Genomic DNA, 57671 nt, shown 5'->3' with positions numbered 1-57671 from the left:
AGCTCGGCGTCTCAAAAACCGCCTTCGTACCGAAGACACCATTGCCCGTTTAGGCGGTGATGAATTTGCGGTATTACTCAGTGGTATTGAAAGTCATGAGCGTGCAAAAGAAGTCGCTAACACCATTCAGCGCACTCTTAATCAGCCTATTCAGCTTGGCAATAACGAGGTGATTGTGAGTGCCAGTATTGGTATTACCATGGCGCCCGATGACAGTAGCGAAGAAGATCAATTGCTTAAGCATGCTGATTTGGCAATGTATGAGGCTAAGGCAAAAGGCAAAAATACCTATCATTTCTACTCCAAAGAGCTTAATGCCGCTGCAAACGAGCGCTTATACATAGAGAATGAGCTACGCCAAGGGATCCGTGATAGTCAATTTCATCTTCATTATCAACCACAGGTTGATAGCCGTGATGGCCGTATTCTTGGTTTTGAGGCATTGGTGCGCTGGACTCACCCTGTGCAAGGCCCCATTTCACCATTTAAGTTTATTCCCATCGCTGAAGCCACAGGACTCATTGTTGAGCTTGGCGAGTGGGTGATGCGCGAGGCATGCGCATTCTCGGCGCGTCGAGCTAAAGCCGGTCTTGAGGCCAATGTATCAGTGAACTTATCAGCGCGGCAGTTCCAAGACGCCAACCTCATTGCCACTATGAGTAAAACCTTGCGTGAATCTGGCATTGCCCCTGACAAGCTGCACCTTGAGCTCACTGAATCTATGTTAATGGGGGACGTCGATACCGCTATTTCGCAGCTGCTTGAGATGAAGCGTTTGGGCGTATCTATTTCCATTGATGACTTTGGCACGGGTTATTCGTCGCTGAGTTATTTAAAACGTTTCCCGGTTGATGTGCTGAAAGTGGATCGCTCTTTTGTGCAAGATATCCCTGAAGACTCTAATGACATGGAGATCACCGCAGCTATTATTGCTATGGCACAAAAATTAAACCTCAATGTTGTTGCCGAAGGGGTTGAAACGAAAGAGCAAATGGAGTTTTTGAAAGCCAATAACTGTTTTATTGTGCAGGGCTATTATTTTAGTCGTCCGCTGGAAGAGGGAGCGGTCAATGCGTTGCCTGAACACCTCGAAGTGGAAGCCCCATGAGTTCAGTGCATATAGATACAGACAAAACAAAGCTGCAGTTTGACGTGATCCACGGGTTTATAAGCCGCACTTACTGGGCTAAAGGTATTCCTGCTGCGGTGATGCGTCGTGCCATCGATCACTCCTTGTGCTTTGGCGCCTATAACCAGCGGGGCGAGCAAGTAGCCTTTGCCCGCGTGACCACGGATTACGCCACATTCGCTTATCTGGCTGATGTGTTTGTATTGCAGCATTATCAAGGACAGGGGATAGGCAAAGCGCTTATTGCTGAGGTGGTCGCCCACCCTGAGCTGCAAGGGTTGCGGCGTTTTATGCTCGCCACCTTCGATGCGCACGATTTATATCGTCAGTTTGGCTTTAACGCCATTGATGATCCAAGCATTTTGATGCAGCGTCATAATGCCGATATATACCAAGCCTAAAGAAGTGGGCTGACATCCACGGGCAAGTCAATAAGAATTAACAACGCCCCTTTACCGCCATATTCTAGTGGCGCTTGGTGCATGGCAATCACATCAGGATGCTGCACCAGATATTGCGGCACTTTGTGCTTTAACACCCGCTCACCAATACCATGCACTACACACGCACAGGCCACATGCTGCTTTTTGCAGGCGCTGATCAGCGCTGCTAACTCCTGTTTGACCGTTTCTTTGTTGAGGCCGTGCAAGTCGAGGATCAGTTCCGGATTGTAATCGCCACGACGCAGCTGCTTTGCCAGGTAGCGGTCTTCTCCCGCTTTGACATAGCTGATGGTGCTGTGTGTGTCTATGTCGGGAATATACTCGTCAGAAAAGTAAAACTCGGTATTACTTTGACGCTCCACTTGTTGGCGCTGAGCGATCGGCTTTTTCTGTTGCCCAGTCAAACGCACGGTGTCATTTTTGACCCGCTTGGTGGCGCCAATGCTTTGGCGAAATAAATCGATGTCCTGTTGCGACAATGGCTGTGCGTCAGGTGCTGTTGGTTGCTGTTTTTTCATGGTCGAGAGTTTAGCCAAAAAAAGCATAAAAACCTAGCGTTAAACACGCTACAATGGCGCTATTAAGGGATAACGAGCGTTTACAAACATGAGCGATATTTTGCTAACCGACGCCCAGCGCGAAGATGCTGAGCACACCTTAGAAACTATCAATGATTGGCTGCGTTGGGCCACAAGTCAGTTTAGTGGTCATGGCTTATTCTTTGGCCATGGTACTGATAATGCTTGGGATGAAGCGGTAGCTCTGGTATTACCAGCACTGCATTTACCTATGGATGCGCCGAACACGCTTCTTAGTAGCCGTTTAACCACAGCTGAAAAGCTGCATTTGAGTGTGCTGATTGCAAAACGTATTAATGAGCGCACACCCGTGGCATATCTAACCAATCAAGCATATTTCGCTGGCATGCCATTTTATGTAGATGAGCGGGTATTAGTGCCGCGTTCACCGTTTGCAGAGCTTATCTCCCAGCAGTTTTCACCTTGGGTGCAAGAGCCCGAAAATGTAATGCGTATACTCGATATGTGTACTGGCTCAGGCTGTATCGCCATAGCCTTAGCGCAGGCATTTGAAAATGCGCTGGTGGATGCGGTGGATATCTCCCCTGATGCACTGGCCGTGGCAGATATCAATATCCAGGATTATCAGCTGCAAGATAGGGTATTACCGATTTTATCCGATGTATTTAGCGGCGTAGGCCAAGAAAAGTACGACTTGATTATTGCCAACCCGCCTTATGTTGATGCTGAGGATATGAGCGATTTACCTCAAGAGTTTCACCATGAACCGGAGTTAGGGCTGGCTTCGGGTGAAGATGGCTTGGATGTGACCCGCCAGTTGCTTGCCAATGCAGCGCAGCATCTAACAGATAACGGTTTATTATTTGTTGAGGTGGGCAACTCTATGGTACACATGGAAGCGCTATATCCCGAGGTACCCTTCACATGGCTTGAGTTTGAGCAGGGGGGCTTAGGGGTGTTTATGATTTCAAAAGCCGATTTAGATGCCCACTTTGGCAGCTAGGTTAGCGAATAGGTAACGCCATTTTTGGAATGAGGAAAGAACATGGCAGGTAACAGTATAGGGCAGCTATTTAAGCTCTCTACCTTTGGCGAAAGCCACGGGCCGGCGCTAGGGGGGGTGGTCGATGGCTGCCCACCTGGGCTGGAGCTTAATGAGGCTGACTTACAACACGACTTAGACCGGCGCAAGCCGGGGCAAAGCCGCTACACTACGGCACGCCGGGAGGCGGATGAGGTGAAAATTCTCTCCGGGGTGTTTGAAGGCAAAACGACCGGTACCAGTATTGGCTTGGTGATTGAAAACACCGATCAACGCTCCAAAGACTACAGCAAAATTAAAGATGTGTTTCGCCCGGGCCACGGTGATTACAGCTATTGGCATAAATATGGTGTGCGCGATTACCGTGGTGGGGGGCGCTCTTCAGCCAGAGAAACCGCTATTCGCGTTGCTGCTGGGGCAATAGCGAAAAAGTACCTGAAACAATTTCACGGTATTGAGGTGCAAGGGTGTTTATCGCAGCTAGGACCTATTAAAGCGCAGCAGTACGATTGGAATGAAGTGCATAACAATGCTTTTTTCTTCCCTGATGCTAGTCAAATTGATGCCCTTGATGAGTATATGCGAGATTTAAAAAAGCAGGGCGACTCCATCGGCGCAAAGGTCACGGTCGTGGCTAAAAGTGTGCCGGTAGGTTTGGGCGAGCCTGTGTTTGACCGTCTTGATGCAGAACTGGCGCACTCATTGATGAGTATCAACGCAGTTAAAGGGGTGGAGATTGGTGATGGCTTTGCCGTGGTCGAGCAAAAAGGCTCTCAAGGTCGCGATGAACTCACCCCGCAAGGCTTTACCTCCAATCATGCGGGTGGTGTGTTAGCGGGCATCTCTACCGGCCAAGATATCGTTGCCAGTATCGCCCTTAAGCCCACGTCAAGTATTACCGTGGTGGGGCAGAGTATTAACACTCGCAATGAGGCAGTCGAAATGATCACTAAAGGCCGTCATGACCCTTGCGTGGGTATTCGTGCGGTGCCTATTGCCGAGGCGATGATGGCCATTACCTTAATGGATCATCTATTACGTCAACGGGCGCAAAATCCCCATGTGGCCCATGAGTTTGGGCCTATCCCAGGGCAAAAATAAATAAAGTGACGCAGCCAATAGGGCTGCGTTTTTACTTTACCTCGCAAAATCCGTACAATCCTGCGGTGTTTTTGTTTTCAATTTTGTTATGCACCACGTTGATGAATTAATCGCGCTATTTGAGCGCACGTTTTATGCGGATTACACCACCCGATTGGTGCGCGGTGAGGACGAGCCCATTTACTTGCCCGCAGACGAACAGTGCGGTTATCACCGTATTGTCTTTGCCCATGGATTCTTCGCAAGTGCTCTGCATGAGATTGCTCATTGGCTTGTTGCCGGTGCTGAGCGCAGAACTCGTGAAGACTACGGCTACTGGTACTGCCCTGATGGGCGCAGTAAAGAGCAACAGCAGGCATTTGAGCAGGTGGAAGTGCATCCACAAGCAATTGAATGGGCGTTGTCTCTGGCGGCGGGTTTTCCCTTTAATGTGTCAGCGGATAATCTCGGTGGTGAGCAAACCTGCCGATTTCGTTTTCAGCAACGGGTGTACGACAAGCTAATCAGGCTTATTGAGCAGGGCTTTAATGCTCGCACTGAGCGCCTATTGCAAGCCTTGAGTCAGCATTATCAGCAACCTTACCCACTGACGCCAGAGCGGGTGCAGTGGCAGGGTATACAGGAGCAACACGATGCGCTTTAAACTAGGTTTAATTGTTAACCCCTTGGCTGGGCTTGGGGGTTCCGTTGCGCTCAAAGGCAGTGACGGTGCGCAAACAGCAGCTAAAGCCATTGCTCTTGGCGCCGAGCCGAAAGCGAACATACGTACCCGTGCGGCCCTCGAGCAGCTTCTCGCATATCGTGAGCAACTGTGTATTTACACTGTCAATGACTCTATGGGCGAACAAGTCGCCAAAGAGCTCGGCTTTGATGTCGAAGTGGTATATCACAGTGAGCGCTCAACCACGGCTCAAGACACTGAGCTGGCGGCAAAAGCACTGCAGGCTATAGGTGTGGATTTATTATTGTTTGCCGGAGGCGATGGCACCGCCAGAAATATCTGTCATGCCATTGATGATACGCTGCCGGCACTGGGCATTCCTGCGGGCTGTAAAATTCACTCAGGCGTGTATGCCATTACCCCAAAAGCGGCGGGTAGGGTGGTTGAAATGCTGGTTAAAGGTGAGCTGGTGACCCTCAGCGAAAGTGATGTTATGGATATTGATGAGCAGGCTTTTCGCCAAGGTGCAGTGCGCGCCAAGCGCTACGGCGAGCTGCGCGTTCCCAGCGAGTTACGCTATGTGCAAGCGGTGAAAAATGCTGGCGGTAAAGAAGTCGATGAGTTAGTGCTTGCTGACATCGCGGCCTTTGTGGTCAGCGAGATGGATGAACAATACCAGTACATTATGGGTTCAGGCTCAACGGTTGCAGCAGTCATGGAAGAAATGGGCCTAGAGAACACCTTGCTAGGGGTGGATTTAGTTCAAGATCAAGCGTTGATAGGGCAGGACATGACCGCGCAGCAGTTGCTCAGTGCTGTCGAGCAGGCGCCAACCAAACTGGTTATTACCCTTATTGGTGGCCAAGGACATTTATTCGGTCGAGGCAACCAGCAACTGAGCCCAGCGCTTATTCGCGCTATAGGAAAAGACAATATCATCGTTGTTGCTACGAAAAGCAAACTGCAAGCGCTGCAAGGGCGGCCATTGGTTTGCGATACCGGCGACAGCGAACTAGACGACGAATTATCCGGTTATATACAAATAACCACAGGCTTTAATGACCATGTGCTCTATGCCGTGGGCCACTTTGAGGAGTAGTAATGCCTTACACACAGTATGTCGATGCGGCACAGCAGTTTTTTGATGATTTGGTTGATAATGCCGATGACGACCAGCTCTTCGCGGGCGGTTATCTGCGCGGCCACTTTGATTTGGCTGTCGGTTATGCGCAGGTCGAGAACTTGCCGTTAACCCCAGATGAGCTCAACCAACAGGTGGAAGAAAGCTTGGTAAAGGCCTATCAAAATGGTGAGCTGGATGACACCGACCGAGATCATGTGGTGGTGATTTGGGAGCAAGTTAAGGCGCTTGCCAACTAGCCCCATTGCGTTACACGAATACCTAAAAACACCAGCTAGCTGGTGTTTTTGTCTATATAGCCTTTATGGGCATTTTGCAGTAGTCTGCACAGTGGAAATTGCGTGGCGGATGTTCACGCACTCGCTTTAGCTAAGGAGTGATAATGAATAATAATAACGGTGGCCAGCAAGGAGCTGCACCAACTGGCGCTATCGCGCGCTTTTTAAATACTATTGAGCATGTGGGGAACAAGTTGCCCGATCCGGCAATGATTTTCTTGTTCTCTATGTTACTGATTTGGGTGCTTTCCTGGGTATTCTCAGGCGTTACCTTTGATGTCATTGACCCGCGCACTAATGCGCCTATTGTGGTTAATAACCTCCTCACCGGCGATGCGTTAGCGGGCTTTCTCGCCTCGATGGTGAAGACCTTCACCGGCTTTGCGCCATTAGGTGTGGTGCTGGTGGCGATGCTCGGTGTTGGCGTTGCTGAACACAGTGGCTATATCAATACCGGCATTAAGCTGATGCTTAAACGCACTCCGCAAGCCTTACTTACACCAATGATTATTTTGGTCGGTATTGTGTCGCATACCGCGACAGACGCCGGCTATGTATTAGTGATCCCACTTGCCGGGGTTATTTTCTACGCCATGGGGCGTCACCCATTAGCGGGTATCGCAGCGGCATTTGCCGGTGTGAGCGGTGGTTTTAGTGCTAACTTTATTCCCTCAGGTATCGACCCGCTATTACAAAGCTTTACCCAAAGTGCGGCGCAGATCATTAACCCAACAATGGAAATCAACCCGCTTAACAATTACTACTTTACCTCTATGTCGAGTATCTTCATTGTCTTGGTGGGGTGGTATATCACCGACAAGATTATTGAGCCACGGTTAAAGAACTCTCCGGTTGATGGTAATACCGATGAATTGCCGGCTTTTGAAACGGCGACCTCGAAAGAAAAGAAAGCCTTCTTTATTGCCACTGCCGTGATGCTCGCTGGCTTGGCGCTGTTAGCCTATGTAGCTAGTTTAGGTGACTCACCACTGCGCGCCGAAAATGGCAAGCTGGCTGATTTTAGCGCACCAATCATGCAATCCATCGTACCGCTTATTTTCTTATTGTTCTGGATCCCAGGGGCGGTGTATGGCTTTGTTGCCGGTACTTTCCTATCCTCAAAAGACATGGTGATGGCGATGACCAAAGCCATGGAAGGGATGGCTTATTATGTGGTGATGGCGTTCTTCTGTGCGCTATTTATTGCCGCATTCGCACAGTCTAATCTGGGTGCATTACTGGCGATTGAGGGCGCAGCGGTGTTGAAAGCCTTGTCCCTGCCAAGTGGTGTGACCATTGTTGGTATTATCTTTTTAACCGGTTTTGTGAATTTGTTTGTGGGCTCAAGTTCAGCCAAGTGGGCGCTACTTGGACCTATCTTTGTACCAATGTTGATGCAGCTTAATATTTCCCCTGATTTAACTCAGGCCGCTTATCGTGTTGGTGATTCAAGCTCAAACATTATTACGCCATTGATGCCTTACTTCCCGCTGGTGGTGGTGTATTGTCAAAAGTATGTGAAAAATACCGGTATAGGTACGCTGATAGCGATGATGCTGCCTTACTCTATCGCCTTTTTGATTGGCTGGAGCATCTTCTTGCTAGCCTATTGGGGCTTAGATATTCCATTGGGTATTCAATCTTCGTATACCTATGGTTAAGGGTTGAGCCCAGCAAAAAGGCCGCGATATTCGCGGCCTTTTTTGTGTGAGTGGCTTAGTTAAAACGCCACGTTAAGTTGGTGTATACGTAGCGTCCACGGGGGTTATGGATAGACGATACATAACCGTAAAGGTCAGAATCACCATCGCCAATGGCAAATGGCGGCTCGTCATCAAAGAGGTTATTCACACCCACAGATACGCGTACTGCATCATTGATGTGATAAGCACCTTGAATATCGACGAGGGTTTGCGAGGCAACATCACGAGAAGTCTCGGTGTCGAAATCCAGGTTACCATCGAAGTCGATATCCGGTGTGTCCTCGAATGAACCGATATAGCTGATATTCATATTGACGTTGAAGTCGTTGAACTCCCAGTTCGTGCTAAACAAGCCACGGTGTTTAGGATACTCGTACTCGCCAATATACTCGCGGTCATCTTTGTTGAACTCATGCATGTAAGACCATTCAAGGTTGAACTTCAATAGCCCCATGTCGGCAAGGTCCATGCTGTAGTTGGTTGATAAATCAACCCCTGATGCTTCTTGTGATGAGACGTTCTCAAAGGTGCTATTGACGGTTTGAATAACGCCTAGCGCCTCGCCATTGGCCGGTGGCAAGCGTACACACACGGTGCTGTTTTGATCGTTACAGTACGTGTTGTAAATCATACCGAAGTCTTGCTCGTCGATTTTGTTATCTTGTTCAATGCTCCAGACATCAACAGAGATACCTAAATCGGTGGTGGGTGCCCAAATAGCACCAACGTTCCAAGACTCAGACTCTTCAGCTTCTAAGTCTGGGTTACCAGCAAACTCGATATTGTAATCAAGTAGATCGCAATCTTGTCCGGTGGCTTGACAGCGATAGGTATCGACGAAGAATTGGCTTTCTTCTGATGGGCCTAGGCCGATCTGCGCCAAAGACGGCGCGCGGAAGCCTTGTGCCCATGAACCACGTAGGGAAAACTCATCACTAGGCGCCCATTTCAAGGCAACCTTAGGGTTAGTGGTAGAGCCAAAATCACTGTAGTCATCGTGACGACCGGCTAATTGCAACTCTAAGTCATCGCGCAGAGGAATGGAGAACTCCACATAAGCCGCCCACTGGTCACGCTCTGCAGCGGCAGAGACGGACTCAGTACCAAAGATAAGGCCGCGCTGGAACTGATCGTCAGGCACATCGCTGACATCTTCTTCACGGTACTCAAGGCCTGCAGCCATCATCACCATGGCATCGTTAAATTCGAACGCTTCACCACTGATACTGGCATCAAACGAAGTCATATGCGACTCACCACGGCGCACTAAGCTGGTGGTAATGCGGTCAATCACCGCCGGATCGTTTTGGACACCGCCGAAGGGGTTATAGTTACCGGCATCAATCTCCTGCTGTAGGAAGTCAACACGGACCCAACCCATAGAGCGATCGCCCGTTTGCTCTGACTTTGAGCGGCCTTTTTGCGCGGCCACTTCCCAGTCCCAGTCGTTGATAACACCGCGCAAGCCGGCTACAAAGCGCAGTGTATCAGACTCGATATCCCAACGACGAGGACCCGCATCAACAGTACGATAACGACCAATTTCAATGTCTTGTCCGAACGGATTGTTAGGGTGGGAGCCCGGAACGGTAAGGCCTGCGTCTTCATCAAGTGGTGTTGGTGCACCACCGGCTTCAGAGGTGTTGTGCTGCGCTGCAATTTCTAAAAACGCAGTGATATCGTTATCGAAGTTGTAATCAAACTGAGCAATGGCGCCTACGCGCTCTGCAGGAGGCGTGATAAAACCGTACGGACCATAGTCGAACAAACAGCTGCCACTGGCGGTGGCACTCTCGGGTGGACAGTTCGGGTCGATAGTCTTTTCACCATTGACGTAAAAGTAGCCCGGGAACCCACGTGATGAACGAAAATCCATGCCACCATAAGGCGCTTGGTTTGCGGTACCCAGCTTACCCATTTCTGCAGACTCTAAACCGGTATTCTTAAAGTAGTCCAGAATCACCGACGCACTGCCTTTATCACTGGTTGTGCCCCACACTAAACTCGCAGTGGTTTCATCATAATCGGGGCCGGTCGTTTCTCCGTAGCCAAGGTTGATTTCAATCCCTTCAATGTCTTTTTTCAAAATTACGTTCACTACCCCAGCAACAGCGTCTGAGCCATAAATGGCCGAGGCGCCGTCCTTAAGGATATCGATACGTTCAATGGCTGATACTGGAATCGAGTTGATATCGACAAAAGAATTGGTGATGCTCTCGGCGAAGGCGCTGATGGCGACTCGGCGGCCATTAATAAGCACCAAAGTGGCATCCGGTCCCAGCCCCCGTAAGCTAACAGCGGCGCCGCCGTTTGCGGTTGAGTCTTGGTTGTTGCCGCGAGTAGAGAAGGTGCCGTTACCGGCTACAGGCATACGTTCTAGCAATTGTTGCAAGTTGTCGTAGCCCATATTGGCAATGTCTTCTTTACCTATGCTTTGTACTGGCGACGGGCCTTCCATATCGGTGCGCTTAATACGCGAGCCAGTGACTTCTATTCGTTCTACACCTTCACCACCGGTTTCGTTAGCGCTGGCAACAGAGGGGAGGGATAACGCAGCAGAGCCTAAAACGAGGCTTAGGGCAGTGCGCACAGTGCACGGAGTAAACTTTCTCATCCTGAAATCCTTGTTGTTATGTTTCCTAAAGGGAAACTTTTAGTTGTCTTAAATACATTTGCTAGAGACACCTAAGCCAATCGGCGTGGGCAAACGGCTGCATACTCAGTCAATGCGTGAGGAGTCGCCAAGAGAGTCCTTTTAGCTTCCCGACTTACGGGGATGGAGTATGTCTACACGTCGTTGATTAACAATCAGTTAGGGTGGCTGTCGTGAATCAAGCAAACAACATAAGATTAACATTCTTTACAAGAATTTGGCAATGACCTATTAGGGGTAATTTGTAATAAAATTTGTTATTGACCAGTAATTTAGCTGAATGCCAACTGAAGGTGATAAGTAAGGTGTTGAATTTAAGAGGGATTTCTTGAGTAATAAAAAAGCGAGCTAGAGCTCGCTTTTATCTGACTTTATGTTTCATTGTGCGCTCTTTTTCTCGAGCCCAATCTTTATCTTTGGTATCAGCACGTTTATCGTGCATTTTCTTACCTTTGGCGAGGTGGAACTCCAGTTTCACCCAGCATTTTTTCCAATACATAGCGGTGGCAACAAGCGAGTACCCTTCGCGTTCGGTTGCGCCAATAAGACGGTCAATTTCACGCTTATTCAATAGCAGCTTGCGATAGCGCATCGGATCACACACTGTGTGTGTCGAAGCGCTGTTAAGGGGCTGAATTTGACTCCCCAATAAAAACGCTTCACCGTTTTTAATATGAATATACGTTTCCGAGATATTGACCTTACCGGCACGGATACTCTTTACTTCCCAGCCTTGTAGTTCAACGCCAGCTTCGAATTTATCGTGTAAAAAATACTCATGGCGCGCTTTTTTATTTAGCGCGATGGTATTTGAGGTCGATTTTGCGGTTTTTTTCTTTGCCATAACGTCGCCATTATACTGATTGTCTGTGTATTTACATCATTTTTTTGCTTAGCGCTCAATGAATAAAGTGAGTTTTCTGGTTTTGCACAGGGTACTTGGGGCGCTTAAGAAAGCTTGCTAGAATTGCGGCTATTGTGAGGAGAGGTTATGCCCCAGATAGAAAAGTCAGCGCTGGTCATGTACAGCAGCCAAGAAATGTTCGACTTAGTGAATGATGTCGACGCGTACCCGCAGTTTTTGCCCCATTGTAGCGACTCCAAAGTCTTTGCTCAGGGAGACAATACCATGCGTGCCGGTCTGGAGATTTCCAAGGCCGGTTTAAAAAAATGGTTTACCACAGAAAACAAGCTCGATGAGCAAGCATATACCATTGCCTTACAGCTGGTGGATGGCCCTTTTAAGCACTTACATGGTCATTGGCATTTTAAGCCTCTTGATGAGCATGCTTGCAAGGTCAGCCTGAAATTAGAGTTTGAGTTCGCGAGCAAGCTAGTGGAAATGGCCTTTGGCCGTATTTTCAATGATGTAGCTAAAAATATGGTAAAAGCGTTTACCCAACGGGCCAAGGTCGTTTATGGGGAGCGGGCATGATTGAAGTCGAAGTCGTGTTTGCACTGCCGGACAAAGCCACCACCTTACGGGTGGAGATCCCTAAGGGCAGTACCGCAGAAGAAGCCGTGCTGAAGTCAGGCATCGTTGACAAGTGCCCTGAGATTGACATGGCGAACTTAACTTTAGGGGTGTGGAACCGCACCTGCAAGCTTGATACTGAGCTCAAACAAGGTGACCGGGTAGAAATCTATCGCCCACTTATTGCTGACCCCAAAGAGGCTCGCCGTCGTCGTGCGGAGAAAGCCAAAGAAGAGGGGCGCGCCAATAAAGTGACCGGTGGTAAAGTCAAAGAATAGCGCGCAAAGCGCTAATGGCGGGCTTTCTTACGCCGTGGTGGTTGTGCTCGGAGCACCGAATGACCGCTTTGGGCAACTGAGTGACATCGCTCGAGCCCGGGGAGAGTATGCGGCCAATCTCTACCATCGTCTAAATAGCCAAGGTCAGACGCATGTGCTGTGCACCGGTGGCTTTGGGGAGCACTTTAATCAATCACCCTGGGCTCATAGTGCGCTTCAACAGCAGCATTTAATAACCCAGGGCGTCGAGCGCAAGGCACTGCTTGCGCCAACGATGAGCCGCTTTACCTTTGAGGATGCATTGCTTAGTCAGCCAGTGTTGGCAAGCCATGCAAAGGCTCGCTTACACATCGTTACTTCTGGTTTTCATCTAGCACGAGTCGCGAGCATTTTTGACGCTTTATATAGCCAGTACAGGCGAACTTACCATGGTTGCAAAACGCCTGTGAGTGCGAGCCAATATCAGGCATTGCTGGTTCATGAACGAAAGGTTATGGCTCGGGAGCTGCGTAACATTGCCGCTTGGCGAGCAGGGAATTAAAAAACGCGGCATGAAAGCCGCGTTTTTACAACGTAAGAGTCCAAGTTGTGAGCCTATTACGTATCACCTATGAGCGTTTATTGCTCCAAAGGAGTGTTAAATTGTTCTGGTTGCTCGTAGTCGTCAGAGATAACTCGGGCGAGCTTTTGGTCTTCAAACTCAAGCGTGAGCTGCTTGCGTTGTTCGTTTTTACGGCCCAAGTTAAATACATATAGATAGTGCCAAGTGTCGTCGTCGAACGCATCTTCGGCAACTGGTTTACCCAACACGAATAACACTTGCTCGCGGGTCATATTAACGCGAAGCTGATCCACGTCAGATTGCTCTAAAAAGTTCCCTTGGGGAATGTTAATGCGGTAGACCCAACTAGAGCATGCGCTTAGAATACTGCATGACAAAACTACGGCTACGGCCAGCGAATACGGTTTTAACCACTGCATGTTCGTTTATCAGTCCTTATTAATTATTGTTAGCATGATACCTATTGTGCACTGAAGGTAAAGCGTCAAATGCTACATCAGACCGCCGCGAAGGCAAATAGTTTTATAGAAAGTGAAAGTCATCAGTGGTGGTGGTTATATATCGTACAGACACGTCATAACCATTGGTACACAGGCGTGAGTAACGACGTTGTAAAGCGCTTTGAGGCTCATCAGCAGGGTAAAGGGGCTAAGAATTTACGTGGCAAAGGACCGTTATCACTCATTTTTGCGACTCCAGTTGGCTCACGCAGTGACGCCTGTAAGCTAGAATGGCAAGTAAAAAAAATGCGTCGCGCAACGAAAGCCCATTTTATCGCCACTACCGATAATTATGCGGCGGCTATTATGGATGCGCTACAGCCTGACACTGCCTAGTGAGTAGAGCGCGACTAAACTGCGCTAGCATGGGCAGTGTAGCTTGATAACGCGCTTTGTTGATATGCTCGAAGGTATCTTCAGGGCTGTGGTAATGCTTATCTTCTGCTGCGGTTATAAATATTGCCGCAATCCCTCGGCGCAAAAAGGCATAGTGATCACTGGCCCGGCGCCAATCGGTGATGTTTTTCCCCAAGCGGCGATTAATGCTTCTTCCCGAGCGCACTACACTGAGTTTTACTGGGCTGTTGACTAAGCTTTGCTTTGCCGCTGCACACATTTTATGTGGCGCGTATACGAACAATCTGCTGCGAGCGTTGGTTAAATTCAGCATGTCGAGGTTTAAGTTTGTATACAGGCGCTGCGCAGGCTGAGTTTCGACAAAATGCTTGGCCCCATGCAGGCCTTGCTCTTCGCCATCAAAGGCGACAAAAATAATTTGCTCTTTCATGGCTTGCAGTTGCTGCGCTAAGTACAGCAGGGCAGCGACTCCTGAGGCATTATCATTGGCTCCTGGATAATAGCGCTGACCATGGCGGCCGAGATGATCATAATGAGCACTGATCACTAAACAGCGGGTTTGGCATTCGCTGGTAAAGATGTTAATGCCTTGAGTGTTGACAAAAAAACCACTTGTAAAAGAGAAGCCAGCGCGCTCAGTGCGATAACCTAGCTCGGTGAGACGCTGAACAATATACTGTTGAGCGAGCTTACTCGGCGCTGAGCCTGTTTTTCGTCCCGCCAATGCCGGGCTAGATAAATAGGCGATATCATCTTGCCAGTTTGTCGCTGAAGCGCCAGAGCTCAGCGACAACATCAAAATAAGCCATCCGTATTTGCTCATCGATTACTGGCAACTAAATTCAGCGCTGCCAGCTTACCGCGATAGCGCTCTTTATCATACTTAAACTGCGCGCGCTGATGTGCCATTGTGAGATGCTTGCGTGCGGCTTTGATATCGCCCATAAGGTAATAGGTACGCGCCAGTCCAAAGTAGCTCTCATGCATGCGCCCGTCTAACTCACGGGCCTTGCGGAAATGCGCTAAAGCTTGGCTATATTGTTTCTTCACAATGTCTTCATTGCCAAGGGCCACTTGGTAATAAGGGTTAGTTTTGCGTTTATTTGCCAACGCAGTTTCAATTTCTTGAGCCTGTTGCTGACGCCCAGTAAGTTGATACAAGATGGCTAAATTACCCGCTGCTGTATTATTGTTCGCGTCGGCTAATAAGGCATAGTCATACGCTTGCTCGGCGCGCTGATAATCCTCGATCACCCGAAATAAGATACCGAGATTACCCCACCCGCCAGAGTAGCTTGGGTCCATCTGTGTAGCCGCCAGGAAATAACTGAACGCCTCGTTACGCTTGTTATTTACCAACGCCGCCGCCCCTTTATTGTTATAAAACATTGCTGCTACACGCTCTTTGCTGATGGTTGTGGTTTTGAAGTTGTCACCGGAGATATCTGGTGCAAAGTCAACCAGCATAGCGCCTTGGTTGTCATAAAGGTTAATGACATCGCTGCGGCGCACTTTCGGCATGCGTAATTTTAAATTGATATGGCCGGTGAGCAGGTTGTAGCCTTTGTCGAGGGCCCAATACTCGGGGATATGGACGCGTTGAAATTCACCTTCTAAGCCTAAATGCTCGGCCATACTGAAGGCCAAAATAGACAAGGATAAGCAATTAGCGTTGAGCTGGTTATAGGTTTGCTGAGCAGTCAGCGTAGCACCACTTTGATAACGCAAACTCTTATCGCCATTATTGAGTAGGAACATAATTAAGCGTTTGGTTGCGCTTAAATCACCAAAACGCGAAGCGAAGGCTTGATTGAGTTGTGCTTTCATATCGCTGTTGAGGTTGAAAATATCGTCCATGCTTTCAACAGGCAAGGCTTGAAGCTCGGGGTGGTAGGTCAAATTCACTGGCGGTGGTGGCAGGTGTGATTGCTCAGTACTGCTACAGCCTGCCAACAACAATATAAAGGCCAGTAAAGATAAGCACCGCATTGTTACCTCCTACCGAAAACCTCGGTCTACAATCAACAACATATTGATTAATTATAGACCGAGAGGCAAGCATTAGGGCGCTAAATTGTTACAAATGATGAGTGTTAGCGCTTATCAAAGCTTGCCACTAACGCATCAAGCTGCTCTGCACATTCGTGCAAGGTCGTGACTGTGGCTTTCACATCGGCGCTTTGCATGGCGATAGCGTCACTGGCACTGCTGATCAGTTCAACTTGTCGGCTCACATCACTCATTACCGAGCTTTGCTCTTCCGTCGCGGTGGCAATAATCGTGGTAATGTCGTTAATTTGTTCGCTAGCTTTGGCGTTATCATTTAGCAAGGTGCTGCTTTGATCCATAATTTCAACACTGCGCAGCGCGCCTGAACGGGCTTGCTCCATACGCGCCACCATATTGTTGGCAGAATCGTTAAGGCTATCGATAGTGCGTTGAATCTGTGCCGTGGAGCTAGACGTTCTACTTGCTAACGCGCGCACTTCATCAGCGACAACGGCAAAGCCTCGGCCGTGTTCACCAGCGCGGGCAGACTCAATCGCTGCGTTTAGCGCCAGTAAGTTAGTTTGCTCGGATATTCCCGTTATGGCACTGACCACATCGGATATTTCTGAGGTTTTGGCGACTAACTCTTGCAGCTCTTCGCTCATTTGCTCTACGCCTTGGGCGAGGCTGTTTATTTGTGCCAGTGCATCGGCTACCTGGGTACGATTAAACTCATTATGCTGTTGCCCTTCGGCAGTGAGCGAGGCTGCACTAGCGGCATTGTTGGCTATCTCTGCAACCGTGGCTTCCATTTGGTTTGCAGCCGTTGCTACACTGATTGTTTGCTGCTTTTGCTCCTCTAGCGAACTGGCTTGAGCACCGGCTTGCTGGCGCAACTCGCTAGCGCTGTGGCCGACCTGTTGGCTTTGCTGTGCGACCGCTTTAATCGCATTGTCTATTTTCGATAAAAACTCATTAAATCCGCTGGTGAGCTCGCGCAGCTCGGGTTGACGCAGGGTATCAAAACGATGATCTAAGCGTGCTTGCCCTTGCCCAAGCTCAATAAAGCGTCGAGCGATGTCTTTGATGGGGGCAGTAATATTCGTTGCTAAAACAAACCCAGCCACACACATTAACACTGCAACGACGATGGAAATCATAATAATCTGCCACATTAGCGCATTGACACTGGCAAAGACTTCATCTGCAGGGACTTGGGCAATAACGTACAAATCGGTATTAGTGATAGGGCTGGCGGCAACAAAGTAGTCACTTTGGTGCAGGTTGAGTTCAGTGATCGCAAACTCATTACCCAGTAGCGCTGTGCTTACCGGTTGTTGATAGATATCTTCTAGTGTGGCTTTGGCGACCAGTGCTGCGTCAGGGTGCAGCTGCACTAAGCCTTGGCTGTTAACTACATACACAAAGCCAGACTTTTCGATTGTGAAGCGCTCGAGCATTTGCTGCATGTCATCAATACTTTTCGCTAGGCCAGACAGTCCAAGCCCGCCCACTTGCTGGTAATTGACGAACATTTTCACATCCCCTGGGGCTTCTTGATAAATGCTGATAGAGCGGGGCTGTGCGCTGTCTTTAAAAGCAAAAAACCAACCGTCTTGCTCAGTAGTGAGGACGCGTAAAAAGCCGTCTTGATTCCAGTATTCGCCGCTATTGCGGTTAGCCCAAGAGGCAGTGGCTAAATCATATTGTTGTGCAACTTGTTGCAACTGCTGAATTAGCAGGGCGTCATCGGCGCGTCCTTGGGTTTGCGCCCAACGCGCCACCATAGCGCTGCTAGCTAGCTGCTCACTGGCATTGAGCAGGGTGTTAATCTCGTTACTGATATGGTTATTAATGGCTTCTACTTTAGCGGGTAACTCGGAGTGGAGCATGCGCTCGGCAATAGCCTGTTTAGCACTATACAGTGAAATGGAGCCAATAATGGCCGCCACTACGATGGCAATAAACGAGGCCAGTAGCGTGACTTTTTGGCGAATTGTGAGTTGAGCTAGCTTCATACAACTTTAGGGCAACAATAAGTAGGTTAAGATAATTCTATCCGCTGCAATAAAAAAAGCCCAGTGCAAAGCAGCTGGGCTTGGCTTCTAACAAGCGAAAGGGTTATACAATTTTCTTCATGGCCGACATATAGCCTCGCAGTACACCACCAACTTGCTCGACCGGGTGAGCGCGCAGTGCATCATTGACTTGGATCAGCGCTTGGTTATCAACGCCTAAATCTTGGCTATCTAGGCCTCGACCGATGACGTCGGTGTCAATATTCGCCATAAAGGGTTGCAGTAATGGCAAGCAAGCATGGTTGTATAGGTAGCAGCCATACTCTGCCGTATCAGAGATAGTGCGGTTCATTTCGTAGAGCTTCTTCCGTGCGATGGTGTTGGCTATCAATGGTGTTTCGTGCAGTGACTCATAATACGCAGACTCTGCTTTGATACCCGCTGCAGTCATCGTTTCGAACGCCAGCTCAACGCCGGCTTTCACCATGGCGACCATTAAGATCCCGTTGTCGAAAAACTCTTGTTCAGCTATTTCCACGTCACTATTTTGTTGTTTTTCAAAGGCGGATTGCGCTGTTTGCTCACGCCAATTAAGTAATTTAGTGTCGTCTTCGGCCCAATCGGCCATCATGCCTTTGGAGAATTCGCCGCTGATAATGTCATCCATGTGCTTGTTATAAAGCGGACGCATAATCGTTTTAAGCTCCTCACTTAAAGCAAAGGCTTTCAACTTGGCAGGGTTACTTAAGCGGTCGAGCATGTTGGTAACGCCACCATGTTTAAGGGCTTCGGTGATCACTTCCCAGCCATATTGGATGAGCTTAGATGCGTAACCAGCGTCAATGCCTTTTTCGACCATTTTATCAAAGCACAATAGTGAACCGGTTTGTAACATGCCACACAAAATAGTTTGCTCGCCCATCAAATCGGATTTTACCTCGGCGACAAAAGAAGAAAGCAGCACCCCAGCGCGATCGCCTCCGGTGCCTGCCGCATAGGCCTTAGCTTGTGTTAAACCTTTCCCTTCAGGGTCATTTTCTGGGTGCACAGCAATGAGTGTGGGGACACCAAAACCACGTTTGTATTCCTCTCGTACCTCAGAGCCTGGGCATTTCGGTGCCACCATGATCACGGTGATGTCATCGCGAATTTGTTGACCTTCCTCAACGATATTAAAGCCATGAGAATAGGCCAAAGTTGCGCCTTGTTTCATCAGTGGCATGACCTTTTCCACGACGTTGCTATGTTGCTTATCTGGCGTTAGGTTAAGCACTAAATCAGCGTCTGGGATCAGTTCCTCGTAAGTCCCGACGATAAAGCCGTTTTCACTGGCATTTAAAAATGATTGACGTTGTTGTTCAATAGCAGAATCACGCAGTGCATAGCTTACGTTCAAACCTGAGTCACGGAGATTAAGGCCTTGGTTAAGTCCCTGCGCACCACACCCGACAATCACGAGCTTCTTACCTACTAATGCATCGACACCGTCGCTGAACTCACTGCTGTCCATAAATTCGCATTGACCTAACTGAGCCAATTGCTCTCGCAGAGACAGGGTATTGAAATAGTTTGCCATGGTTAAATCCTTGAATAAAAAATTGCTGCACTTTGAAAAGTCATTGCTAGAGAATGTAGGCCACTTTTTATATTGCGTAAAATGATGTATTTGTATTACTGTGTTTCATAATATGAAATGATGGAAAGTGTTATGCATCATAAACAGTTGGAATATTTTTTAGCCTTGGCGGAGACCTTGCATTTTGGCCGTGCCAGTGAACGCTGCTATATCAGTGCACCGACGCTGAGTCGTAATATAAAGCAGTTAGAGCAGCTGTTAGGTGCCAAGTTGTTTATCAGAGACAATCGTCAAGTGGCGTTGAGCGATGCCGGTGAGCATTTCATCACCTACGCGAAAAATACGTTGATGCAGTGGCAACAGCTAAAGGCTAGTTTACATGGTGCGAAGGAGCTTCAAGGAGCGCTGAGTATTTATTGCTCGGTCAGTGCCGCGTATAGTTTTTTACACCCGTTATTAAGTGCTGTGCGCGAACGTTATTGCGGAGTCGAAGTAAAGCTGCATACCGGAGACCCTGCTTATGCGTTAGAACGTGTGTTGGATCACCATGAAGATATGGCTATCGCCGCTAAACCAGCGAAGTTACCCGCGCAAATTGCCTTTCGCCGCCTAGGGTGGTCGCAATTAGTATTTATTGCTCCTAAAACACCGTGCGATATCAGTCGTCAAGTGGCTAACTCACCTTCCATTCCTTGGCAGCAACTGCCTTTTATTATTCCTGAGCAAGGAGAGAACCGTACCCGACTAATCAGCTGGTGGCGAAAGCGGCGTATACAACCGCCTATTTATGCGCAAGTCAGCGGTCACGAGGCATTGGTCTCTATGGTATCTTTGGGGTTGGGTGTTGCGCTAATTCCTCAGGTGGTGTTAGAAAATAGTCCATTTGCACAAAGCGTGCAGATCTTAAATGTGGACGATGCGCCACCGCCCTTTGAAATAGGTTTAGTTGCGCAACAGCGCCGTTTAAGTGAATCAGTACTCGGTGCATGTTGGCAACTGGCAGCGCAACTGAAATAAAGCCTAAGTGCATTCACTGTCGGTTCTATAAGCGTGATTAAAAGGACGCAATTTGTGAATGATTGTAATTATTGCTGATCTGTTAAAAGGGTGTTGCTAGCATGTCGAGACGTTTAATTTAGGGGTGATCTATGCTTGGCACGCACAGTCGACTATTGGCTATGTTTCTGATCGCTGCGGTGTTTAGCGCGCCGTCGGCACAAGGTGAGGAAGTCGCGCTAAATCAGTGGCATGTAGGCGCTAACATCGGCTACGGCAGCATGACCAATCCACTTCATGGTGGTGATAATCTGCCGTTAATACTTATCCCCGATATCGCATACTATGGCGAGTCTTGGTATTTTGACAATGCGCAACTAGGCTACACCTTTGTTGAACACTCCGAACATGTGCTTAGTGTCGTCACTGAATTTAACCCTGAAACCCGTTTTTTTGTTGATTGGCACCCGAGCCGCGTCTTCGCTTTACAAGGGAATTCTTTCGCTAGTATGGAGATGGATGGCCCACGGGTCGTTGATATTCACGATGTACGAAAGCGTCAGTGGGCATTAGATGTAGGCTTGGAGTACCATTACTTTTCCAGCGCCGGGCAAGTCACCGTTAATGCGCTGGCGGATACCACCAGTGTCTATAATGGTTGGCGCGCGGATATTAGTTGGCGTAACAGTTATCGTATGCAGCGGTGGATCGTCGAACCGACGGTGGGTATCAAGTACGCTAATGCAGAAATGAATACCTACTTTTATGGCCTACAACAGCAAGAGGTGACGGGGCTAGATGCGTTGAGCCTAGGCAGCACTTTACAGCCCTACGCCAACATTGATGTCAGCTTTATATTGAATAAGCGCAATGCGCTACGCTTTCATGTGGGTTATATTGACTACCATAGCCTGGCCAACGATAGTCCCTTGTTTGAGGAGTCGAGCGCAGTAACGGCCTTTATTGGCCTCAAGCACGTGTTTTAATATGATCAGCGCCGTTTTTGCAGCGACCTTAGTTAATGCCATGCAACTTAGCAGTACGCTTACGCTAAGTGATACGGCATTGGTGATTGCTCCGCAATACTGTGTGGTTGCCGAAAAGGGACAGGCGTGCGAAACGGCCATGCATATCCGTTGGCAACTACCGCAAGCGATGCCGGTGTGCTTGCGCGAGAACGAGCGAACCTTGCAATGCTGGCAAGACCAGCGGCAAGGGCAGTGGCAGTATAAAGCCAAGGTTCAGTTACCGGCCATATACTCCCTTACCCATGCACAAACCGGCGAATTAGTCGTAGATACCCAACTGGAACTGCAAACGATGCAAAGCTCGCGTCGGCGCTTACGTTCGGTGTGGAGTTTTTTTTAATTCAGGAGTTGGCACATGGCGAACATACTCTTAGTTGAGGACGATTTGGCTCTACAAGAGCTAACCCGAGACTATCTGCAACAGAATAATTTACATGTCGCAGTGCTGTCTCGCGGTGATGAGGTGATGGACTACCTTAGTAAACACAAGGTGGATTTAATGATTTTAGATGTCATGCTGCCAGGCAAGGATGGCTTCACTGTGTGCCGCGAAGTACGTGATAAGTACGCGCTACCCATTTTAATGTTGACTGCCAAAGGCGAAGATTTTGACCAGGTCATCGGTCTTGAGCTAGGTGCAGATGACTATGTGATAAAACCTGCTGAGCCTCGGGTGCTGCTGGCGCGTATTACCGCACTGTTAAGACGCACCCAAGAGCAAGATAAAAGCGTGCAAAGTGTCACCTTTGGCGAGCTGAAAATTGATAAAAATAGCCGCATTGTGACGTTGAAAGGGCAGGAAGTATCGCTGACCTCTCATGAGTTCGAGCTATTGTGGTTATTGGCAAGCAATGCTGGTGATGTACTGAGCCGCGAATATGTACACGAACAAATGATTGGCCGTCAGTACGATGGTTTAGATAGAACTGTTGATGTACGAATTTCACGATTACGCAAAAAACTAGGTGATAATAGTGATAAACCCTATAGAATAAAAACAGTATGGGGTCAGGGTTACCTGTTTGTAAGCGATGCGTGGAGTGAATAACTAATTTGGGCAAACTGTTCGTCAGCCTTTATCTATATATCATTGTATCCTTAGTATTGGTGACCGGCGTAATCGAGCGCCTGTGGCCCGTTGATGAACAATCGACTCCGTTAGCGTTGGAGTTAGGCCATAACTTCAAAGCGCTGGCACAAAGCCCATTAGGGCGTCAATATATCCAAAGTCACTATCCTATGCGCACCATCGACAGTGGTGCCATTGCCTTGCCTGTTGAGCTACAAACACGGATCGATAACAAAGAAGCTGTGCATGTGTATGACGCCAATGAGCATCTTATTTGGTATGTCCCTGTAGGCGACTTACAGCTTTTACAAGTGGGCCCCGTACGCTTGGAAAAGCCTGAAAAAGAAGGCTTCTTTTGGCCGTATCTGTTAGTGCTCTTGGTTGTTGGTGCGCCGGTCGGGCTGTGGAGCTTCATGTTGTGGCGGGATTTTAATAAGCTCAGCGAAGCCTGTGCCGAAGTGGATGGCCGCCGCGAGTTTCAGGTCAGTGACATTGGCCGCTCGTTTTTATTGCCCATTACCGATGCGCTGCAAGTGATGCAGCGACGTATTCACAGCTTGCTAGACGCACAACGTGAACTGACATCCTCCGTATCCCATGAGTTTCGCACCCCTTTAGCGCGTCTTAAATTTGCCTTGGCAATGGTTGAGCAGGGCGCCGATGAAAAACAGCGCAAGTATGTGCAGTCGATGACCGGTGATGTTACCGAGCTGGAAAATTTAGTCAGTGAAATGCTGCATTATGCGCGCTTGGACGCGCAAAGTCCGAGTTTAGAATCTCATCTAGTGGATTTGAATGAGCTGATGGAATCACTGGTAGACAAGCTCAATTTTGACAGCGCAATTGCAATCTCAGTAATTTATGAGCAGCCTAATTTGTATCGTTGCGATCCACACTTTATCAGCCGTGCATTTCAAAATATTTTAGGCAATGCCATTAAACATGCCCACAGTCGTATAGAAGTGCGCCTCCAAGCCAGCGAGGAGCAATGTATCATCAGTGTCGAAGATGATGGCGAGGGGATCCCTGATAGTAAACGAGCAGATATCTTTAAACCATTCATTCGCTTGGATAAAAGCCGTGATAAACGCACTGGGGGCTACGGCCTTGGTTTGGCTATATGTGGCAAAATTGTTCACTGGCACCAAGGCGAGATCAGTGTCGACGACAGTCCACTGGGTGGGGCACGCTTTACCATCACATTACCGTTTATCAAAGGCAAAACCCTTGGCTTAGACTAGCCAAATACAGACACTGCCTTACTCACCTTGCGGTACTATCACAACAAGAACGACGGCAGATACCCCCTAGCGCGGTGAATCCATCGCCTTGCTTTGCATAGGCGTTGCTTTGGTGCCATTTAACAACATCCCCAGCACGGTATATCTCACGCCGAAATGGTAGCTGATAAAACCTATCAACAACGTGGTACTAAGTGAAATAGTAAACTTGGCTAAGGCTGGAAGTAGGGTATTGCTGAGTGGTATTTGCACGCACATTAATACTGGAATGTGCATAAGGTAAATCCAATAGGAAGCGTCGGAGATGTAGCGGCTATACTCATTGTATTGGTTCAGCCAGCGATAGCCCGCTAAATATGCCACAGCGGTGCAGCTTAATATGGCGAGGGTTTGTACTACAACTAACAACAGGTTGATATGCGCTACGCGAGTTTCACCGGTATTTACGGCAATCCTTACTTGTTCAAGGCTCGGTGCTTCAGGTAATAGGTAAAAATACGCGCCCACGGTTAAACAGGCAACGAGCACGAGCGGCTTAAAATAACGCAGCGCAGCTAATACGGTAGTGTGGTGATGGTATAAACTTGCACCTAGCATAAACAAAAGCCCATAGGTGCAATAAGCCCAAAGTTGCGGCTGTAAGGTGTGGGGTGCAGGGAAGGGCACGACTAAGTGAGCCATCCCAGCACTTATTACAACGGGTAACGCAACCACTATAAATACCGGATTAACAACCACCTCAAGCAACTTGCTTATTAACCGCTGATTTTTATTCAGCAACCAAAACAGTGCACAGAATTGCATCAAGTACCATAAAAACCATAGATGCATAGTGTTGATCTGCGGCTCTTTCACGGCCATCAGCAGATTTACTAACGGTGGGGGATAGTCACTGAACTCTACTCCCCATACCATTAGTTGAAATAGCACCAGCAGCGTCAGTGGTAAAAAAATAACAAAGGGTAGCAGCACACGCTTGGAGCGGTTGCGAATAAAATGACCGTTACCGCGTTTGGTCACTAAAATAGCGGCGCAGAACCCAGCGATAACAAAAAACAGTGGCATGCGAAATAGGTGTGTCCACATGGCGAGATAGTCAAACAGCACATGTTTGTTGGTATCGACACTCAGCCACATATTGTGAAAATAAGGGCCATAGGCCAAGGCGGCATGGAACACGACGCCAAGTAATAACGCTAAGCCCCGTAAATTATCAATATAATGAAAACGCTGCTGCATTCGGCATTCCTAACACTTCCCTGTTCCTTTAATGCTAACACTGAGTGGGCGTGTATGACCACTGCTGAACCACGCTTTTGTCATTGAAAAAGAACCTTTCTCAATCAGCCCAAACCTAATTGTTTTATGTTTATCGTAAAATATATTTTGACAAACATTGTTTTTGGTCGTAATTTGATCTGCATGAAAATACGCATAAACCTTGATGTTGAGTTAGCAAAGAAAAAGATGTCACTCACGGAATTGTCGCAAAGAATAGGCATTTCGATGACCAACTTATCTTTACTCAAAAATGGCAAAGTAAAGGCGATTCGCTTTAGCACCTTGGCTGCGATCTGTGATGTATTGCACTGTCAGCCCGGTGATATTTTGGTCTACGAGCGTGATGCTGATTACTTAGATAATGATAAATAAAATCTCAGGAGCAGATATGTTAAACCGTGATCTCGTTATCCCGGCTATCGCTACGGTATTGCTAGCGATTCTATTTCCAATATATTGGAGCAACCTATATGGCCACGCGTTTGATGGCTTTGACACCGCATTTCAACAAGACCTTTATAGCCTGTCTTGGTCCGATGCCTTGTTTATGGTGATTGGTGCTCTTGAGATCTATATTTATTGGACCCTGGCGAGAGTATTAAAAAATCATTTGAGTTTGCGCTTGGCGCGGACAATGCTCATCATCTTGGCGTGTATTGTCGCTATATTTCACGCCACCATACTCTTTGATCTGTACTTTGCGATAACAGGCCAGGAGATGCAGCCTGATACGTTTTCAAATAGTGCGGTTGTTGCCCTATTTATTGCCGGTGGTTGCTTGTTACTGTACAGCGTTTTCGCTATTGCTTTGGCGCTTATCTTGTTAGTTGAGACAGCTTGTGATCAAGTGTTGCTAAAAGTCTTCGCAATCATGCTACTCATTATTGCTACTTTGCAGCTGACGATGGTGTTTGCCTACGTGAACTTGCTGCTATTCCCAATGGCACTTATTGTGCTAATGCTATTTTTCAGTAAAAAACCAGACACGCTGGAGGTGGTGTAACAGCACATCACTGACATACATGGCTTGGCGCCTTTGGCGCTGAGCTAGCATTTCGGCTTATGTCTTTAGCCAGTCCATCGTAATTGTCGTCCGGTTGTTATCCTTTATATACGATTGCTCGTGCGCGCAGCGCTTATTCGCATCTTAATTAAGTATGCTCACATCGGTGATGTGAACAGTGTGAGCCCTTAGCGGGTTTCTTACGTACCTGTGTAATTTATTTTAATTTGTGATTTTAAAAAAACTTATAAATACCATTGATTGTTATTTGAGTATCCCTATAATGACAGCAATTAAAATGAGAATGATTCACATCTTTAGTGGGATAACAACATGACATTGCGTAAATCTTTAGTTGCTAGTGCCGTGCTAGCTGCCACCCTAGGTTTAACTGGCTGCGGTGGTTCATCAGATTCATCAGATAACACCACCCCAGAACAACCAACAAATACAGCTCCTACCGACATCAGCTTGTCTAGCACGTCGGTAAATGACGATGTGGTGGGCGCTGAAGTAGGCGCGTTGAGTGCCACTGATGACGCTGATTCTGGTTTTACCTATACGCTGAGCGCTGATGAAGCACGTTTTGAAATTGTTGACGGTAATACCCTCAAGCTTAAAGACGGTATTGCTCTGAACTACGAGCAGCAAACTGAGGTTAGCGTAAGCGTCACAGTGACCGATGCGGGTGGTTTAAGCTTTGCAAAAGAATTAACCGTAACGGTTGCCGATGTGGCCCCTGAAGCAGGTGTTAACCTTTATGAGTTCGATTCTAAACTAGGAAGCGGTTCTTCAGTGAGCTACACCGGACAGATCGCTCGCCATGCCCTAAGCGCAGAAATCAAAAACTACATTGGCCAACTCACTGGTGACTTTGTAACCACTAACAGCTTGACCGGCGATGCAGTAAAAGCGCAGTTGATGGCACTGTGGGGAGACTATGAAGCCATCAAAGACGGCAGCCTTAACTTCGCTGATGGCATTGAGACAGAGCAAAACTCTTTTGCTCAAATCTCTTCATCAGGTAAAGAGCTCAGCGGCAAAGTCGCTGGTGCAGACGCAGCGAAAATGCATAAAGACTGGCTTGCTGCCGGCAGCTTTGTGGGTTGGAGCGAGTTTGGTACTCAGGCCGCAACACCTGAGGGGTTAGTGTTTCACTATTTCGACCTGCTAGCGGCAAACATTGATAAATACAATGCAGGCGAGCTGTTGGTTGACCCAGCGGGTAACCAAATCACTAAGTTGTACATCACCGAAACCGGCCTTGACCTCAATCAGCTTATTCAAAAGCACACCCTAGGCGCATTGATGTTCTCTCAAGGCACCGATGACTACCTTGATGAGGGCCTGACCACCGATAACATCGTGGCGCAAAAAGACGGTGCTTTATACACCACGCTTGAGCATCAGTTTGACGAAGGTTTTGGTTATTTCGGTGCGGCGCGCAACTACCTAGAATACAGCGATGATGAAATCGCCGGTAAGGGCGGCCGTGACGGTTTTGCAAATGGCTACCATGACTACAGCAATGATGGTCAGATTGATCTTGCCGCAGAATATAACTGGGGTAACTCAACGAACGCCGCTAAGCGTGACCGTGGCGCGACAGTGACCACTGATTTCACCGCAGCAGCGATGAACGCCTTTATAGCCGGGCGTAAAATCATCAACGATAATGTCGGCAGCGAGCTTAGCGACGCGCAAATGGATGAGTTATTGGCGCACCGTGATATTGCCGTTGCCAATTGGGAAAAGGCGGTTGCCGCTACGGTTGTGCACTACATCAACGATACGATGGCTGATTTAGATGAAATTAGCGATGGTGACTACAGTGCCGACAACTTTGCCGACTTAGCTAAGCACTTTGGTGAGATGAAAGGCTTTGCGTTGAACTTCCAGTTCAGCCCATTCTCTCCTTTTAATGACGATGCCAATGCTGGTAAGTTCGCCGAGTTACACGCGCTATTTGGTGACGCACCAGTCACAGGCGACGCCGATGCCATTGCCGCATACAAGGCTGACCTAGAAACAGCCCGTGACTTGATGCAACAAGTATACGGCTTCAACGCTGAGAATGTTGCCAACTGGTAAGGCTCAGTTGCATGGCCTAAGGCCAGCATAAAGATCATAAAAGGTTAGCTTTTAGGCCTCGGCTTAATGCTAGCCTTTTTGTCGTTTAAATCCCCAAGTGGGAAACCTAGCAAGTGGGAAGGTAGAATGAAAAAAGCAATCCTCAAGCAGGGCGCTCTGGCCCTCGCTGTGGCATTCGCTCTGGGCGGCTGTGGTGAGAGCACCTCAAGCTCGCAAGGCGCCGGTTTTAATGACAGTGGCAGCGGTGAGCCAACCTCACCGACCGAGCCGACCAGCTTTGATGAAGCGGCGCTGGTGGCAAGCTTAGTTGATAACGTGATCACCCCGGCGTTTACTTTATTTCATCAGCAAGCACAAGCGCAGCAAAGTGCGATTGCCAGTTATTGTGAGCTGGAGAAAGCAAGTGTCCAAACCAGCTCGGAGCAGGCGCAAACGGCCATGCTTGAAGCCCAAGATGCATGGTTAGATGCCATGGGCGCTTGGCAGCAGGTAGAGATGATGCAAATGGGACCGCTTTTGACCAACAACGGCGAGCTGCGTAACCGTATTTATTCGTGGCCTGCAATTAGCCGCTGTGGCATTGACCAAGATGTGGTGTACCACCAAGACGGCGTCATTAATAGCGACCCTGAGCGACCATACGATATCAGTGCCCGTACTGCCACACGGCGGGGCCTCTTTGCGTTGCAACATGTGCTTTTTAATGAGCAGTATGATCACCATTGTAGCGTTGCTAATGATGCTTTAGCGGATTGGAATAGCCGCACTGTGCTGGCGCGTAAAGTGGCGCGCTGTGAGTATGCTGTCACCGCAGCAATGGATGTGCACAACTCCAGCACTGAACTATTGGAAAAATGGCAGGGCGACAATGGCTTTGCCGCCGAGCTCAAATCAGCGGGACAAAGCGGGTCGCAGTTTGAATCTGCCCATAGCGCCCTGAATCACATCTCCGATGCAATGTTTTATTTAACCGAAGTGGTCAAAGATAAAAAGTTGGCGGAGCCCATAGGGATTTTACCTAACTCCTGTGGTACGTCTGCGTGTCCACAGGATGTAGAGAGCCTCGATGCTAAAAGCTCATTGGCGAATATCAAAGCCAACTTGCTCGCCTTTGAAGCCCTAGTCGTGGGTCAACGCCAGGGCGAGCCCGCGTTAGTGGGTTTCGACGATTACCTTGATGATGAGCAAGCAAGCGCCACTAAAGAGCGTATGCTGCAAGGGATCAGTGACACTAAAGCGGCGATTGCGGCAATTGAAAGTGACTTAGCCACTGCATTACTTGATAACGAAGAGCAGGTACGTGAAGTGCACACCCAAGTTAAAGCCATTACCGATGAGTTGAAGAACGACTTTATCAATGAGCTGGCACTTGAGTTGCCGACCACTTCGGCGGGTGATAACGATTAAGGATCATGATGAAACACAGTAAACTTGCCTTAGCCGTGAGTATTGCGGCATTTGGATTGAATGCTTTTGCTGCTGATAAAGAGCTCGAGCATATACAGATTATTAGCCACCACGACAAACTGCGCACCGAAGCAGGCTCGGCCACCTTAATAGGTGAAGCGCAGCTTGAAGAGTTTGAATTTGACGATATTCACCGCGTGCTATCACAGGTACCCGGAGTCAACATACGCGAAGAAGATGGCTATGGCTTGCGCCCGAATATCGGCTTTCGTGGGGTGACGCCAGAGCGTAGTAAGAAGATCACCATTTTAGAAGACGGGGTGTTGATTGGTCCGGCTCCTTATTCTGCGCCCGCCGCTTACTACTTCCCGTTAACCACGCGGATGACGGCGGTGGAGGTCTTTAAAGGGCCAGCGGCGATAAAATACGGCCCACAAACTGTGGCCGGAACACTGAATATGGTCAGCCGCCAAGTGCCAGATTATCGTATTGGTGGCGTCGATTTATCTGTCGGTGGAGATGGCTACAAAAAAGCCCATGCTTATTATGGCGACCGTCAAGGCAACCTTGGCTTTTTAGTCGAAGGGGTGCACTTACAAAGTGATGGTTTTAAAGAGCTCGATGGCGGCGGTGATACCGGCTTCGATAAAGACGATTTACTGGTCAAAGTGGATTATCAGCTGGATGGCCAGCGTTTCGACCAGCGTTTTGAGGTCAAGCTTTCTTACGCCGATGAGCTCTCCGATGAGACCTATTTAGGCCTTACCGACGCCGATTATAAGGCTAACCCCTATCGCCGTTATGCCGCATCCCAGCCGGCACAAATGGATACTAAGCATACGCAAGTGATGTTTACCTATCAGCTAAGCGCTGAAGATGTAAACCTAACAACCCGGGTTTATCGTAACGATTACGAGCGTGCTTGGTTAAAGCTAAATAGCCTGTCTAACAGCAATGCTAGCTTATCTGATATTTTGGTAAGCCCTGAGCAGTTTGCTGGTCAATATCAGGTGTTAAGTGGCCAGCGCGATTCTGTGCTCGCCGGTGAAACTAATTACTTTTTAAATATGGGCACCAATGACCGTGAGTACTACTCACAAGGCATTCAGCTCGATGGTGATTGGCAAGTGCCGCTGTTTGGCTTGCAGCACACAGTCTCGTTTGGGGTTCGTTTCCACCAAGATGAGATTGAGCGTAATCACTATGGAGACACCTATGCCATGGTTGACGGCATTAATACTGCCATCGCCGAGACCCGCCGGTTCACCACCGAGAACACCGAAAGCACCGATGCCTGGTCGGTGTATATAGAAGATCAGGTAACCATCGATAAGCTAACCTTAGGTGTTGGCGTGCGCGGTGAGCTGATGGATATGACCTATCAAAATGATAAGTCGGGTTTTGCTGATGATTGGCAACAAAAGACCACCCGTGTATGGTTGCCAGGGATCAGCGGCTTTTATCAGTTAGATGATAACAGCGGCTTGCTATTTGGTGTTCACCAAGGCTTTGTTCCTGCTAGCCCGTCAGCGCCAGTGCGCGATGGCGAAGACGAGTTTGAAAAAAGCGTGAACTATGAATTTGGTGGTCGTTATAACGACGGCATCACCCAATTTGAAATGGTCGGCTTTTTCAATGACTACGCCAACCTGATTGAAAGCTGTGGCCAGTCAAATTGCGGCAGCCAAGGTCAGCTTGATCAAGAATTCAGCGGTGGCGAGGTGGATGTGTGGGGAGTCGAGTCGCAAATAGCTCAGACCTATCCGTTAAATCTGCAACTCGATATTCCTATGAGTTTGACTTATACCTATACGCAAAGTGAGTTCAAACAAGCGTTGTTCTCTGAATTTGTGCAGTGGGGTTACATTCGCCCTGGCGATAGACTGCCTTATTTGCCAACGCACCAAGCGACGCTCAGTATCGGGTTGGCACATAAAGATTGGGCGGTTGATATGCTCATTAAGTATGTCAGCGATATGCCAGAAACGGCGGGCGTCGGTTACGAGGGCTTTGATGTCGCCTTAGCGGGTCAAGAAGTGCCGGCAACGACGGTGGTTGATATCGCGGCTCATTATGAGCTTGGCCAATATGGCCGCGTGTATGCCAAGGTAGATAACCTGTTTGACCAAGACAACATCGTCAGCCGTCGTCCTTATGGGGCGCGACCGGGTAAACCACGGACGCTGTCGCTTGGTTATAAATACCAGTTCTAAGAGGGTCGGGCCATGCTAGAGACTATTTGGCAAAGCATCGCGCAAACGCCGGATTATCTGTTTGACGCCAATAAGCGTATTTTTATTGGTTACAGCATCATGGCCCTTATCTTAGCTGCGCTTGCTTATGGCTTGCGTAAGAGCAAGAAATCAACACGTGGCTTTTTTCGCTATGTGTTTGCCAAAAAAATCTGGTGGGCATCCAGTGCCCGCCAAGACTACCAGTTATGGATTTACAACCGTGTGCTTAAGGCACTGTTGTTTACGCCTATTGTCTTGACCATGGTGCCAGTGGCGCTGGCCACAACGGAGTTATTAGAGGGCGCGTTTGGTTTGCGGGCGCCGATGCCGTTGAGTGAAACCAGCGTGGTCATCATTTTTACCGTATTGCTGTTTTTAGCCGATGACTTTTCACGGTTTTTACTGCATTACGCACTACACAAGGTGCCTTTTTTGTGGCATTACCACAAGGTACACCATTCTGCTAAAGTGCTGACCCCTTTCACCATTTATCGCTCTCACCCGCTAGAGAGTTACCTTTATGCCTGCCGTATGGCGCTCTCACAAGGGGTGGTGGTCGGTGTATGCTACTACTTATTCGGGACTAAGTTATCCATGGTGGATATTCTTGGTGCTAACATTTTTGTGTTCGCTTTTAATGCCATGGGGTCAAACTTGCGGCATTCGCATGTGTGGCTGAGTTGGGGGCGCCATGTTGAAAAATGGTTGATTAGTCCTGCGCAACATCAGATTCATCACAGCGACAATCCGCAGCATTTCGACACCAACCTAGGGTCTGCCTTAGCCATATGGGACCGGTTATTTGGTACCCTCATTCGCGCCGATGAAGTGGGCAAGATCAGTATCGGGGTGGGTCAATACGATGCCGGGCATGATTCTATCTGGGCTATTTACACCAAGCCGGTGCGCGATTCTTTCGCAAGCCTAAAGCCTAAGCGCAAAACGGGTGCGATGAAAAAACCAGTGGCATAGAAAGTAAGGTAGAGGAATAGGCTGGCGACGGGCATTGCCAGCCTATTAAATGAGGGAGTAGGCCCTCAGAAAGTAGTTAGTGGTAGGCGCTGCGCTTGGCAAAACCTAACTGATGTAGATGATTGATCAAGGCCGGGTCGTCTAAGCGCTCTGGGGTGCTGTCACCGCGCAGGGCATGATCTTTTGGCACTTGATAGACATCGAGCATTTTTTGGAATAGTACGTAACGTAAAAATTCCGGAGTCACACCTGAGTCTTGGATATCGTCGAGCTGCGACTGCAATTCACGCATTTGCTGCTTATCAAGTTTGCTGTGCGTTGCTTGCTTATTGTCGATGGTCATAATCAACCTCCTACACACATCGGCAATTGCATATTAACGAATGTAATCTGGTTGCCTTTGCTAAATTCTGTGTTAAAAATAGTGACTTACATCACTGTATAGACCTAGTTTACTCCTTTTTTTACGGTTATTACCAACAACCGTGTAAAGCTTTGTAAATAGCGCCACACCTGTATTCGGAACGTTCCAAGCTTGGTGACAAGGTACAAAATTGATAAGTAAGTGATAACTAAATAAAACGCGTTATCACTTACCTAAAAGCGGGATTATTTAAGAAAGTGAAATTTTCTCTTTGACGTGCTCAGCGAAACCACTTCCGGCCTCAAGGTAGAAGTTGTAAGTAGAGTTTACGCCCAATTCCTCGAGCTCTTTTTGCTGATCCGGGTAATTTGCAATGGCGGTAACTTGTCCCTCATAACCCGAAGCTTGTAACTGTTCTAAGGCGAAGATATTTTGATTGTGTTTGGGCATGGCTAACATCACCATTTCCACCTTCGCATGGTTCAAGCGTTGCCAAAAATCAGGATCGGTGGCATCGGCAGTGACCACTCGACGCCCGCGCTTGACATGACGAGCCACCACTTCGGGTTTAATATCGATCCCCGCCACCGCTTGTGGGAAGCTCTGGGCTATAGTCTCATAGGCACCGGTGCCTATGCGGCCCATGCCAAAAATAGCGATGCGGGTATTATGTAGATTCACAGGTAGCTCTTCTGGCAGTCGCGAGTCACTTTCAAAAGGCAGTAGCCAACGCTCTATTTTTACATAGATATCATTGGCTCTGGCATTTAACGGTGAAGCAATCACGAAGGTAATGGCCACCGCCGTGGCAACCACAGCCAGCCATTGTGACGACAGCCAACCACTGCTTGCGGCTAGCGCACAGACAATAAGGCCAAACTCACTGTAGTTGGCAAGCGTAAAAGCACTCAATAGGGAAGTACGCGCACGTAGGCGCACAGCATTAGTCAGTACATAATAAAGCGCGACTTTAAAGACCAGCACAGAGACCACCAAGATAGCAGCAACCAATGCACTGGCGGTAAGCTCGGCATTAAGACCTATGGTTAAGAAAAAACCAACCAGGAGTATATCTTTAAAGCTCAGTAATGACTTAGCGAGTTCTCCCGCTTTTTTGTGGCTGGCAAACATCATTCCTAAGATCAAGGCCCCTAAATCACCTTTGATGCCTGCAAATTCAAAAGCTTGGTAACCGGCGACAAGTGCGAAAAAGAAGCCAAACAGGGGCAGTAGTTCGCCGTGCTTGGAGCGGTTTAATATCCAAAACATGACTGGGCGCATCAGTGGCAACAACACCACCAGGGCAATTGCCCAGTAATTGGGTAGTTTGCCAGTACTGGCTACTAAAAATAGCACCGCGAAGATGTCTTGCATGACCAGGATGCCGATGGATATTTTACCATGGAGGCTCGACATCTCACCGCGATCTTCAAGCACTTTAACGGCAAAAACGGTACTGGAGAAACTAAACGCAAAGCCAAGCAATAATGCGGTTTGCCAGTTCAGGTCGATAAAGAGGGGCAGGGCGAACATCCCGAGCAGTAGCAAAAAGCCACAAAACAATGCGGTACTAATAATAATGTGGGCACTGGCGGGGAGCCACACTTGCACTTTCATCAGGCTCGACACTTTGAGCTTTAAGCCTATGCTAAACAACAATAGGGTGATCCCCAACGCGGCGATTTGATCCAATAATGCAGTGGTTTTATAGCCAGCCATATGTAAGACAAATCCGGCTACCAAAAAGCCGACCATAGGAGGAAGTTTTACTTGATAGGCGGCAAAACCACAAACAAAGGCAACGGCAAAAAAGATCAGTTCCATAAAAGTGTTATCTTAGTGCAGGTGTAATCAGTGTAACTAATTGTAGAAGTTATTGAAAATACTATGTATGCCAGGGCCCATTTCCTCTCGCTTTAATCGTGATTGAAGTTTTTTTATGGTTTGCATAAGTTTTCACTGACAAGGGCGCGCAATTGTGGTTAAGATGCAATAAAGGATTCATTAACAGGAGAAGTGATGTTTAAAAAAATCCTGGCCTCTGTAGGAATTGGTGCCGCGAAAGTCGATACGGTACTACAAACTGAGCATTTACACCCCGGGCAAAAGTTTCATGCCGAAATCATTATAAAAGGGGGTGATGTAGAACAAGATATTTCTGGTTTGGAATTGGCCTTGATGACCCGCGTAAAAGTAGAGTCAGATGATGGCGACTACTTTACTAATCATATTATTGAAAAGTGGCGTGTGGGCGAGAAGCTGACCTTACAACCTGGTGAAGAAAAACGTATTCCGTTTGAAGCACGATTGCATTCTGAAACTCCGATCACCGAATTTATCGCCGGTTACAACCAAACCCATGTATGGATTCAGACAGGTTTAAATATAGATTTGGCCATTGACGCCAGCGATCGCGATCCGTTGCATATTTACCCTAACGAAGCTGTTAAAGCCTGTATGCAGGCAATGGATAGGCTGGGCTTTAGGTTAATGAAAGCCGATGTTGAAAAAGGCTATTTGCGCGCACCGAGCTTCCATTCTACCTCGGGATGCTATCAAGAACTTGAGTATCGACCGCAAAGCGGCGGCATGTTTGGCATTCAAGAGGTTGAGCTATCGTTTGTCCCAGAAGCACATAAAACGCATGTTTTAATTGAGCTAGATCGCGCGTTTCGCTCCGACGGGTACATTGATTTGACCATAGAGCACGATCATGTGAATTTATCACAGATCTGCGACCAATTAGAGCGCTTAATTCACTAAGTTAGCAGAACAACAAAGCGTTAAGCCCAGCACCGCTGGGCTTTTTTAATGGGATATAAGTATGACGATACACTGGCTATGTAAAGGCTTTGATGAGCTGACAACCACCGAATTATTTACTTTGATGCGTGCTCGTGTTGATGTTTTTGTCGTCGAGCAGAACTGCCCCTATCCAGAACTGGACGATGGCGATATTGATGCCAATAGCAAACATATTTTAGGGTATCAGAACAATCAATTGTGTGCTTATGCGCGTTGTATCGACAAGTCAGAAAGTGTCGCTATCGGACGCGTGCTCGTGCTGCCGCATGCACGAGGACAAGGGGTAGCCCAGCGCTTAATGCAGCATGCTCTAGGCGTGTGTGAGCAGTTTTTTAGTGAACGTCCGGTAATGTTAAGTGCGCAGACCTATTTACTTGGCTTTTATCAGCAATTGGGGTTTGTTACGCGTGGGTCGCCTTATCTGGAAGACGGCATTGAGCATCAGGATATGTATTTGTATAAGCGCTAACATCCCGACACTTTTAGGTAGCGCCCGCTAAAGTTGCTTAATGGCTCATATCACCTACCTTTAGGGAATAAAAGTAACGAGTAGATGACAAGCCACTGGCTGGGCATTACAACGCCAGTGACTCAATGGAGGGCGATTTGAGTGCAACAAACACCCCGATGGAACCGGATACTGAAGAGGTCGAAGAACACCTAAGAGAAGCTATCGATGATAGCACTGTCTTAATAGTCGAAGACAACGATGCCGACTTTGATTTACTGCGGGAGGTGCTATCCCCTCATTTCAATGTTAAGCGCTGCCGTGATGGTGAAGCTGCGCTGAGGCTTATCATGGACATTGCCCCGCATATCGTGATCACCGAATTTAGTTTGCAAGGCATGGACGGTATTGTTTTATGTCAGCGAATTCGAGAGCACAGCCGTTTTGATGATATTCCGGTATTAATGGTCAGCAGTGAGGAGCATGCCCAGCGCGAAGTTGATTTTTGGGATGCTGGGTGCAGTGACTTTGTGCGTAAGCCCTACAGCTTAACGACCTTGTACAAGCGAGTAATGCACCATTTAAAATACAAGAAAATGCTCGATGAATACAAAGAAGCGGCCATGGTTGATTCACTCACAAAAGTGTTTAATCGCCGCTACCTTGAGTCCACCATGCTGCAATTATCCAGTCGCCATGAAACACCGGACATATCGGCCTTGCTGATTGATGTGGACTGGTTCAAAAAGTACAACGACAGCTACGGCCACCTCGCCGGGGATGCGGCGTTGGTACAGATCGCTGAAGTACTCACGCGCAGCTTGATGCGCTCGACAGACTTTGTAACCCGCTTAGGAGGGGAGGAGTTCGCGGTTATTTTGCCACATACCGATGCAAGCGGAGCACAACTTATCGCAGAGCGGGTGCTCGCCGGTGTCAGGGCGTTAGCCTTACCTCATAAACACTCGGACTATCACCGTATTAGTGTCTCTGTTGGCGGGATCACTTGTGGATTTGCACCTGAGGACTGGCGCAGCATGATTAAACAAGCAGATGAAAACCTATACCAAGCAAAAGCACAAGGACGAAATAAAGCGATATGTACTGTTGAGCAGGGGAGTCAGCCGCAGTAACTCAATGCGGCTGACTAGCTAGGCTGTTAGCGCAGCGAGTTGATAAATACCAAGGAAATACAAATGGGGCAAACGAACTTGATATACCAAGGCCAGATTTTCCAGAACCAGCTATTCGCTGCCTCAGGGCAACCAGACTGAATTTCTTTGAGCAGTGAGGCTCGATGCCAAATCCATCCCACAAAAACACAACACATAAGTCCAAGTAGGGGCTGTCCGAAGCGCGTTGTTAGCGCAATCACGAAGCCAAATAGTTGCTCAAAGTTGAAAATGATGGTGAAGCTCACTAAACAAATCAGTACGCCGATCACCCAGGTTGCTGGGCGGCGGTTAAGGCCAAACTTCTCAACGGTATAAGACACAGGTGCTTCAAGCATGGAAATAGACGAGGTTAGCGCGGCGATACTCATCAAGGCGAAAAAGGCAAAACCCACATACAGCCCCGCACTTCCCATGGAGTCAAAAAGTGCCGGTAACACTTGAAAGACCAGCGTGTCTTCAGAAAGTAATTTGCCAGAGGCATCAAATATTTCAACACCTTGGGCTTGTGCTACGTACATCGCTGGGATTATCAAAAGGCCAGCAACAAAAGCTATAAACACGTCAATTAAGGTAACCGATGCACCGAGGGTAACGAGGTTTTCGCTTTTAGAAATATACGAGCCATAAATGATCATCACACTGGTGCCCAACGACAGCGAGAAGAATGCTTGGCCTAAAGCACTGACCAACAGCGCCGGTTCAAATAGCGCAGAGAAGTCAGGCAGCAAGTAGTTCTTTAATCCCTGTGTCGCGCCGTCTTGGCTCATTACGTAGGCGATCAGAGCAAATAAAATCGCTAGTAACGCTGGCATCAATCGTTTCGACCACTTTTCAATGCCATTTTCAACGCCCTTACTAATGATCATCACGGTCAGTAGAATAAAGCCGCCTGCAAAGAGTAAGTTGCGTGACAGTGACTGGCTAGTCAGCCAATTAGCAGCCTCGTTCTGCCCGGCTAGTTGCGCTACCGGCTCAGCAGTGAAGCTGATCATCCAACCCGCCACTATGGCGTAAAAGCTTAAAATTAACCCCGCACAAATGATGCCGCCAAAGCCAACAATAAAGGCTAAGGGGTGTTGCCAGCGATGGTTCGACACCTTCTTAAGCGATGTCACCGCATTGGCCTGACCATAGCGACCAACGACCAATTCCGCCATCAGTGCGGGATAGGCTAAGCAAAACGCCAATACTAAATAAGCCAATACAAAAGCAGCCCCGCCATTGGAGGCTGTTTGGGTGGGGAAGCCCCAAATATTACCGAGTCCGACCGCTGAGCCAGCAGCGGCCATTATAAAACCAAAACGGGAGCTAAACTCCCCACGCGACGCACTCATATTATTATATTTCTCTGTAGGTGAACGGCGCTCCCAATCTACTGTAATTTTCATGAAATAAAAAGCTCACGGGGGCATTTATTGCCCGTATAGCAGGGTAAAGCGCGCTGTACATAGAAAAAAGGTCGCCTATCATAAAGGGCCGTAATCTCGCTGTTTGAGCTTATTTGCGACCAAGTGTGATTCAGTGTGGAGAATGTAAATTGAAGGTTACAGAGGTAATTTAAGGGTGAATTTTGCCCCACCTAAAGAGTTTGATTCACTCACTTCTAAGTAGCCGTGATGCCAGACCATGACTTTTTGACATATAGCCAAGCCTAATCCATAACCCTGTGCAGAGCGGTGTTTGGCACTTTGATAGAAAGGTTTTAATATTGCCGCACGTTCTGCCTGAGGGATCCCGGGGCCGTCATCTTCAATCGTAATCGCTAGAAAGTGACCGTTAATATCTGCACAGACGGTTACTGATTGGTGTGCATAGCGAAGAGCATTAGCCAAAATATTAATCAATGCTCGCGCCAGCCAGTGCAGGTCGGCGTTTATTTTTAATGCACTTGAGCAGCGTACCTCAATATGTTGCCCATTGGCCTTCGCTTGCGCTTGTAATTGCTCGCAAATATCGTGCAAGTAGAGCGACGCGCTCGTCTGGCTATAAGTTAATTGTTGGGTTTGCTGTTGCAGAGCCGCGTAGCTCAGGTAGCTGCTTAGCATCGACTCCATGGTGTCTAAATCTTTTTCCATACGCTGGAGGTAGCGCTGTTGTGCGCCTTGGTCATCGCTTTCAATTGCCGCATCCAAGCCAAAGCGCAGGCAGGCAATGGGTGTACGAATGTCATGAGAGAGGCTCGACGCCATCAGTTTATTCTCATCCAGTAGCGCATTAATTTGCTCCGCCATGGCATTGAAGCGTCGCTCTAATTGTGTGGTATAGCTCCAGCGGCTGGCGCTAATACGTTTTTCTAAATGACCGTCAGCAAACTGTTGAGTTACATTAGAGAGCACACTAATACGACGGGTGAGGGGGATAAGAGGGAGCCACATACACAAGCTGACCCCAGTGTAGAATAACACCGTGAGTAGCAAGTCATGAACCGCCGCTTTGGGTTTGGGTAGGCGCATGGTGAGGTGCTTACCATGCAAGCTGTCGGCAGCGCGCACTAAATAAAGGCCCTTGTTATCCGCAAGTACCAGTCCGGAATTACTATACAGCTGAGTGATTAAAGAAGGGGGAAGGGCTAACGTAGCGTTATTCTCAAGACCGATATCGAGTTTGAAGTGTTGGTTTAGCGCATCCAATCCTTGCTGCTGATTTTTCGCCTCGTACTCACTCAGGTAAGAGACCATTCCTGCAAGCACTTGCCGTTGTTGTGTGAAGTCATCCTGTTGCGTTGGGCCACTAGCGAAGCTGTCGATAAGCCAGCTTAGCAACACCACAGAAATTAACGCTGTGCACAACAAAGATAAGTACAGTTTTTTCATATAAACGCACGATTAGGAGCTAACTCCACGCATCCTTCACTAACAAGTACCCTTTGCCCCATATGGTTTTAATGCGCTGCGGCTTATTGCCATTGTCATTAAAGTGTTTGCGCAGCGCCGAGACCACCACATCAATACTGCGGTCAAGGCCATCGTATTCTCGTCCCTTAACGGCACGAAACACGGAATCTCTGTCTACCACTTCACCGGCATGCTGGGCAAGGTAACAGAGCAAGGCAAATTCGGCATTCGACAGTGCCACCTCGTTATTGTTAAAACTGACGCGTCGCGCTTCAGTATCGATTCTCAGACCGCCCACTTGAATGCTCTCGCGTTCTTTTTTGGGGGCTTGCTCGTCGCTGCCTTGGCGTAACGCTGCTTTAATGCGAGCGAGCAGAACTCGAGGGCGTACCGGCTTGGCGATATAGTCGCTAGCACCCACTTCAAGGCCGATGACTTCATCTAATTCATCATCGCGCGCAGTCAACATAATAATCGGCTGCTGATAAAATTTCCGTAAGCGTGTACAGACACTTATGCCATCCATTCCTGGAAGCATGACATCGAGTAACACCAAATCAGGATGATGACTTTGTACATAGCCTTCTACTTCCTTGCCGTTACCACAGCAGCCGACCTGATAGCCATTTTGGCTTAGGAAGTCTTGCATCCACTCGCTAAGAGAAAGGTCGTCTTCAACAACAAGAATATGGGGTGATTGCTGCATCTAAAATAATCTCCAGCGACGTTTTTTCTGTCCATTGGTATAAACCCACTGCACTCGCACTTCGGTGTCAGCAATGGTCTCGCCTGATGCTCTTGGAAAGAGTTCAAAGCGCACGGCTTTAGGGCTGGCAAAATCGACGATAATATAGCCTTGACGTTGTCCTTGCCAGCAATGCAGAGGTTGCTGCTTAGTTTGTTCACGGATGCAGTAAGCTGCGTCATTGGCCACTTGCCATTGCAACTCAATATCAGAATAACAGGTGCGGCCTTGACGCAGTGCTACACAGGTATTGGGCGTTGCCAATAAAGCGTGCGTTGGCGGCGTTGTTTGCTGTGCTAAGGACGCACTCGGGAACACGGTTGTGCCGATGAGGGCGAGGGCTAATCTAAAACACATAACGCACGCCTACCTTGGCTTTATGCTGATATGATTGAGAAATGATAGGGCTGTCACTGATCTCACCCGAGAAATAGGTTGATAACCAGCCTGCAAGGAATACCCAATTCTGTGATAGTGGGTGCTCAGCATGGAGCTCTAGCATGACCGCGTATGCGATATCTGGCTTATAATACGGTCGAGATTCGGTGCTTTCATGCTCATCGATACCAAAGTAATAATCGCTAAACTCACGACCATACACATTAAATCCTAGACCACCTCGAAACTCCCAGTTGCGATATTGCTGAATGCTCGATAGAAACGTGGTAAATACCCAGTCGTTGTGGGTATCAGTGACATCATGAAGTAACTCAAAAGATAATTGGCTGCTCTCAAAGCGCCGCGATAGCCTAATACCCATGTCAAAATCATAGTGACGTCGGTCGATACCCGCGAGGGCATCGATCACATCTCGGTCGTATAACTTTAAGCCTGTTTCATCAAAACCGGATTGCACATTGGTGCCAAGAATATCCAAGCCCCAGTCATATTTATCGATGAGTGAATAGCCAATGACCATGCCACCACTGAGTTGGCTATTGTCGACGTCGAGGTAAAACTTATCGTAGCTGAGCACTAAGTTAATATTGGGTTCAAGGCCATCATCGTAAGAGTCCAAACCGACAAGGTACGAGTCCTCGACGTAGTAGCCCAGACCTACGCTCCAGTCCCAGTTAAAACCCTGTTGTGGTTCAAGACGATTATCTGAGTAATAGCGGTTACTCGCAGAGACAGCAAAACTAACAAGTAAAATAATGAGGGAGATTAAGGCGCGCATAGTGGTAATGGTTTTTTATTTTCCAGTGTACCGATCTCCAGCGGCCAAGTCTGTAAGAAAATGTAGCATGGCAGCAAGCCGCCATGCGTGACCAAAGGGGACTAGTTTACGTTGATCTTCTCTAGCAAAATACCACTTAAATAGTAATGTAAATCAGGGACTAAAGCACTGACTTCAGCTTGCTCACAGGCTCCTGCTATTTTACTTAAGCCTGAACTTTTCGTGCGTACTATGTATTGAGGTGCTTGCGGTGCTGGCTGAGCCCCTCGTTTTTGCATCGCATCGGGTGCATTGTGAGTATTTACAAACTGTTGCACTTGCTCAAGGTTTTCTATGTGATCAGACATTACCAGCTTGTAGCGTAGGGGGTTACGTTGGAAACTGGCGGTGTCTATTGACGATTTAGCAAACCATACAACATCTTGAGAGCTTTGATGGGAAAGCTTCATGCTCACAGAGCCAAGAATATTGCTGCACTGTTTGGTGGTAAACTGCTGCGCCAAATCACTTTCGCCAAACACGGTGGCGTTAGCAAGTTGATATTCGATACTTTCGGTTTCACTGATATCTAGCTGGTTTATGCTCAATACATAATCGGCTTGCTTACGGTCACTGATCACCGTTAGTTGCTTATCATTTAAAATAGCCACTAGGCGATTGCGCAGGCGCTCAGTTAATGCCACCTGTTCACTTTCGATGACCACACTTTGGCCACGTGTAATAGGGTGTGCGGGCAATTGCACTGATTTCACACGCGGCGCTTGGTGCGCGTATTGATACTCGAGTATGTAGGTGCGCTCACTTAGGCTTGGTTTAATTGGCATCCGTACTTTTTCAGGGACCGGTGCCAAGGTCGTTTCCATAGTGGTGCAACCACTGGCCAATAGCACTGACGCGCTAAAGGCAGTTACTAATAAATGCTTGTTCATAGTGCCATAACTCTCAATTACACTCATTCACTCATATCCCAGCAAGTTGAACCGCAGCATTGTACGTGAGTTTACTGTAAACTTCATGATATTATTCTGCGATTATGATTCAGCATTGCCATAACTATAATAATGAAAATGAAGTTCTTAGTTATTCTCTTTGTTGCTGCGTTTAGTGCATTTTCTTATGCTGAACAACAGCCACCGTTCACCGAGGCAACCGATGCTAAACAATGGCACCGGTTTGTTGATAATTATGTGGCGAGCTTAGAACGTCAACTGGAGCAAAAAAAAGTGCCCGGGGCCGCGCTTTCTATTGTTCACCCTGACTTTCCTTCCATTGCCTTAGGATTTGGTAAAACAAAAATAAGAAAAGGCCGACAAGTGGACGTAAATACCCGTTTTCGACTTGCCTCGGTCTCAAAAACATTTACCGGTTCGTTAGCTGCCAAGCTGGCGGCGCAAGGTGTACTCAATCTAGATGCACCGGTGCAAAAATATTTACCCGCGTTCAATGATACCGTTTATAGGGACAATTTAAAAGTCGCCCATCTATTAAGTCACTCCAGCGGGTTAGTGCCTAACGCCTATGATAACCTCATTGAATCACGCATGGACTATCCAGATATCGTCTCAAAGTTATTGAAAGTTGAGCCATTATGCACACCAGGGCAGTGCTATGGGTATCAAAATGTGATGTTTGCTATGGTCGGTGATGTGATTCGTAATGCCAGCGGCTTAGAGTACGAAACATGGATGCAAGAGTTTATATTTAAACCATTACGTATGCGTCATGCCAGTATTGGTTATGAGGGGATGGTGCGGGATGAAAACTTTGCTTACCCCCATGTGCGTGGGCGAAAACGTTGGCATACGGCGCGGTTAAAGAAAAATTACTACAAGGTCTCCCCAGCGGCAGGCGTCAATGCCAGCGCCGCAGACATGGTGCAGTGGCTTAAAGCACAGCTTGGCATGTACCCCAGTGTGCTGCCGCCTGAGGCGTTACAGGCACAAGTGCGTCCTTACACGGTGACCAAAAAGGAGCGCTATCGTCGCGTGTGGCGAAAACATGTAAATGAGGCACATTATGGCCTGGGTTGGCGTATCTATGATTATGATGATGAGACCATCTTTTATCACAGTGGTTGGGTGCAGGGCTATCGCACCGATATTGTGGTGATCCCCCGTTTAAATGTGGGTTTTAGTCTGCTGCTGAATGCCGAAACAGGTTTAATTAACGAGTTGACCACGCAATTTCTTGATCAGTTGCTGGCGATGTCACAACCGGCATAAAAGTGGGCGTTGAAATAAAAAAGGTCGGCATGAGCCGACCTTTTTTATAAGCGTTCGTGACTACCCGCGAGGTAGCTGAATCTTACGCTCTTCGCTTTGGCGATAAATAGTTAAAATATGACCAATGCTTTGCACTTTGTAGGCACCCGTTTCACGGATGATGGCATCAAAAATAAGTGCTTTAGTTTCTCTATCACTGGTTGGCACTCTGACCTTAATGAGCTCATGGATGTCCAAAGCACTGTCGATTTCGGCAATCACCCCTTCGGTCAGGCCGTTAGCACCCAACAAAACCACTGGCTTAAGTGGGTGTGCGAGGCTTTTTAGGTATTGCTTCTGTTTATTCGATAGTTTCATAGATTTTCAAATTTTGCTGATTCGAGCTTGAATTATCGGTATTCTAACGCCATCTAGCAGATATTACTATTTTAGTTGCGTGTTAATTTATGGCGAATAAGAAGCACTCGGCGAGCTCCCAGCGATGGTTGAAAGAGCATTTCGACGACCATTATGTGCATGAAGCGCAAAAGCAAGGATGGCGGTCGCGCGCGGTTTTCAAACTTGATGAAATCCAAAACAAAGACAAATTACTTAAACCCGGCATGGCAGTCGTCGATTTAGGCGCGGCCCCAGGAAGTTGGTCACAGTACTTGGCGCAGAAGGTAGGCGACAAGGGTCAGGTTATCGCCTGTGATATCCTGCCGATGGACTCTTTGGCTGGGGTCGACTTTTTACAAGGCGATTTTCGCGAAGAGGCTGTGCTAAATGCGTTGCTCGAGCGTATAGATGGGCAGAACGTCGATGTGGTGTTCTCGGATATGGCCCCGAATATGAGCGGTAATATGAGTACCGACCAAGCGGGAAGCATGTATCTGGTAGAGTTGGCACTGGATATGTGCCACCAAGTGCTAAAGAAAAACGGTGCCTTTGCGGTTAAAGTGTTTCAAGGCGAGGGCTTTGATCAGTTTGTAAAAGACGTTCGTGACAGCTTTCGCACTGTAAAAATACGTAAACCCGATGCGTCGCGCCCACGTTCCCGTGAGGTATATGTAGTAGCTACGGGCTACAAACTGTAGTACAGTTGTCGGGAAAAGTTGAATTTAATTAATTTGGATACAAGAGGTTAACACCTTGAGTGATATGGCAAAGAATTTAATACTATGGCTGGTTATTGCCGTTGTTTTGATGTCGGTTTTTCAAAGCTTTAACGGCTCCGACAATTTAGACAGGCAAACGAGTTACACACAATTCGTCAAGGATGTACGCAGCGGTTCGTTGCGCGAAGTCGTGATAGACCGTGGAACAGGCGCAATCACTGGAGTTAAAACCAGTGGTGAGCGTTTTCAAACAATCATGCCTATGTATGACGAAGACCTTATCAATGACTTACTCAAAAATGATGTCAACGTAAAAGGTGTTCAACCTGAAGAGCAGTCCTTACTGGCAAGCATTTTCATTTCCTGGTTCCCAATGTTACTGCTTATTGGCGTATGGATATTCTTCATGCGACAAATGCAAGGTGGTGGCGGCAAAGGCGCGATGTCCTTTGGCAAAAGTAAGGCTCGTTTAATGAGCGAAGATCAGGTGAAGACTACTTTCGCTGATGTTGCTGGTTGCGATGAAGCCAAAGAGGACGTTACCGAGCTAGTGGATTTCTTGCGCGACCCATCCAAGTTCCAAAAGTTGGGCGGCAGTATTCCTAAGGGCGTACTCATGGTAGGCCCTCCTGGTACAGGTAAAACCTTGCTCGCTAAAGCTGTTGCTGGTGAAGCGAAAGTGCCGTTTTTTACAATTTCAGGTTCTGACTTCGTTGAGATGTTCGTGGGCGTGGGTGCATCCCGGGTGCGCGACATGTTTGAGCAAGCGAAAAAGGCCGCTCCTTGCATCATCTTTATCGATGAGATTGACGCCGTAGGTCGCCAACGGGGTGCTGGTATGGGTGGTGGTCACGATGAACGTGAGCAAACCTTGAACCAAATGCTGGTAGAGATGGATGGTTTTGAAGGTAATGAAGGTATTATCGTTATCGCTGCAACCAACCGTCCGGATGTACTGGACCCTGCATTACTTCGCCCAGGTCGCTTCGACCGTCAGGTGGTCGTTGGTTTACCAGATATTCGCGGTCGTGAGCAGATCCTAAAAGTGCACATGCGAAAAGTGCCATTGGCCGATAATGTAGAAGCCTCGGTTATTGCTCGAGGAACGCCTGGTTTCTCTGGTGCTGACTTAGCCAACCTTGTGAACGAAGCCGCACTATTCGCTGCTCGTGGTAACAAGCGTGTTGTCAGCATGGCTGAATTTGATGCCGCCAAAGATAAAATCATGATGGGCGCAGAGCGCAAATCAATGGTGATGTCTGAGGAAGAAAAAGAGATGACCGCGTATCACGAAGCCGGTCACGCTATTGTTGGGCGTATCGTGCCAGAGCACGACCCAGTGTACAAAGTGTCAATTATTCCTCGTGGCCGTGCCTTGGGTGTCACCATGTACTTGCCAGAGCAAGACCGAGTGAGCCACTCAAAAGAGCACTTGGAATCAATGATTTCTAGCTTGTACGGCGGCCGTATTGCTGAAGCCATTATTTATGGCGATGAGAAAGTGACAACGGGTGCTAGTAACGACATTGAGCGTGCCACTGAAATTGCTCGTAAGATGGTGACCCAGTGGGGCTTAAGCGCGAAAATGGGCCCGCTACTGTACGCTGAAGAAGAAGGCGAGGTGTTTATGGGCCGAGGCTCATCACGCAGTGCCAGCATGTCTGATGACACAGCCAAACTGATTGATTCAGAAGTCCGTGATATCTCAGATAGAAACTACGAGCGTGCAGAGCAAATCTTGCGTGATAACATTGATATCCTGCATGCCATGAAAGACGCATTGATGAAGTATGAGACCATTGATGCGCTGCAAATCGATGATTTGATGGAGCGTCGTGAGGTGCGTCCACCACGTGATGCCCACGATCAGAAGCCTCCAGCAGATGCCAAAGCTAAATCGCAAGGTGAGCTGGCCGATGAAGCAACGGCGCAAGACGATAATAACGTCGATAAGCCGAACTCTGACGACAAAGAGTAAAAACCAATAGCCCCAACACAGTTTGGGGCTTTTCCTTTCCCCAAGTTAGCCATTGATTAACCGGTACTTGGAAGACCTTCATAGACAGAGTAAGTAATGACAAGGTTAACACTTCCTCGAGATCGTTATTTGGATCTCAGTACTCCCCAAGTCATGGGGATTTTAAATGTCACACCGGACTCCTTCTCCGATGGCGGCCAACACAATACCCTAGACAACGCTGTCAAACGTGCCCTAACGATGTTAGAGCAGGGCGCCACTATTATTGATGTGGGCGGCGAATCAACACGCCCAGGCGCAGACGATGTCGCTGAACAAGAAGAGTTGCAGCGGGTGGTCCCAGTGATTAACGCCATTCGCGAGCGCAGTGATTGCGTCATTTCCATTGATACCAGTAAGGCCGGCGTGATGACAGCGGCGGTTCAGGCCGGTGCAGATATCATCAACGATGTGCGCGCGCTGCAAGAACCTGGGGCACTCAGCGCAGCAGCCAGCGCTCAGGTTCCTGTGTGCATTATGCACATGCGCGGGCAACCACGCTCAATGCAAAATGCCCCTGATTACCATGATGTCACCAAAGAGGTGGGCACGTTTTTACATGAGCGAGCGCGGCAATGTATCGAAGCTGGAATAAGTAAAACGAACATTATTATCGACCCCGGCTTTGGCTTTGGTAAATCACTGCAACATAACTATCAATTATTGAGTGAGCTTGAGCAACTACAGCAACTAGGATACCCAGTACTCACTGGCCTGTCGCGCAAATCAATGTTCGGGAAATTATTAAATCGAGATGCAGATCAGCGTCTCAGCGCAAGCTTAGCGGGCGCATTAATCTGTATGCAAAAGGGCGCGCGCATTGTGCGCGTGCATGATGTGCAAGAAACAACGGATATTGTAAAGGTTTTCCAAGCCACCCAGGCCCCTTTGCAAGTACAAGATTAGGAGAAAACATGAGTACAACACGTAAATATTTTGGCACCGATGGCGTGCGAGGTCAGGTTGGTGAATACCCGATAACGCCAGAATTTGCTCTTAAACTAGGCTGGGCGGCTGGTAAAGTTCTCTCTAAAACGGGAACGAGGAAAGTTATTATCGGGAAAGACACCCGCATTTCCGGTTACTTACTTGAGACCTCTTTAGAGGCCGGGCTTATCGCAGCGGGCATTGATGTCGTCTTACTTGGTCCAATGCCAACACCAGCGGTTGCTTATTTAACGCAAACCTTTAGAGCGGAAGCGGGCATTGTCATAAGTGCTTCACACAACCCTTATCACGATAACGGTATTAAGTTTTTCTCCAGCGATGGCCTTAAACTAGCCGACGATATTGAACTTGAAATAGAAGCCATGCTCGACAGTGATATGACCTGTGTGCCTTCTGAAAAGCTGGGTAAAGCGCGACGTCTGGTAAGTGCCGATGGCCGCTATATTGAATTTTGTAAAGGGCAGTTCCCGCAAGGCCATTCTTTAGAAGGGCTTAAAATAGTCCTCGATTGTGCCAATGGCGCAACCTATCACATTGCGCCTGCTGTTATGCAAGAGCTGGGTGCAGAGGTGATCCCTTATGCTTGTCAGCCGAATGGCTTGAATATAAATGCTGAGTGTGGCGCCACCGATGTATCCGCACTGAAACGCAAAGTGCTTGAAGAGCAGGCCGATGTAGGGATTGCTTATGACGGTGACGGCGATCGGGTGATGATGGTCGACCACAAAGGACAAGTGTTTGATGGCGATGATATCGTTTACATCATTGCCAGCGCACTGCACCATCAAGGAGAGCTTGGTGGTGGCGTGGTAGGTACGGTGATGTCCAACATGGGTCTTGAAAATGCCCTTAAAGAGAAAGGAATAGACTTTGCTCGCTCGAAAGTGGGTGACCGTTATGTGATGGAACTATTAAAGCAAAAAGGGTGGAAAATCGGCGGTGAAAGTTCAGGCCACGTGCTGAACTTAGATTTAATCAGCACCGGTGACGGTATTATTTCCAGCTTGCAAGTACTTGCGGCTATGGTCACGACGAACAAAACATTGCGCGATTTAGGGCAAGGGTTTGTTAAATACCCGATGAATATGATTAACGTGCGCTATGCACCGGGTAGTGACCCAACACAAGCAGCCACTGTGCAACAGGTTGTCGCTGAGGTTGAACAGGAACTCGCCGGTAAAGGGCGGGTACTGCTACGTAAATCGGGTACTGAGCCGGTGGTTCGTGTGATGGTTGAAGCTGAGCACGAAAAACAAGTACTGGATTTAAGTAGTAAAATAGCGCAAGTTGTTGAAAGTGTGAGCAGTTAAACAAGTTTGCATAAATAACTACTTGTAAGTTGAAATGACTCGGGGTACTATCTCGTCCGCTTTCAGACATGGAGTAAAACATGGCATCACGTAAGCCTTTAGTGGCTGGTAATTGGAAGTTAAATGGTTCTCAAACATTGCTCAATGAAATGGCTAATGTTTTAGAAGATATTAATAGCCAAGAAGTCGATGTGGCACTGTTTGTTCCCGCCCTATTAGCAGCAGAAGCTGTAAAATTAGGCTTGCAAACGGGTGTGCAGACTGTGTCTGAATATGAAGCGGGCGCTTACACTGGGGAGACTCAAGCGGCGCTGGCTAAACAGCTAGGTGTCACTTACACCTTAGTTGGGCACTCTGAGCGTCGCCATGTTTTTGGTGAGTCTGACGAAGACGTAGCAAATAAGTTTGCTATGGCGCAACAGCAGGGCCTTATCCCTGTGCTGTGTGTCGGAGAGACCGAGCAGCAACGTGAACAGGGTGAAACAGAATCAGTGATTAGTGCTCAAATTGACGCGGTAATCCAAAAATTAGGTGTGGCTGCATTATCACAATCTGTGATAGCATACGAGCCGGTTTGGGCTATAGGCACAGGTAAAACTGCATCGCCGCAGCAAGCTCAAGACATACACCAGTTTATTCGTGATAAAATTGCCCAGCAAGATCAGGGCCTATCACAAGGCTTACGCATATTGTATGGCGGTAGCGTAAACGAAAAGAATAGTGAAGAATTATTTGCACAACAAGATATAGACGGCGGCCTTATCGGCGGTGCAAGTCTAAAAACAGGCGCTTTTGTCAGCATCTGTGAAAGTGCAAAAGGATAATATTAAATGTACGAAATTCTATTAGTAATTTATTTGATTGTTGCAATTGCACTGGTTGGTTTCGTGCTAATTCAACAAGGTAAAGGCGCTGATATGGGGTCTTCATTTGGTGCAGGTGCATCGGCAACCGTTTTCGGTTCGTCAGGTGCTGGTAACTTTATGACTAAGACAACCACAGTATTAGCAACTATCTTCTTTGTGCTAAGCATCGTGCTAGGTAACCTAACTGCGGGTCAAATTAAAAAGACCGACGAGTGGGAAAACCTAGAATCAGCACCTGCTGCACAGACGGTGACTGAAGAAGCATCTGATGTACCAGTAGAAGAGCCTAAGAGCACGAATCCAGACGTGCCAAACTAAAAAATTAAGCCGTGGTGGTGGAATTGGTAGACACGCCATCTTGAGGGGGTGGTGAGCTATGCTCGTGCGGGTTCAAGTCCCGCCCACGGCACCAAATTAAAAAAGCCAAGCATCTGCTTGGCTTTTTTATTGTAAAGGCCTTGTTAATACTGGCCTTTAGTCATGCTAGGTGGTTGCTAAATATAAACCTTACCTCTATAATAGTCGCCACGAATGAGGTGATGCAGCCGTATCTCTCATGCAGCAGATTTTCAAACAAGGTTGTCTTTACGTTGGCTTTGTTTTATTTGATGTTCGCGCATTCTTAGTAATGCGCGTTTTGCGTTTAGCCAAGGCAACTTTGCTAAACGTTGCAGCGGTTTTTATCGTGCAGATATAGCCCGCAGCCAAGCTTGGCCCTAGGCCGCTCAGAAGATCAGGAGATCTTCGTACTACGAATATCTCCGGTGTGACGCCCCGCTTGGTTCGGGGCGTTGTTGTATCTGTACTTGAAAAATGGGGCTTAAGCCCTTTTTTTGTTTCTATGGAGGAGTTTCGTGACAAAGCTCGAGCAAACATTAACTGACATGTTAACACCGGCAGTTGAAGCCTTAGACTTCGAGCTACTGGGGCTTGAATTTATTCAAGCGGGTCGCCATTCCACATTACGTGTGTATATTGACCATCCAGATGGCATTACTGTGGATAATTGTGCAGATGTAAGTCGACAGGTGAGCGCGATTCTCGATGTAGAAGACCCCATTACCAACGAATACGACTTGGAAGTGTCATCGCCAGGCGTTGATCGTCCACTGTTCAAACCAGAACATTACCAACAAGCAGTGGGTGAAGAAGTACGCTTGCGTACCAAGCTTCCACAAGATGGTCGCCGTAATTTTAAGGGCGACTTAGTAGCAGTTAATGGTGATATGGTCACTATCAACGTTGATAATCAAGAGTTTATGTTGATGATCAGCAACGTTGAGCGTGCCAATATCATCGCCAAATTTTAATTTCAGTGCGAAAGGAATAGGGCAAGCGAGGCAATACCTATGGCAAAAGAAATCCTATTGGTGGCGGAAGCCGTTTCCAATGAAAAAGCGGTCCCCAAAGAGAAAATTTTTGAAGCATTAGAGTTCGCACTAGCGACCGCAACAAAGAAAAAACATGACGGTGATATCGATGTGCGTGTATCTATCGACCGCAAAACCGGTGAATACGATACGTTCCGTCGTTGGCAGGTGGCTGAGGCGCTAGAAGATGGCAGCCTAGAACACCCATATCGCGAGATTACCCTCGAAGCGGCGCAGGTAGAAGAGCCTGAAATCCAGCTTGGTGATTTTGTTGAAGAACAGATTGAATCTATTAAGTTTGACCGTATCACCACGCAAATGGCGAAGCAAGTTATCGTCCAAAAAGTGCGTGAAGCAGAACGCGCCTTAGTGGTTGAAGCGTATAAAGATCAAGAAGGTGAGTTAGTCACTGGCGTGGTGAAAAAAGCCAGCCGCGACGCCATCGTGCTTGATTTAGGCAACAATGCCGAAGCCGTTATTTATCGTGAAGATATGTTACCGCGCGAAAATTTCCGTCCGGGTGACCGTGTTCGTGGTTTACTCTATGCAGTGCGCCCTGAAGCGCGCGGCGCGCAATTGTTCGTCACTCGCTCTAAACCTGAGATGCTGATGGAACTATTCCGCATTGAGGTGCCGGAGATTGGCGAAGAAATGATCGAGCTACGCTCAGCAGCGCGTGACCCAGGTTCACGTGCCAAAATTGCAGTAAAATCGAATGATAAGCGCATTGACCCTGTGGGTGCATGTGTCGGTATGCGAGGTGCGCGTGTGCAAGCTGTCTCTACAGAGCTTGGCGGCGAGCGCGTGGACATCGTGTTATACGATGATAACCCAGCACAATTCGTTATTAATGCGATGGCACCCGCTGAGGTCGCATCCATTGTTATGGACGAAGATTCGCGCTCAATGGATATTGCTGTTGAGGCCGATAATCTCGCACAGGCCATTGGTCGTAACGGACAAAACGTGCGTTTAGCGAGCCAACTTACTGGTTGGGAACTGAACGTGATGACGGTTGAAGATATGGAATCTAAAAACCGTGAAGAATCAGACAAACTTATCAACCTATTCACTGAAGGGTTGGATATTGATGACGACTTCGCTGAATTATTAATCGGCGAGGGCTTCTCAACGCTTGAAGAAGTGGCCTATGTACCTACTAGCGAGTTCCTAGAAATTGATGGTCTTGATGAAGAGACTGTTGAAGAGCTACGTAACCGCGCTAAAGATGCATTAACAACGAAAGCGTTGAAAGACGAAGAATCGCTAGAAGGTGCTGAGCCAGCTGAAGACTTATTGAATCTTGAAGGACTTGATCGTCACCTTGCCTTTGTCATGGCAAGTAAAGGGGTGATTACTTTAGAAGATCTAGCTGAGCAAGGCATTGATGAACTAGTTGAAATTACCGAGCTTTCCGAGCAGGAAGCGGGCGACCTGATTATGGCCGCGCGTAACGTTTGCTGGTTCGGTGACGAGTAATTTATTAACGGAGGTAACAAAGAATATGGCAGAAGTAAGTGTAGCAAAACTGGCCGAGGACATTGGTACAACTGTTGATAAATTGCTCCAGCAATTAGACAGTGCCGGTATTAAAAAAGGCGCTGACGACCATGTCTCTGAGTCAGAAAAAGCACAACTACTCGATCACTTGTCGAAGCAACACGGCGGTGCGGGTTCAACTGGCCCCGAGCGCATGACTCTGCAGCGTAAGAAGAAAAGTACGCTCAGCGTGACAGGTTCAACGGGTAAGGCGAAAGCCGTACAAGTAGAAGTGCGCAAAAAGCGCACCTACGTGAAAAAGAGCGCGCTAGAGGAGCAGCAGGAGCAAGCTCGTTTAGAAGCAGAGGAGCAAGCGCGTAAAGAGGCCGAGGCAAAGGCCAAAGAAGAAGCTGAGCGTAAGGCCAAAGAAGAAGCCGAACGCAAAGCAAAAGAAGAGGCTGAACGCAAAGCGAAACAAGAAGCTGAGCGTAAGGCTAAAGAAGAAGCGAAGCGTAAAGCTGAAGCACAGCGCAAAGACAGTCATGATTCTGCAAAGGACGAGGAGCAAACTCAGAAAGAACGTGAAGAAGCTGAGCGCTTACAGAAAGAAGCAGAAGAGGCAGCATTGAAGAAAGCCGAAGAAGAAGCGAAACGTCAAGCCGAAGAAGCCCGCCGTCTAGCGGAAGAAAACGAAGCGCGTTGGAAGAAAGAAGAAGAGGAACGTAAGCGCCGCGAGGAAACAGCGGACCATCACCTCACAACCTCGACCTATGCCCGTGAAGCAGAGGACGAATCAGACGCGCGCGAAGAGAAAAGCGCACGTCGTAAAAAGAAAAAGCCAAAGGGTAAAACCGAGGCTCCAGCCAAGCTTAAAGGCAAGAAAGGTAAGCTCAAAGCGCCTACGTCTTTACAGCATGGCTTTAAAAAGCCGGTAGCGGATAAAAAAGCGGAAGTACGCATTGGTGAAACCATCACCGTTGCTGAGTTGGCATCACGTATGGCGGTGAAAGGCGCTGAAGTGGTGAAAACCATGATGAAGATGGGTGACATGGTAACCATTAACCAAGTTATCGATCAGGAAACAGCACAACTGGTGGCCGAGGAAATGGGTCACAAAGTAGTGATCACCAAAGAAAATGAGCTTGAAGAGCGCGTACTGAGCGATCGCTCTGAAGGCGGTCAGGCTGAATCGCGTGCACCGGTTGTAACCGTAATGGGTCACGTTGACCACGGTAAAACCTCGACGCTTGACTATATCCGTAAAGCCAAAGTGGCATCGGGTGAGGCTGGCGGTATTACCCAGCACATTGGTGCTTACCACGTTGATACCGACAACGGCATGATCACCTTCCTAGATACACCAGGACACGCGGCCTTTACTTCAATGCGTGCACGGGGTGCAAAAGCAACGGATATCGTTATCCTTGTTGTTGCTGCCGACGATGGTGTAATGCCGCAAACCAAAGAAGCAGTACAGCACGCTAAAGCAGCAGAAGTACCGTTGATTGTTGCGGTGAACAAAATCGATAAAGAAGGCGCGGACCCAGATCGCGTTAAGAATGAGCTTGCCGCGTTAGATGTTATCCCAGAAGAGTGGGGCGGAGAAACGCAGTTCGTTCATATCTCAGCGAAAACGGGTGAAGGTGTTGATGAGCTTCTTGAAGCTGTCTTGATGCAGTCAGAAATCCTTGAGCTGACCGCTATTCCTGAAGGCATGGCCTCGGGTGTGGTGATTGAATCACGTCTAGATAAAGGCCGTGGTCCAGTGGCAACCGTTCTTGTTCAAGAAGGTATGCTTAAGCAAGGCGATATCGTTCTTTGTGGTCTTGAATATGGCCGTGTTCGTGCAATGCGCGATGAGAATGGTAAAGAAATCAAAGAGGCGGGCCCGTCAATTCCAGTCGAGATTTTAGGTCTCTCTGGTGTGCCTGCAGCCGGTGACGAAGCCACTGTAGTACGTGATGAGCGTAAAGCGCGTGAAGTAGCGCTTTATCGTCAAGGCAAATTCCGCGAAGTGAAACTTGCTCGTCAGCAAAAAGCGAAACTGGAAAACATGTTTAGCAATATGTCTGAAGGTGACGTGAGCGAAGTGAATATTGTCCTTAAGGCCGACGTTCAAGGTTCTATCGAAGCCATTGCTGATTCACTGACTAAGCTTTCTACTGAAGAAGTTAAAGTGAAAATCGTGGGTAGCGGTGTTGGTGGTATTACCGAGACTGATGCATCACTTGCCGCCGCATCAAATGCGATTGTCGTTGGCTTTAACGTTCGTGCTGACGCCTCAGCGCGTAAAGTGATTGAAAGCGAAAGCATTGACCTGCGTTACTACAGCGTTATCTATGACCTGATTGAGGAAGTGAAGCAAGCCATGACTGGTATGCTACAGCCTGAATTCAAGCAGGAAATCATCGGTCTTGCCGAAGTACGTGATGTATTTAAGGCACCGAAGATTGGCTCTGTCGCTGGGTGTATGGTAACCGAAGGTGTGGTTAAACGTTCTAACCCAATTCGCGTTCTTCGTGATAACGTCGTTATCTATGAAGGTGAGCTTGAGTCGCTACGTCGATTCAAAGATGACGTTCAAGAAGTTCGTAACGGTATGGAATGTGGTATCGGCGTTAAGAACTATAATGACGTTAAGGTCGGTGACCAAATTGAGGTATTCGAAGTCGTTGAAGTACAACGCTCGCTGTAAACCTCACAGTTAGTCATAAAAAGTATGGGGGCCTTGTGCCCCCATTTGTGCATTGTGTAATCAATAGAAGTGGTGGAAATGAGAGAATTTTCTCGCACAGAGCGCGTAGCGCAGCAAATCCAAAAAGAAATTGCCGTGATCATCCAGCGGGAAGTGAAAGACCCGCGTCTCGGCATGGTGACGGTCTCTGCGGTGGAAGTATCCCGTGATTTGTCGTACGCCAAAATTTTTGTCACCGTCTTTAACCAAGATGACGACACTAAAGCGAAACAAAGCATGCGTATTTTGAATGACGCTAGCGGCTACATTCGTTCTTTGTTAGGCAAGCGTATTCGTGCTCGCATTATCCCTGAATTGCGTTTTGTGATCGATAACTCACTGCTCGAAGGGATGCGTATTTCTAACTTGGTCGATACCGTAATGCGTGAAGATCAAGATAAGCGCAATAACAGCGACGAAGAAGAGTAAGCGCTATGGCCAGACGGACAAAAGGCCGCCCGGTCGATGGCGTATTGTTGGTTAATAAGCCACAAGGGATCTCCAGTAACCGCGCGTTACAACAAGCAAAAGGTATTTTCTTTGCGCAAAAAGCGGGCCACACTGGCGCGTTAGACCCTCTTGCTACGGGGATGTTACCGGTGTGCTTCGGTGAAGCGACCAAGTTTTCACAGTTTTTACTCGACACCGACAAAACCTATGTGGTTCGGGCTAAACTCGGCGAGCGCACGACCACCTCCGACGCCGATGGTGAAATTGTGCAAACCCGTGCAGTGAGTGTCTGTGAAGCGGATTTACGTGAACAGGTTGCCAGTTTTATTGGCGAGTCGGATCAGTATCCGTCGATGTACTCGGCACTGAAATACCAAGGCCAACCACTGTATAAATATGCCCGTGAAGGCATTGAAGTACCGCGTAAATGTCGCCGTATTCATGTTTACAGTTTGACCTTAGATGAGTTCGACAGTGAGCGCAACGAGATACAAATGACCGCGCACGTATCCAAAGGCACCTATATACGTACGATTGTTGATGACTTAGGTGAACTACTGGGATGTGGTGCCCATGTGATTATGCTTCATCGCTCTAAGGTAGGTCACTATCCGGCAGAAAAAATGGTGACGTTAGAGACGTTGCAGCAGCTACTTGATGATGCCAAAGCCAAAGACATCGCCCCGGCAGAGGTACTCGACCCCTTGCTGTTGCCCATGGATACTGCGGTGCAAGATCTACCAAGCATTGAGCTTGACGAACAACAGGCCACTGCCTTTGCCCACGGGCAAACTGTGGTTGTCACCGAGCAGGTTGCGCCGGTATGTGCGGTACGCTGCAAAACACGCTTTCTAGGCGTTGGTG

56 protein-coding genes and 1 tRNA gene (2 of these 57 running past the window's edge) are annotated in these 57671 nt (G+C 48.1%); 39 read left to right on the top strand and 18 right to left on the bottom strand.

Annotated features, from left to right (window positions below; translation table 11 throughout):
* Nucleotides 1-1108, top strand: partial view of an EAL domain-containing protein gene (locus tag EXT46_RS11530; protein ID WP_130147385.1) — the 3' portion only. Its footprint begins 1892 nt before the window's first position; only the last 1108 of its 3000 coding nucleotides appear in the window; its start codon lies off the left edge, out of view; its stop codon occupies nt 1106-1108.
* Nucleotides 1105-1530: a GNAT family N-acetyltransferase gene (locus EXT46_RS11525; RefSeq protein ID WP_130147383.1), complete on the top strand. Its 426-nt coding sequence runs from the start codon at nt 1105-1107 to the stop codon at nt 1528-1530. The genes EXT46_RS11530 and EXT46_RS11525 overlap by 4 nt, the downstream gene beginning before the upstream one ends.
* Here the strand turns inward: EXT46_RS11525 and smrB are convergent.
* Entirely contained in the window at nt 1527-2090 is a 564-nt protein-coding gene (smrB, locus tag EXT46_RS11520; protein WP_026111224.1) for an endonuclease SmrB, read from the bottom strand. The two genes, EXT46_RS11525 and smrB, sit on opposite strands and share 4 nt — an antisense overlap.
* 88 nt (nt 2091-2178) lie before the next feature.
* On the opposite strand from smrB, the gene prmB reads away from it, so the two are divergent.
* From prmB to EXT46_RS11490, 6 genes are all read left to right on the top strand, one after another.
* Nucleotides 2179-3114, top strand: coding sequence for a 50S ribosomal protein L3 N(5)-glutamine methyltransferase (gene prmB / locus EXT46_RS11515; protein ID WP_130147381.1), 936 nt, complete (start codon nt 2179-2181; stop codon nt 3112-3114).
* A 42-nt stretch (nt 3115-3156) separates the two neighbouring features.
* Complete coding sequence (gene aroC / locus EXT46_RS11510; protein ID WP_022945746.1) at nt 3157-4254, top strand: chorismate synthase; 1098 nt, start codon at nt 3157-3159, stop codon at nt 4252-4254.
* Between the two features lie 88 nt (nt 4255-4342).
* Complete coding sequence (locus tag EXT46_RS11505) at nt 4343-4897, top strand: elongation factor P hydroxylase (RefSeq protein ID WP_130147379.1); 555 nt, start codon at nt 4343-4345, stop codon at nt 4895-4897.
* Complete coding sequence (locus tag EXT46_RS11500) at nt 4887-6014, top strand: ATP-NAD kinase family protein (protein ID WP_130147377.1); 1128 nt, start codon at nt 4887-4889, stop codon at nt 6012-6014. The genes EXT46_RS11505 and EXT46_RS11500 overlap by 11 nt, the downstream gene beginning before the upstream one ends.
* A 2-nt stretch (nt 6015-6016) precedes the next feature.
* The gene (locus EXT46_RS11495) at nt 6017-6295 is read left to right on the top strand and encodes a YfcL family protein (protein WP_022945743.1); all 279 of its coding nucleotides are present in this window, start codon (nt 6017-6019) and stop codon (nt 6293-6295) included.
* A 143-nt stretch (nt 6296-6438) separates the two neighbouring features.
* Entirely contained in the window at nt 6439-7995 is a 1557-nt protein-coding gene (locus tag EXT46_RS11490; protein WP_130147375.1) for an AbgT family transporter, read from the top strand.
* 55 nt (nt 7996-8050) lie between these two features.
* On the opposite strand, the gene EXT46_RS11485 is transcribed toward EXT46_RS11490, so the two are convergent.
* Together EXT46_RS11485 and smpB are read right to left on the bottom strand one after the other, a co-directional pair.
* A complete protein-coding gene (locus tag EXT46_RS11485; RefSeq protein WP_130147373.1) occupies nt 8051-10651 on the bottom strand; it encodes a TonB-dependent receptor in 2601 nt (866 codons plus the stop codon).
* A 400-nt stretch (nt 10652-11051) separates the two neighbouring features.
* Nucleotides 11052-11534, bottom strand: coding sequence for an SsrA-binding protein SmpB (gene smpB / locus EXT46_RS11480; RefSeq protein WP_022945740.1), 483 nt, complete (start codon nt 11532-11534; stop codon nt 11052-11054).
* A gap of 147 nt (nt 11535-11681) precedes the next feature.
* Here smpB and EXT46_RS11475 point away from each other — a divergent pair, with 147 nt between their 5' ends.
* From EXT46_RS11475 to EXT46_RS11465, 3 genes are read left to right on the top strand one after another with little or no spacing between them, the layout of a single operon-like run.
* Nucleotides 11682-12125 (top strand): type II toxin-antitoxin system RatA family toxin, encoded by a 444-nt coding sequence (locus EXT46_RS11475; RefSeq protein WP_022945739.1) that lies wholly within the window; start codon nt 11682-11684, stop codon nt 12123-12125.
* Complete coding sequence (locus tag EXT46_RS11470; RefSeq protein WP_022945738.1) at nt 12122-12442, top strand: RnfH family protein; 321 nt, start codon at nt 12122-12124, stop codon at nt 12440-12442. Before EXT46_RS11475 ends, EXT46_RS11470 begins: the two co-directional genes overlap by 4 nt.
* Nucleotides 12423-12983 (top strand): YdcF family protein, encoded by a 561-nt coding sequence (locus EXT46_RS11465; protein WP_130147371.1) that lies wholly within the window; start codon nt 12423-12425, stop codon nt 12981-12983. The genes EXT46_RS11470 and EXT46_RS11465 overlap by 20 nt, the downstream gene beginning before the upstream one ends.
* Before the next feature lie 77 nt (nt 12984-13060).
* On the opposite strand, the gene bamE is transcribed toward EXT46_RS11465, so the two are convergent.
* Nucleotides 13061-13423 (bottom strand): outer membrane protein assembly factor BamE, encoded by a 363-nt coding sequence (bamE, locus tag EXT46_RS11460; RefSeq protein WP_022945736.1) that lies wholly within the window; start codon nt 13421-13423, stop codon nt 13061-13063.
* Between the two features lie 69 nt (nt 13424-13492).
* On the opposite strand from bamE, the gene EXT46_RS11455 reads away from it, so the two are divergent.
* Entirely contained in the window at nt 13493-13840 is a 348-nt protein-coding gene (locus EXT46_RS11455) for a GIY-YIG nuclease family protein (protein WP_022945735.1), read from the top strand.
* Here EXT46_RS11455 and EXT46_RS11450 read toward each other — a convergent pair.
* The 4 genes from EXT46_RS11450 to ilvC all read right to left on the bottom strand — a co-directional run bounded on the left by EXT46_RS11450 (nt 13809) and on the right by ilvC (nt 19444).
* On the bottom strand, nt 13809-14684 hold the full coding sequence (locus EXT46_RS11450; protein WP_130147369.1) for a M28 family peptidase: 876 nt from the start codon (nt 14682-14684) through the stop codon (nt 13809-13811). The genes EXT46_RS11455 and EXT46_RS11450 overlap by 32 nt on opposite strands.
* Nucleotides 14681-15850 carry a tetratricopeptide repeat protein gene (locus tag EXT46_RS11445; protein ID WP_026111222.1) on the bottom strand — a complete coding sequence of 390 codons (1170 nt, stop codon included), beginning with the start codon at nt 15848-15850 and terminating at the stop codon, nt 14681-14683. Before EXT46_RS11445 ends, EXT46_RS11450 begins: the two co-directional genes overlap by 4 nt.
* A 104-nt stretch (nt 15851-15954) precedes the next feature.
* The gene (locus EXT46_RS11440) at nt 15955-17868 is read right to left on the bottom strand and encodes a methyl-accepting chemotaxis protein (protein WP_130147367.1); all 1914 of its coding nucleotides are present in this window, start codon (nt 17866-17868) and stop codon (nt 15955-15957) included.
* A 103-nt stretch (nt 17869-17971) separates the two neighbouring features.
* Complete coding sequence (ilvC, locus tag EXT46_RS11435) at nt 17972-19444, bottom strand: ketol-acid reductoisomerase (RefSeq protein ID WP_130147365.1); 1473 nt, start codon at nt 19442-19444, stop codon at nt 17972-17974.
* A 132-nt stretch (nt 19445-19576) separates the two neighbouring features.
* Here ilvC and ilvY point away from each other — a divergent pair, with 132 nt between their 5' ends.
* From ilvY to EXT46_RS11410, 5 genes are all read left to right on the top strand, one after another.
* Nucleotides 19577-20461, top strand: a complete 885-nt coding sequence (gene ilvY, locus EXT46_RS11430; protein ID WP_022945731.1) for an HTH-type transcriptional activator IlvY — start codon at nt 19577-19579, stop codon at nt 20459-20461.
* A 131-nt stretch (nt 20462-20592) separates the two neighbouring features.
* Nucleotides 20593-21426 carry a MipA/OmpV family protein gene (locus tag EXT46_RS11425; protein WP_022945730.1) on the top strand — a complete coding sequence of 278 codons (834 nt, stop codon included), beginning with the start codon at nt 20593-20595 and terminating at the stop codon, nt 21424-21426.
* Nucleotide 21427: 1 nt separating this feature from the next.
* Nucleotides 21428-21808, top strand: a complete 381-nt coding sequence (locus EXT46_RS11420) for a DUF3019 domain-containing protein (protein ID WP_022945729.1) — start codon at nt 21428-21430, stop codon at nt 21806-21808.
* Between the two features lie 15 nt (nt 21809-21823).
* The gene (locus EXT46_RS11415; RefSeq protein ID WP_022945728.1) at nt 21824-22516 is read left to right on the top strand and encodes a response regulator; all 693 of its coding nucleotides are present in this window, start codon (nt 21824-21826) and stop codon (nt 22514-22516) included.
* 5 nt (nt 22517-22521) lie between these two features.
* A complete protein-coding gene (locus EXT46_RS11410; RefSeq protein ID WP_045978174.1) occupies nt 22522-23778 on the top strand; it encodes an ATP-binding protein in 1257 nt (418 codons plus the stop codon).
* Nucleotides 23779-23844: 66 nt separating this feature from the next.
* Here the strand turns inward: EXT46_RS11410 and EXT46_RS11405 are convergent, their stop codons facing one another.
* Nucleotides 23845-25017, bottom strand: coding sequence for an acyltransferase family protein (locus EXT46_RS11405; protein WP_130147363.1), 1173 nt, complete (start codon nt 25015-25017; stop codon nt 23845-23847).
* A gap of 183 nt (nt 25018-25200) precedes the next feature.
* On the opposite strand from EXT46_RS11405, the gene EXT46_RS11400 reads away from it, so the two are divergent.
* The 6 genes from EXT46_RS11400 to EXT46_RS11375 all read left to right on the top strand — a co-directional run bounded on the left by EXT46_RS11400 (nt 25201) and on the right by EXT46_RS11375 (nt 32766).
* On the top strand, nt 25201-25431 hold the full coding sequence (locus EXT46_RS11400; protein ID WP_045978285.1) for a helix-turn-helix transcriptional regulator: 231 nt from the start codon (nt 25201-25203) through the stop codon (nt 25429-25431).
* Nucleotides 25432-25447: 16 nt separating this feature from the next.
* Nucleotides 25448-26062 carry a hypothetical protein gene (locus EXT46_RS11395; RefSeq protein WP_130147361.1) on the top strand — a complete coding sequence of 205 codons (615 nt, stop codon included), beginning with the start codon at nt 25448-25450 and terminating at the stop codon, nt 26060-26062.
* 333 nt (nt 26063-26395) lie between these two features.
* Nucleotides 26396-28153, top strand: coding sequence for a DUF4856 domain-containing protein (locus EXT46_RS11390; RefSeq protein WP_130147359.1), 1758 nt, complete (start codon nt 26396-26398; stop codon nt 28151-28153).
* A gap of 126 nt (nt 28154-28279) precedes the next feature.
* Nucleotides 28280-29560, top strand: a complete 1281-nt coding sequence (locus EXT46_RS11385) for an imelysin family protein (RefSeq protein WP_130147357.1) — start codon at nt 28280-28282, stop codon at nt 29558-29560.
* Between the two features lie 8 nt (nt 29561-29568).
* On the top strand, nt 29569-31773 hold the full coding sequence (locus EXT46_RS11380) for a TonB-dependent receptor (RefSeq protein WP_130147355.1): 2205 nt from the start codon (nt 29569-29571) through the stop codon (nt 31771-31773).
* Nucleotides 31774-31785: 12 nt separating this feature from the next.
* Entirely contained in the window at nt 31786-32766 is a 981-nt protein-coding gene (locus EXT46_RS11375; RefSeq protein WP_130147353.1) for a sterol desaturase family protein, read from the top strand.
* Between the two features lie 76 nt (nt 32767-32842).
* Here EXT46_RS11375 and EXT46_RS11370 read toward each other — a convergent pair whose 3' ends face one another.
* On the bottom strand, nt 32843-33109 hold the full coding sequence (locus EXT46_RS11370; protein WP_022945719.1) for a hypothetical protein: 267 nt from the start codon (nt 33107-33109) through the stop codon (nt 32843-32845).
* Nucleotides 33110-33379: 270 nt separating this feature from the next.
* A complete protein-coding gene (locus EXT46_RS11365; RefSeq protein WP_130147351.1) occupies nt 33380-34954 on the bottom strand; it encodes a cation:proton antiporter family protein in 1575 nt (524 codons plus the stop codon).
* A 195-nt stretch (nt 34955-35149) separates the two neighbouring features.
* On the opposite strand from EXT46_RS11365, the gene EXT46_RS11360 reads away from it, so the two are divergent.
* From EXT46_RS11360 to EXT46_RS11350, 3 genes are all read left to right on the top strand, one after another.
* Complete coding sequence (locus EXT46_RS11360; RefSeq protein WP_022945717.1) at nt 35150-35893, top strand: sporulation protein; 744 nt, start codon at nt 35150-35152, stop codon at nt 35891-35893.
* A gap of 67 nt (nt 35894-35960) precedes the next feature.
* A complete protein-coding gene (locus tag EXT46_RS11355) occupies nt 35961-36404 on the top strand; it encodes a GNAT family N-acetyltransferase (protein WP_045978284.1) in 444 nt (147 codons plus the stop codon).
* Nucleotides 36405-36541: 137 nt separating this feature from the next.
* Nucleotides 36542-37516: a diguanylate cyclase gene (locus EXT46_RS11350; protein ID WP_165381110.1), complete on the top strand. Its 975-nt coding sequence runs from the start codon at nt 36542-36544 to the stop codon at nt 37514-37516.
* Nucleotides 37517-37542: 26 nt separating this feature from the next.
* Here EXT46_RS11350 and EXT46_RS11345 read toward each other — a convergent pair whose 3' ends face one another.
* The 6 genes from EXT46_RS11345 to EXT46_RS11320 all read right to left on the bottom strand — a co-directional run bounded on the left by EXT46_RS11345 (nt 37543) and on the right by EXT46_RS11320 (nt 43270).
* The gene (locus tag EXT46_RS11345; RefSeq protein ID WP_130147346.1) at nt 37543-38892 is read right to left on the bottom strand and encodes a sodium-dependent transporter; all 1350 of its coding nucleotides are present in this window, start codon (nt 38890-38892) and stop codon (nt 37543-37545) included.
* Nucleotides 38893-39102: 210 nt separating this feature from the next.
* Nucleotides 39103-40371 carry an ATP-binding protein gene (locus EXT46_RS11340; RefSeq protein WP_130147344.1) on the bottom strand — a complete coding sequence of 423 codons (1269 nt, stop codon included), beginning with the start codon at nt 40369-40371 and terminating at the stop codon, nt 39103-39105.
* Nucleotides 40372-40390: 19 nt separating this feature from the next.
* A complete protein-coding gene (locus EXT46_RS11335) occupies nt 40391-41098 on the bottom strand; it encodes a response regulator transcription factor (RefSeq protein WP_130147342.1) in 708 nt (235 codons plus the stop codon).
* On the bottom strand, nt 41099-41494 hold the full coding sequence (locus tag EXT46_RS11330; protein WP_045978164.1) for a DUF3019 domain-containing protein: 396 nt from the start codon (nt 41492-41494) through the stop codon (nt 41099-41101).
* Nucleotides 41484-42314, bottom strand: coding sequence for a MipA/OmpV family protein (locus tag EXT46_RS11325; RefSeq protein WP_130147340.1), 831 nt, complete (start codon nt 42312-42314; stop codon nt 41484-41486). The genes EXT46_RS11330 and EXT46_RS11325 overlap by 11 nt, the downstream gene beginning before the upstream one ends.
* A 101-nt stretch (nt 42315-42415) precedes the next feature.
* Nucleotides 42416-43270, bottom strand: a complete 855-nt coding sequence (locus EXT46_RS11320) for a hypothetical protein (RefSeq protein ID WP_052698096.1) — start codon at nt 43268-43270, stop codon at nt 42416-42418.
* 111 nt (nt 43271-43381) lie between these two features.
* Here EXT46_RS11320 and EXT46_RS11315 point away from each other — a divergent pair, with 111 nt between their 5' ends.
* Nucleotides 43382-44536, top strand: a complete 1155-nt coding sequence (locus tag EXT46_RS11315) for a serine hydrolase domain-containing protein (RefSeq protein ID WP_026111214.1) — start codon at nt 43382-43384, stop codon at nt 44534-44536.
* Between the two features lie 60 nt (nt 44537-44596).
* Here EXT46_RS11315 and yhbY read toward each other — a convergent pair whose 3' ends face one another.
* Nucleotides 44597-44893: a ribosome assembly RNA-binding protein YhbY gene (gene yhbY / locus EXT46_RS11310; RefSeq protein ID WP_022945707.1), complete on the bottom strand. Its 297-nt coding sequence runs from the start codon at nt 44891-44893 to the stop codon at nt 44597-44599.
* Nucleotides 44894-44982: 89 nt separating this feature from the next.
* Between yhbY and rlmE the strand changes: the two genes are divergently transcribed.
* The 12 genes from rlmE to truB form a co-directional block, all read left to right on the top strand.
* Nucleotides 44983-45612: a 23S rRNA (uridine(2552)-2'-O)-methyltransferase RlmE gene (gene rlmE / locus EXT46_RS11305; protein WP_053910333.1), complete on the top strand. Its 630-nt coding sequence runs from the start codon at nt 44983-44985 to the stop codon at nt 45610-45612.
* Nucleotides 45613-45676: 64 nt separating this feature from the next.
* Nucleotides 45677-47611 carry an ATP-dependent zinc metalloprotease FtsH gene (gene ftsH, locus EXT46_RS11300; RefSeq protein ID WP_130147338.1) on the top strand — a complete coding sequence of 645 codons (1935 nt, stop codon included), beginning with the start codon at nt 45677-45679 and terminating at the stop codon, nt 47609-47611.
* A gap of 96 nt (nt 47612-47707) precedes the next feature.
* A complete protein-coding gene (gene folP / locus EXT46_RS11295) occupies nt 47708-48556 on the top strand; it encodes a dihydropteroate synthase (RefSeq protein WP_130147336.1) in 849 nt (282 codons plus the stop codon).
* 8 nt (nt 48557-48564) lie between these two features.
* On the top strand, nt 48565-49908 hold the full coding sequence (gene glmM, locus EXT46_RS11290; protein ID WP_053910335.1) for a phosphoglucosamine mutase: 1344 nt from the start codon (nt 48565-48567) through the stop codon (nt 49906-49908).
* Between the two features lie 80 nt (nt 49909-49988).
* Nucleotides 49989-50732, top strand: a complete 744-nt coding sequence (gene tpiA, locus EXT46_RS11285; RefSeq protein ID WP_053910336.1) for a triose-phosphate isomerase — start codon at nt 49989-49991, stop codon at nt 50730-50732.
* A gap of 6 nt (nt 50733-50738) precedes the next feature.
* Nucleotides 50739-51092, top strand: coding sequence for a preprotein translocase subunit SecG (secG, locus tag EXT46_RS11280; protein WP_053910337.1), 354 nt, complete (start codon nt 50739-50741; stop codon nt 51090-51092).
* A gap of 8 nt (nt 51093-51100) precedes the next feature.
* Nucleotides 51101-51186, top strand: a tRNA-Leu gene (locus EXT46_RS11275).
* A 442-nt stretch (nt 51187-51628) separates the two neighbouring features.
* On the top strand, nt 51629-52084 hold the full coding sequence (gene rimP, locus EXT46_RS11270) for a ribosome maturation factor RimP (protein WP_022945699.1): 456 nt from the start codon (nt 51629-51631) through the stop codon (nt 52082-52084).
* A gap of 39 nt (nt 52085-52123) precedes the next feature.
* On the top strand, nt 52124-53623 hold the full coding sequence (gene nusA, locus EXT46_RS11265) for a transcription termination factor NusA (protein ID WP_022945698.1): 1500 nt from the start codon (nt 52124-52126) through the stop codon (nt 53621-53623).
* A gap of 25 nt (nt 53624-53648) precedes the next feature.
* A complete protein-coding gene (infB, locus tag EXT46_RS11260) occupies nt 53649-56318 on the top strand; it encodes a translation initiation factor IF-2 (RefSeq protein ID WP_053910338.1) in 2670 nt (889 codons plus the stop codon).
* Between the two features lie 78 nt (nt 56319-56396).
* Nucleotides 56397-56786 carry a 30S ribosome-binding factor RbfA gene (gene rbfA, locus EXT46_RS11255; RefSeq protein WP_022945696.1) on the top strand — a complete coding sequence of 130 codons (390 nt, stop codon included), beginning with the start codon at nt 56397-56399 and terminating at the stop codon, nt 56784-56786.
* Nucleotides 56787-56791: 5 nt separating this feature from the next.
* Nucleotides 56792-57671 carry the 5' portion of a tRNA pseudouridine(55) synthase TruB gene (gene truB, locus EXT46_RS11250; RefSeq protein ID WP_130147334.1) on the top strand. The gene runs 56 nt beyond the window's last position, so 880 of the gene's 936 nt are visible here — the first part of the coding sequence; the start codon lies at nt 56792-56794; its stop codon lies beyond the right edge, outside the window.

Origin of the sequence: Pseudoalteromonas sp. CO325X (assembly GCF_004208955.1) — a bacterium.
GTDB classification, from domain to species: Bacteria; Pseudomonadota; Gammaproteobacteria; order Enterobacterales; family Alteromonadaceae; genus Pseudoalteromonas; species Pseudoalteromonas ruthenica.
Note: the sequence above shows the minus strand (reverse complement) of the source record. Positions and strands in the feature narration are given on the sequence as shown.

Excerpts from the sequence above, each read along its gene's own strand:
- EXT46_RS11525 (WP_130147383.1), top strand. The coding sequence starts at position 1,105 with ATGAGTTCAGTGCATATAGATACAGACAAAACAAAGCTGCAGTTTGAC.
- smrB (WP_026111224.1), bottom strand. The coding sequence starts at position 2,090 with ATGAAAAAACAGCAACCAACAGCACCTGACGCACAGCCATTGTCGCAA.
- prmB (WP_130147381.1), top strand. The coding sequence starts at position 2,179 with ATGAGCGATATTTTGCTAACCGACGCCCAGCGCGAAGATGCTGAGCAC.
- aroC (WP_022945746.1), top strand. The coding sequence starts at position 3,157 with ATGGCAGGTAACAGTATAGGGCAGCTATTTAAGCTCTCTACCTTTGGC.
- EXT46_RS11505 (WP_130147379.1), top strand. The coding sequence starts at position 4,343 with ATGCACCACGTTGATGAATTAATCGCGCTATTTGAGCGCACGTTTTAT.
- EXT46_RS11500 (WP_130147377.1), top strand. The coding sequence starts at position 4,887 with ATGCGCTTTAAACTAGGTTTAATTGTTAACCCCTTGGCTGGGCTTGGG.
- EXT46_RS11495 (WP_022945743.1), top strand. The coding sequence starts at position 6,017 with ATGCCTTACACACAGTATGTCGATGCGGCACAGCAGTTTTTTGATGAT.
- EXT46_RS11490 (WP_130147375.1), top strand. The coding sequence starts at position 6,439 with ATGAATAATAATAACGGTGGCCAGCAAGGAGCTGCACCAACTGGCGCT.
- EXT46_RS11485 (WP_130147373.1), bottom strand. The coding sequence starts at position 10,651 with ATGAGAAAGTTTACTCCGTGCACTGTGCGCACTGCCCTAAGCCTCGTT.
- smpB (WP_022945740.1), bottom strand. The coding sequence starts at position 11,534 with ATGGCAAAGAAAAAAACCGCAAAATCGACCTCAAATACCATCGCGCTA.
- EXT46_RS11475 (WP_022945739.1), top strand. The coding sequence starts at position 11,682 with ATGCCCCAGATAGAAAAGTCAGCGCTGGTCATGTACAGCAGCCAAGAA.
- EXT46_RS11470 (WP_022945738.1), top strand. The coding sequence starts at position 12,122 with ATGATTGAAGTCGAAGTCGTGTTTGCACTGCCGGACAAAGCCACCACC.
- bamE (WP_022945736.1), bottom strand. The coding sequence starts at position 13,423 with ATGCAGTGGTTAAAACCGTATTCGCTGGCCGTAGCCGTAGTTTTGTCA.
- EXT46_RS11455 (WP_022945735.1), top strand. The coding sequence starts at position 13,493 with ATGCTACATCAGACCGCCGCGAAGGCAAATAGTTTTATAGAAAGTGAA.
- EXT46_RS11450 (WP_130147369.1), bottom strand. The coding sequence starts at position 14,684 with ATGAGCAAATACGGATGGCTTATTTTGATGTTGTCGCTGAGCTCTGGC.
- EXT46_RS11445 (WP_026111222.1), bottom strand. The coding sequence starts at position 15,850 with ATGCGGTGCTTATCTTTACTGGCCTTTATATTGTTGTTGGCAGGCTGT.
- EXT46_RS11440 (WP_130147367.1), bottom strand. The coding sequence starts at position 17,868 with ATGAAGCTAGCTCAACTCACAATTCGCCAAAAAGTCACGCTACTGGCC.
- ilvC (WP_130147365.1), bottom strand. The coding sequence starts at position 19,444 with ATGGCAAACTATTTCAATACCCTGTCTCTGCGAGAGCAATTGGCTCAG.
- ilvY (WP_022945731.1), top strand. The coding sequence starts at position 19,577 with ATGCATCATAAACAGTTGGAATATTTTTTAGCCTTGGCGGAGACCTTG.
- EXT46_RS11425 (WP_022945730.1), top strand. The coding sequence starts at position 20,593 with ATGCTTGGCACGCACAGTCGACTATTGGCTATGTTTCTGATCGCTGCG.
- EXT46_RS11420 (WP_022945729.1), top strand. The coding sequence starts at position 21,428 with ATGATCAGCGCCGTTTTTGCAGCGACCTTAGTTAATGCCATGCAACTT.
- EXT46_RS11415 (WP_022945728.1), top strand. The coding sequence starts at position 21,824 with ATGGCGAACATACTCTTAGTTGAGGACGATTTGGCTCTACAAGAGCTA.
- EXT46_RS11405 (WP_130147363.1), bottom strand. The coding sequence starts at position 25,017 with ATGCAGCAGCGTTTTCATTATATTGATAATTTACGGGGCTTAGCGTTA.
- EXT46_RS11400 (WP_045978285.1), top strand. The coding sequence starts at position 25,201 with ATGAAAATACGCATAAACCTTGATGTTGAGTTAGCAAAGAAAAAGATG.
- EXT46_RS11395 (WP_130147361.1), top strand. The coding sequence starts at position 25,448 with ATGTTAAACCGTGATCTCGTTATCCCGGCTATCGCTACGGTATTGCTA.
- EXT46_RS11390 (WP_130147359.1), top strand. The coding sequence starts at position 26,396 with ATGACATTGCGTAAATCTTTAGTTGCTAGTGCCGTGCTAGCTGCCACC.
- EXT46_RS11385 (WP_130147357.1), top strand. The coding sequence starts at position 28,280 with ATGAAAAAAGCAATCCTCAAGCAGGGCGCTCTGGCCCTCGCTGTGGCA.
- EXT46_RS11380 (WP_130147355.1), top strand. The coding sequence starts at position 29,569 with ATGAAACACAGTAAACTTGCCTTAGCCGTGAGTATTGCGGCATTTGGA.
- EXT46_RS11375 (WP_130147353.1), top strand. The coding sequence starts at position 31,786 with ATGCTAGAGACTATTTGGCAAAGCATCGCGCAAACGCCGGATTATCTG.
- EXT46_RS11370 (WP_022945719.1), bottom strand. The coding sequence starts at position 33,109 with ATGACCATCGACAATAAGCAAGCAACGCACAGCAAACTTGATAAGCAG.
- EXT46_RS11365 (WP_130147351.1), bottom strand. The coding sequence starts at position 34,954 with ATGGAACTGATCTTTTTTGCCGTTGCCTTTGTTTGTGGTTTTGCCGCC.
- EXT46_RS11360 (WP_022945717.1), top strand. The coding sequence starts at position 35,150 with ATGTTTAAAAAAATCCTGGCCTCTGTAGGAATTGGTGCCGCGAAAGTC.
- EXT46_RS11345 (WP_130147346.1), bottom strand. The coding sequence starts at position 38,892 with ATGAGTGCGTCGCGTGGGGAGTTTAGCTCCCGTTTTGGTTTTATAATG.
- EXT46_RS11340 (WP_130147344.1), bottom strand. The coding sequence starts at position 40,371 with ATGAAAAAACTGTACTTATCTTTGTTGTGCACAGCGTTAATTTCTGTG.
- EXT46_RS11335 (WP_130147342.1), bottom strand. The coding sequence starts at position 41,098 with ATGCAGCAATCACCCCATATTCTTGTTGTTGAAGACGACCTTTCTCTT.
- EXT46_RS11330 (WP_045978164.1), bottom strand. The coding sequence starts at position 41,494 with ATGTGTTTTAGATTAGCCCTCGCCCTCATCGGCACAACCGTGTTCCCG.
- EXT46_RS11325 (WP_130147340.1), bottom strand. The coding sequence starts at position 42,314 with ATGCGCGCCTTAATCTCCCTCATTATTTTACTTGTTAGTTTTGCTGTC.
- EXT46_RS11320 (WP_052698096.1), bottom strand. The coding sequence starts at position 43,270 with ATGAGTGTAATTGAGAGTTATGGCACTATGAACAAGCATTTATTAGTA.
- EXT46_RS11315 (WP_026111214.1), top strand. The coding sequence starts at position 43,382 with ATGAAGTTCTTAGTTATTCTCTTTGTTGCTGCGTTTAGTGCATTTTCT.
- yhbY (WP_022945707.1), bottom strand. The coding sequence starts at position 44,893 with ATGAAACTATCGAATAAACAGAAGCAATACCTAAAAAGCCTCGCACAC.
- rlmE (WP_053910333.1), top strand. The coding sequence starts at position 44,983 with ATGGCGAATAAGAAGCACTCGGCGAGCTCCCAGCGATGGTTGAAAGAG.
- ftsH (WP_130147338.1), top strand. The coding sequence starts at position 45,677 with ATGGCAAAGAATTTAATACTATGGCTGGTTATTGCCGTTGTTTTGATG.
- folP (WP_130147336.1), top strand. The coding sequence starts at position 47,708 with ATGACAAGGTTAACACTTCCTCGAGATCGTTATTTGGATCTCAGTACT.
- glmM (WP_053910335.1), top strand. The coding sequence starts at position 48,565 with ATGAGTACAACACGTAAATATTTTGGCACCGATGGCGTGCGAGGTCAG.
- tpiA (WP_053910336.1), top strand. The coding sequence starts at position 49,989 with ATGGCATCACGTAAGCCTTTAGTGGCTGGTAATTGGAAGTTAAATGGT.
- secG (WP_053910337.1), top strand. The coding sequence starts at position 50,739 with ATGTACGAAATTCTATTAGTAATTTATTTGATTGTTGCAATTGCACTG.
- nusA (WP_022945698.1), top strand. The coding sequence starts at position 52,124 with ATGGCAAAAGAAATCCTATTGGTGGCGGAAGCCGTTTCCAATGAAAAA.
- infB (WP_053910338.1), top strand. The coding sequence starts at position 53,649 with ATGGCAGAAGTAAGTGTAGCAAAACTGGCCGAGGACATTGGTACAACT.
- rbfA (WP_022945696.1), top strand. The coding sequence starts at position 56,397 with ATGAGAGAATTTTCTCGCACAGAGCGCGTAGCGCAGCAAATCCAAAAA.